This is a genomic window from Acinetobacter sp. GW821-FHT09D10 (assembly GCF_059416285.1).
This window is the reverse complement of record NZ_JBWKOW010000001.1, coordinates 865,074-922,554: the sequence shown is the minus strand read 5'-3', so window position 1 is coordinate 922,554 and position 57,481 is coordinate 865,074. Positions and strand designations below refer to the sequence as shown.

At 37.1% G+C, this 57,481-nt stretch carries 59 protein-coding genes (1 of these 59 running past the window's edge); 31 read left to right on the top strand and 28 right to left on the bottom strand.

Going from position 1 to position 57,481, the window contains the following annotated elements; genetic code table 11:
• Positions 1-3 precede the first annotated feature (3 nt).
• The gene (locus AC07M3_RS04285) at positions 4-273 is read right to left on the bottom strand and encodes a LysR substrate-binding domain-containing protein (RefSeq protein ID WP_494566632.1); all 270 of its coding nucleotides are present in this window, start codon (positions 271-273) and stop codon (positions 4-6) included.
• Between the two features lie 71 nt (positions 274-344).
• Between AC07M3_RS04285 and AC07M3_RS04280 the strand changes: the two genes are divergently transcribed.
• Positions 345-971, top strand: a complete 627-nt coding sequence (locus AC07M3_RS04280) for a hypothetical protein (RefSeq protein ID WP_494566631.1) — start codon at positions 345-347, stop codon at positions 969-971.
• A 678-nt stretch (positions 972-1,649) separates the two neighbouring features.
• The gene (locus tag AC07M3_RS04275; protein WP_494566630.1) at positions 1,650-2,210 is read left to right on the top strand and encodes a TetR/AcrR family transcriptional regulator; all 561 of its coding nucleotides are present in this window, start codon (positions 1,650-1,652) and stop codon (positions 2,208-2,210) included.
• Between the two features lie 70 nt (positions 2,211-2,280).
• Here the strand turns inward: AC07M3_RS04275 and AC07M3_RS04270 are convergent, their stop codons facing one another.
• Positions 2,281-2,964 carry a TetR/AcrR family transcriptional regulator gene (locus tag AC07M3_RS04270; RefSeq protein WP_092705352.1) on the bottom strand — a complete coding sequence of 228 codons (684 nt, stop codon included), beginning with the start codon at positions 2,962-2,964 and terminating at the stop codon, positions 2,281-2,283.
• Between the two features lie 191 nt (positions 2,965-3,155).
• Here AC07M3_RS04270 and AC07M3_RS04265 point away from each other — a divergent pair, with 191 nt between their 5' ends.
• Both AC07M3_RS04265 and AC07M3_RS04260 read left to right on the top strand, forming a co-directional pair.
• Positions 3,156-4,010 (top strand): metal-dependent hydrolase, encoded by an 855-nt coding sequence (locus AC07M3_RS04265; protein ID WP_494566629.1) that lies wholly within the window; start codon positions 3,156-3,158, stop codon positions 4,008-4,010.
• 21 nt (positions 4,011-4,031) lie between these two features.
• Positions 4,032-4,481, top strand: a complete 450-nt coding sequence (locus AC07M3_RS04260; RefSeq protein ID WP_494566628.1) for a limonene-1,2-epoxide hydrolase family protein — start codon at positions 4,032-4,034, stop codon at positions 4,479-4,481.
• 8 nt (positions 4,482-4,489) lie between these two features.
• Here AC07M3_RS04260 and AC07M3_RS04255 read toward each other — a convergent pair whose 3' ends face one another.
• From AC07M3_RS04255 to oxdA, 6 genes are all read right to left on the bottom strand, one after another.
• Positions 4,490-5,701, bottom strand: a complete 1,212-nt coding sequence (locus AC07M3_RS04255) for a GTP-binding protein (protein ID WP_494566627.1) — start codon at positions 5,699-5,701, stop codon at positions 4,490-4,492.
• Positions 5,702-5,744: 43 nt separating this feature from the next.
• Positions 5,745-6,395, bottom strand: a complete 651-nt coding sequence (nthB, locus tag AC07M3_RS04250) for a nitrile hydratase subunit beta (protein ID WP_494566626.1) — start codon at positions 6,393-6,395, stop codon at positions 5,745-5,747.
• A 42-nt stretch (positions 6,396-6,437) separates the two neighbouring features.
• The gene (gene nthA, locus AC07M3_RS04245) at positions 6,438-7,037 is read right to left on the bottom strand and encodes a nitrile hydratase subunit alpha (RefSeq protein ID WP_133746395.1); all 600 of its coding nucleotides are present in this window, start codon (positions 7,035-7,037) and stop codon (positions 6,438-6,440) included.
• Between the two features lie 84 nt (positions 7,038-7,121).
• Positions 7,122-8,636, bottom strand: coding sequence for an amidase (locus AC07M3_RS04240; RefSeq protein ID WP_494566625.1), 1,515 nt, complete (start codon positions 8,634-8,636; stop codon positions 7,122-7,124).
• Positions 8,637-8,776: 140 nt separating this feature from the next.
• Entirely contained in the window at positions 8,777-9,628 is an 852-nt protein-coding gene (locus AC07M3_RS04235; protein WP_494566624.1) for a transporter, read from the bottom strand.
• Between the two features lie 113 nt (positions 9,629-9,741).
• On the bottom strand, positions 9,742-10,791 hold the full coding sequence (oxdA, locus tag AC07M3_RS04230) for an aliphatic aldoxime dehydratase (protein WP_494566623.1): 1,050 nt from the start codon (positions 10,789-10,791) through the stop codon (positions 9,742-9,744).
• A gap of 421 nt (positions 10,792-11,212) precedes the next feature.
• Here oxdA and AC07M3_RS04225 point away from each other — a divergent pair, with 421 nt between their 5' ends.
• The gene (locus AC07M3_RS04225; RefSeq protein WP_494566622.1) at positions 11,213-12,163 is read left to right on the top strand and encodes an AraC family transcriptional regulator; all 951 of its coding nucleotides are present in this window, start codon (positions 11,213-11,215) and stop codon (positions 12,161-12,163) included.
• A 171-nt stretch (positions 12,164-12,334) separates the two neighbouring features.
• Here AC07M3_RS04225 and cuyB read toward each other — a convergent pair whose 3' ends face one another.
• The 6 genes from cuyB to AC07M3_RS04195 all read right to left on the bottom strand — a co-directional run bounded on the left by cuyB (position 12,335) and on the right by AC07M3_RS04195 (position 17,534).
• Positions 12,335-13,060 (bottom strand): cysteate racemase, encoded by a 726-nt coding sequence (cuyB, locus tag AC07M3_RS04220; protein WP_494566621.1) that lies wholly within the window; start codon positions 13,058-13,060, stop codon positions 12,335-12,337.
• A 1-nt stretch (position 13,061) separates the two neighbouring features.
• Positions 13,062-14,084, bottom strand: coding sequence for a D-cysteate sulfo-lyase (gene cuyA / locus AC07M3_RS04215; RefSeq protein WP_494566620.1), 1,023 nt, complete (start codon positions 14,082-14,084; stop codon positions 13,062-13,064).
• Positions 14,085-14,101: 17 nt separating this feature from the next.
• The gene (locus AC07M3_RS04210; RefSeq protein WP_494566619.1) at positions 14,102-14,893 is read right to left on the bottom strand and encodes an ABC transporter ATP-binding protein; all 792 of its coding nucleotides are present in this window, start codon (positions 14,891-14,893) and stop codon (positions 14,102-14,104) included.
• Complete coding sequence (locus AC07M3_RS04205) at positions 14,893-15,672, bottom strand: ABC transporter permease (protein ID WP_494566618.1); 780 nt, start codon at positions 15,670-15,672, stop codon at positions 14,893-14,895. Before AC07M3_RS04205 ends, AC07M3_RS04210 begins: the two co-directional genes overlap by 1 nt.
• Before the next feature lie 9 nt (positions 15,673-15,681).
• Positions 15,682-16,761, bottom strand: a complete 1,080-nt coding sequence (locus AC07M3_RS04200) for a taurine ABC transporter substrate-binding protein (protein WP_494566617.1) — start codon at positions 16,759-16,761, stop codon at positions 15,682-15,684.
• 335 nt (positions 16,762-17,096) lie between these two features.
• The gene (locus AC07M3_RS04195) at positions 17,097-17,534 is read right to left on the bottom strand and encodes a DUF2147 domain-containing protein (RefSeq protein ID WP_199990884.1); all 438 of its coding nucleotides are present in this window, start codon (positions 17,532-17,534) and stop codon (positions 17,097-17,099) included.
• A gap of 511 nt (positions 17,535-18,045) precedes the next feature.
• On the opposite strand from AC07M3_RS04195, the gene AC07M3_RS04190 reads away from it, so the two are divergent.
• Positions 18,046-18,516: a Csu type fimbrial protein gene (locus AC07M3_RS04190; RefSeq protein WP_494566616.1), complete on the top strand. Its 471-nt coding sequence runs from the start codon at positions 18,046-18,048 to the stop codon at positions 18,514-18,516.
• Positions 18,517-18,558: 42 nt separating this feature from the next.
• On the opposite strand, the gene AC07M3_RS04185 is transcribed toward AC07M3_RS04190, so the two are convergent.
• The 4 genes from AC07M3_RS04185 to AC07M3_RS04170 all read right to left on the bottom strand — a co-directional run bounded on the left by AC07M3_RS04185 (position 18,559) and on the right by AC07M3_RS04170 (position 23,516).
• Positions 18,559-19,257: a DUF1826 domain-containing protein gene (locus AC07M3_RS04185; RefSeq protein WP_494566615.1), complete on the bottom strand. Its 699-nt coding sequence runs from the start codon at positions 19,255-19,257 to the stop codon at positions 18,559-18,561.
• 153 nt (positions 19,258-19,410) lie between these two features.
• The gene (locus AC07M3_RS04180) at positions 19,411-21,954 is read right to left on the bottom strand and encodes a TonB-dependent siderophore receptor (protein WP_494566614.1); all 2,544 of its coding nucleotides are present in this window, start codon (positions 21,952-21,954) and stop codon (positions 19,411-19,413) included.
• Between the two features lie 68 nt (positions 21,955-22,022).
• The gene (locus AC07M3_RS04175) at positions 22,023-22,979 is read right to left on the bottom strand and encodes a FecR domain-containing protein (protein ID WP_494566613.1); all 957 of its coding nucleotides are present in this window, start codon (positions 22,977-22,979) and stop codon (positions 22,023-22,025) included.
• Positions 22,980-23,009: 30 nt separating this feature from the next.
• The gene (locus AC07M3_RS04170; RefSeq protein WP_375036816.1) at positions 23,010-23,516 is read right to left on the bottom strand and encodes a sigma-70 family RNA polymerase sigma factor; all 507 of its coding nucleotides are present in this window, start codon (positions 23,514-23,516) and stop codon (positions 23,010-23,012) included.
• Between the two features lie 369 nt (positions 23,517-23,885).
• Between AC07M3_RS04170 and AC07M3_RS04165 the strand changes: the two genes are divergently transcribed.
• The gene (locus AC07M3_RS04165; protein WP_494566612.1) at positions 23,886-25,262 is read left to right on the top strand and encodes an EAL domain-containing protein; all 1,377 of its coding nucleotides are present in this window, start codon (positions 23,886-23,888) and stop codon (positions 25,260-25,262) included.
• A 129-nt stretch (positions 25,263-25,391) separates the two neighbouring features.
• Here the strand turns inward: AC07M3_RS04165 and AC07M3_RS04160 are convergent, their stop codons facing one another.
• Entirely contained in the window at positions 25,392-25,814 is a 423-nt protein-coding gene (locus AC07M3_RS04160; protein ID WP_494566611.1) for a DoxX family protein, read from the bottom strand.
• A gap of 363 nt (positions 25,815-26,177) precedes the next feature.
• Here AC07M3_RS04160 and AC07M3_RS04155 point away from each other — a divergent pair, with 363 nt between their 5' ends.
• Complete coding sequence (locus AC07M3_RS04155) at positions 26,178-28,124, top strand: acid phosphatase (protein WP_494566610.1); 1,947 nt, start codon at positions 26,178-26,180, stop codon at positions 28,122-28,124.
• Positions 28,125-28,245: 121 nt separating this feature from the next.
• Here AC07M3_RS04155 and AC07M3_RS04150 read toward each other — a convergent pair whose 3' ends face one another.
• From AC07M3_RS04150 to AC07M3_RS04140, 3 genes are read right to left on the bottom strand one after another with little or no spacing between them, the layout of a single operon-like run.
• Positions 28,246-29,160: an alpha/beta hydrolase gene (locus AC07M3_RS04150; protein ID WP_494566609.1), complete on the bottom strand. Its 915-nt coding sequence runs from the start codon at positions 29,158-29,160 to the stop codon at positions 28,246-28,248.
• Positions 29,144-30,043, bottom strand: coding sequence for an alpha/beta fold hydrolase (locus AC07M3_RS04145; protein WP_494566608.1), 900 nt, complete (start codon positions 30,041-30,043; stop codon positions 29,144-29,146). The genes AC07M3_RS04150 and AC07M3_RS04145 overlap by 17 nt, the downstream gene beginning before the upstream one ends.
• 21 nt (positions 30,044-30,064) lie before the next feature.
• Complete coding sequence (locus AC07M3_RS04140; protein WP_494566607.1) at positions 30,065-31,117, bottom strand: sugar phosphate isomerase/epimerase family protein; 1,053 nt, start codon at positions 31,115-31,117, stop codon at positions 30,065-30,067.
• A gap of 180 nt (positions 31,118-31,297) precedes the next feature.
• Between AC07M3_RS04140 and AC07M3_RS04135 the strand changes: the two genes are divergently transcribed.
• Complete coding sequence (locus tag AC07M3_RS04135; RefSeq protein WP_494566606.1) at positions 31,298-31,897, top strand: TetR/AcrR family transcriptional regulator; 600 nt, start codon at positions 31,298-31,300, stop codon at positions 31,895-31,897.
• A gap of 110 nt (positions 31,898-32,007) precedes the next feature.
• On the opposite strand, the gene leuE is transcribed toward AC07M3_RS04135, so the two are convergent.
• Positions 32,008-32,652 carry a leucine efflux protein LeuE gene (gene leuE / locus AC07M3_RS04130; RefSeq protein ID WP_494566605.1) on the bottom strand — a complete coding sequence of 215 codons (645 nt, stop codon included), beginning with the start codon at positions 32,650-32,652 and terminating at the stop codon, positions 32,008-32,010.
• A 284-nt stretch (positions 32,653-32,936) separates the two neighbouring features.
• On the opposite strand from leuE, the gene AC07M3_RS04125 reads away from it, so the two are divergent.
• The 5 genes from AC07M3_RS04125 to AC07M3_RS04105 all read left to right on the top strand — a co-directional run bounded on the left by AC07M3_RS04125 (position 32,937) and on the right by AC07M3_RS04105 (position 37,172).
• Positions 32,937-33,536 carry a TetR/AcrR family transcriptional regulator gene (locus tag AC07M3_RS04125; protein ID WP_199990871.1) on the top strand — a complete coding sequence of 200 codons (600 nt, stop codon included), beginning with the start codon at positions 32,937-32,939 and terminating at the stop codon, positions 33,534-33,536.
• Positions 33,537-33,591: 55 nt separating this feature from the next.
• Positions 33,592-34,464: an alpha/beta fold hydrolase gene (locus AC07M3_RS04120; RefSeq protein WP_494566604.1), complete on the top strand. Its 873-nt coding sequence runs from the start codon at positions 33,592-33,594 to the stop codon at positions 34,462-34,464.
• Positions 34,465-34,581: 117 nt separating this feature from the next.
• Complete coding sequence (locus tag AC07M3_RS04115; protein ID WP_494566603.1) at positions 34,582-34,710, top strand: hypothetical protein; 129 nt, start codon at positions 34,582-34,584, stop codon at positions 34,708-34,710.
• 220 nt (positions 34,711-34,930) lie between these two features.
• Positions 34,931-35,941: a DUF6670 family protein gene (locus tag AC07M3_RS04110; RefSeq protein WP_494566602.1), complete on the top strand. Its 1,011-nt coding sequence runs from the start codon at positions 34,931-34,933 to the stop codon at positions 35,939-35,941.
• 199 nt (positions 35,942-36,140) lie between these two features.
• The gene (locus AC07M3_RS04105) at positions 36,141-37,172 is read left to right on the top strand and encodes an AraC family transcriptional regulator (RefSeq protein WP_133746377.1); all 1,032 of its coding nucleotides are present in this window, start codon (positions 36,141-36,143) and stop codon (positions 37,170-37,172) included.
• Here AC07M3_RS04105 and AC07M3_RS04100 read toward each other — a convergent pair.
• A complete protein-coding gene (locus AC07M3_RS04100; protein WP_494566601.1) occupies positions 37,162-37,920 on the bottom strand; it encodes an HD domain-containing protein in 759 nt (252 codons plus the stop codon). The two genes, AC07M3_RS04105 and AC07M3_RS04100, sit on opposite strands and share 11 nt — an antisense overlap.
• A gap of 123 nt (positions 37,921-38,043) precedes the next feature.
• Positions 38,044-38,553, bottom strand: coding sequence for a GNAT family N-acetyltransferase (locus AC07M3_RS04095; RefSeq protein ID WP_494566600.1), 510 nt, complete (start codon positions 38,551-38,553; stop codon positions 38,044-38,046).
• 218 nt (positions 38,554-38,771) lie between these two features.
• Between AC07M3_RS04095 and AC07M3_RS04090 the strand changes: the two genes are divergently transcribed.
• Positions 38,772-39,014, top strand: coding sequence for a CPCC family cysteine-rich protein (locus AC07M3_RS04090; RefSeq protein ID WP_494566599.1), 243 nt, complete (start codon positions 38,772-38,774; stop codon positions 39,012-39,014).
• Positions 39,015-39,197: 183 nt separating this feature from the next.
• On the opposite strand, the gene AC07M3_RS04085 is transcribed toward AC07M3_RS04090, so the two are convergent.
• Positions 39,198-40,085 carry a LysR family transcriptional regulator gene (locus AC07M3_RS04085; RefSeq protein WP_494566598.1) on the bottom strand — a complete coding sequence of 296 codons (888 nt, stop codon included), beginning with the start codon at positions 40,083-40,085 and terminating at the stop codon, positions 39,198-39,200.
• Between the two features lie 116 nt (positions 40,086-40,201).
• Here AC07M3_RS04085 and AC07M3_RS04080 point away from each other — a divergent pair, with 116 nt between their 5' ends.
• The 8 genes from AC07M3_RS04080 to AC07M3_RS04045 all read left to right on the top strand — a co-directional run bounded on the left by AC07M3_RS04080 (position 40,202) and on the right by AC07M3_RS04045 (position 48,439).
• Positions 40,202-41,392: a serine hydrolase domain-containing protein gene (locus tag AC07M3_RS04080; RefSeq protein WP_494566597.1), complete on the top strand. Its 1,191-nt coding sequence runs from the start codon at positions 40,202-40,204 to the stop codon at positions 41,390-41,392.
• On the top strand, positions 41,389-42,552 hold the full coding sequence (locus AC07M3_RS04075) for an MFS transporter (protein WP_494566596.1): 1,164 nt from the start codon (positions 41,389-41,391) through the stop codon (positions 42,550-42,552). Before AC07M3_RS04080 ends, AC07M3_RS04075 begins: the two co-directional genes overlap by 4 nt.
• 201 nt (positions 42,553-42,753) lie before the next feature.
• Positions 42,754-42,987 (top strand): hypothetical protein, encoded by a 234-nt coding sequence (locus AC07M3_RS04070; protein ID WP_494566595.1) that lies wholly within the window; start codon positions 42,754-42,756, stop codon positions 42,985-42,987.
• Positions 42,988-43,651: 664 nt separating this feature from the next.
• Positions 43,652-44,206 (top strand): TetR/AcrR family transcriptional regulator, encoded by a 555-nt coding sequence (locus tag AC07M3_RS04065; protein WP_494566594.1) that lies wholly within the window; start codon positions 43,652-43,654, stop codon positions 44,204-44,206.
• Between the two features lie 309 nt (positions 44,207-44,515).
• Positions 44,516-45,682 (top strand): carbohydrate porin, encoded by a 1,167-nt coding sequence (locus AC07M3_RS04060; RefSeq protein WP_494566593.1) that lies wholly within the window; start codon positions 44,516-44,518, stop codon positions 45,680-45,682.
• 12 nt (positions 45,683-45,694) lie between these two features.
• Positions 45,695-46,990: a serine hydrolase domain-containing protein gene (locus AC07M3_RS04055; RefSeq protein WP_494566592.1), complete on the top strand. Its 1,296-nt coding sequence runs from the start codon at positions 45,695-45,697 to the stop codon at positions 46,988-46,990.
• Positions 46,991-47,274: 284 nt separating this feature from the next.
• Positions 47,275-47,979: a PA4824 family protein gene (locus AC07M3_RS04050; RefSeq protein ID WP_494566591.1), complete on the top strand. Its 705-nt coding sequence runs from the start codon at positions 47,275-47,277 to the stop codon at positions 47,977-47,979.
• A 142-nt stretch (positions 47,980-48,121) separates the two neighbouring features.
• Positions 48,122-48,439 (top strand): hypothetical protein, encoded by a 318-nt coding sequence (locus AC07M3_RS04045; RefSeq protein ID WP_494566590.1) that lies wholly within the window; start codon positions 48,122-48,124, stop codon positions 48,437-48,439.
• A gap of 79 nt (positions 48,440-48,518) precedes the next feature.
• Here AC07M3_RS04045 and AC07M3_RS04040 read toward each other — a convergent pair whose 3' ends face one another.
• Both AC07M3_RS04040 and AC07M3_RS04035 read right to left on the bottom strand, forming a co-directional pair.
• Complete coding sequence (locus tag AC07M3_RS04040) at positions 48,519-49,382, bottom strand: alpha/beta hydrolase (protein WP_494566589.1); 864 nt, start codon at positions 49,380-49,382, stop codon at positions 48,519-48,521.
• Positions 49,383-49,422: 40 nt separating this feature from the next.
• Positions 49,423-50,766, bottom strand: a complete 1,344-nt coding sequence (locus AC07M3_RS04035; RefSeq protein ID WP_494566588.1) for an MFS transporter — start codon at positions 50,764-50,766, stop codon at positions 49,423-49,425.
• A gap of 509 nt (positions 50,767-51,275) precedes the next feature.
• On the opposite strand from AC07M3_RS04035, the gene AC07M3_RS04030 reads away from it, so the two are divergent.
• The 8 genes from AC07M3_RS04030 to AC07M3_RS03995 form a co-directional block, all read left to right on the top strand.
• Positions 51,276-51,470, top strand: a complete 195-nt coding sequence (locus AC07M3_RS04030; RefSeq protein WP_494566587.1) for a hypothetical protein — start codon at positions 51,276-51,278, stop codon at positions 51,468-51,470.
• A gap of 252 nt (positions 51,471-51,722) precedes the next feature.
• On the top strand, positions 51,723-52,181 hold the full coding sequence (locus AC07M3_RS04025; protein ID WP_092705393.1) for a hypothetical protein: 459 nt from the start codon (positions 51,723-51,725) through the stop codon (positions 52,179-52,181).
• A gap of 311 nt (positions 52,182-52,492) precedes the next feature.
• Complete coding sequence (locus tag AC07M3_RS04020; RefSeq protein WP_045435682.1) at positions 52,493-52,837, top strand: hypothetical protein; 345 nt, start codon at positions 52,493-52,495, stop codon at positions 52,835-52,837.
• A gap of 124 nt (positions 52,838-52,961) precedes the next feature.
• Positions 52,962-53,906: a DUF4424 family protein gene (locus AC07M3_RS04015; protein WP_494566586.1), complete on the top strand. Its 945-nt coding sequence runs from the start codon at positions 52,962-52,964 to the stop codon at positions 53,904-53,906.
• A gap of 95 nt (positions 53,907-54,001) precedes the next feature.
• Complete coding sequence (mumR, locus tag AC07M3_RS04010) at positions 54,002-54,913, top strand: LysR family transcriptional regulator MumR (protein WP_092705395.1); 912 nt, start codon at positions 54,002-54,004, stop codon at positions 54,911-54,913.
• Positions 54,914-55,251: 338 nt separating this feature from the next.
• Entirely contained in the window at positions 55,252-56,505 is a 1,254-nt protein-coding gene (locus AC07M3_RS04005) for an NRAMP family divalent metal transporter (RefSeq protein WP_003650999.1), read from the top strand.
• Between the two features lie 34 nt (positions 56,506-56,539).
• Positions 56,540-57,304, top strand: a complete 765-nt coding sequence (locus tag AC07M3_RS04000; RefSeq protein WP_000496072.1) for a LamB/YcsF family protein — start codon at positions 56,540-56,542, stop codon at positions 57,302-57,304.
• Between the two features lie 2 nt (positions 57,305-57,306).
• Positions 57,307-57,481: the 5' portion of a putative hydro-lyase gene (locus AC07M3_RS03995; protein WP_494566585.1), read on the top strand. 641 nt of this gene lie beyond the right edge of the window; the window shows 175 of its 816 coding nt (coding positions 1-175); its start codon is at positions 57,307-57,309; the stop codon falls past the right edge of the window.

Genomic DNA, 57,481 nt, shown 5'->3' with positions numbered 1-57,481 from the left:
TTTTTATATTTCACTCAAGGTATCTTTAACAATTCTAAAAGCAGGTGACATCAATCTATGGCTGGTATAAAACAAATAAAAAGGAGGCAAGGTAACCGCGTGTTGTTCCAATAAACTTACTAATTTTTTCTCTTCTAAAGTAGGTTTCACCAAAGAGTGTGGTAAATAGGCTATTGCACAACTATCGAGTACAGCATCGGAATATAAGATCAATAAGTAGTCATTAGTGAGAGTGCTTCTGTACAAAAGAATAGAAAAAACAGCAAGTATCACTTACTGAAGTGTAATTTTAATCTGGTTAATATGTATATAAGATAGCTAAAAAATCACAAGGATATCAGTTAATGAAGTTTCTAAAAATTCTAAGTTTTAGTGCTGTTTTTACGTTATCCGCACATAGTTATGCAACTGTCAGTGGGGGACAAAAGATTGAAGTATTGGGTTATCTGGAAAAAGAGAAAAAACTTTATGTATTAAGACATTATGAAGATGGTCGAGGACGTCTACCACAATTATATTATTATCTATTAAATAGTAAATCGCCTGATAAACTTATTGAAGTTAAATCTCTTTATATCAATCCAAAAACTCATAAAATTGATTATGATCAAGATAGTACAGCGTTTAATAAGGCTCTAAATAAAATTAAAAAGAATTTAACCCCTTTGCTAGTAAGTAAGAGTAAGACTGTAAAAATTCAAATATTAAAAACTCATCAGAATCAAGTATCGGCTTGGTTCGATCCTTCAGGAAAGATCACCCAATATAAAACAGAATATGTTGTAAAATCGCCGTCTTTAAAAAGTAAGACCCATGTTGCTGTTCATTACACCAAAGCAATAAAAATTTCCCAAAATTATAGCGTACCTAAACAAAATAAGAGGTTAGTTGTCGTTAAATATCTGGGGGTTCCAGAAGAAACTGGTTACGATATTGAAGACCCTGTTTTACTACTCCCTATGAAAAAATAAATTTAACTGTAAATTATTTTCTTGGTTCAAATCGGCAATATACACAGCACCTGTGTATATTCCGCTTAAAAAAATATTCTCACTAGGCTGTTTTATTTATCCCTTTATAAACCCCAATTTAACAATAACTCACTCATTATTTATTCTTACTTTTTAATGATCTAATTTAAATCAAATGTCATTTTGTGTGCTTGACTGCAAAAGGGTTGGACACTATCCTTTGCCTGCTGGCCACATTGCCAGTCGGTTTTAGCAGACCGTTCCGAAAAGCATTAAAAGAGCAATCTTTTAGTGACGAACCCTCGTGCCCCCTCTGCGGCGGAACGGGAGGGGGACACCTTCGGGTGTGCTGGGTTTTTTCGGCCAGTCTGCTAACCCCCTTTCGTTCTGCCACCATAATTTTAATGTCGGCAGAACTCCCAATAAAAAGGAGTTGGCTTTGCACATCCATTATTTCTTGGCTCTCAATGCCAAAAGCTATAACGACACAACTTAAAAATTTAAAGCAGCTTGATCGCCCTAAGGTTTTCAGGCTTTGAGTCATTACGGCTCAAAAAACTTATTTGAACAACAAAACTTGAGATGTGCCACGCACAGTCTTTACGGCTTTGCTATGCCTTTTTTTCTCCCAAAAAAGTATCTCATTTAGAAACAACAAGAATTTATAACGGTAAAACTATGCCAAATTTAGTACTTTCTACACGTGCCTTACAAGTCATAAATAAGTCGATTCATTTATTTCACGACCGTGGATTTCACACTGTTGGGGTCGATAGAATCGTGCAAGAGTCTGAAATTCCCAAAGCGACTTTTTATAACTACTTTCACTCTAAGGAACGGTTTGTTGAAATCTGTTTGATCGTACAAAAAGAACGTTTAAAAGAAAAAGTAGTTTCAATTGCTGAGTACGGTCTTGATGCGGGTGCGATGGATAAACTCAAGAAACTGTATTTTTTACATACTGATTTGGAGGGGCTGTACTATCTATTATTTAAAGCAATTTTTGAAACGAAACTGACCTATCCAAACGCCTATCAAGTTGCCATTAAATATAGAACGTGGCTCATCAATGAAATTTATAGCCAGCTTATAAAACTAAAAACCGATGTTACCTTTCAAGACGCTAAGCTATTTTTATATATGATTGAAGGGGGCATTATTCAGCTTTTAAGCTCAGATGGGGCAATTGATCGGGAAAAGGTGCTGGATTGTTTTTTGGCGGGATTGAATAAGGTGTAGGGAATATCGAAGTAATCTTCTGTGACCTTTAAGAGTAGTTATAGTAGAAATTAAATAACTGTCATGTCAGTCATTTGCTAATATCGGTTTCGACTTGTTTATATCCAATAGAAAACTGAATGAATTTAACGAGATCATCTTCGAGATCTAATAATTCAGTAAACTTGTTTTGACAAATATAGCGAAAAATAATTTCATAAGCGCCGCCAATAGCTGCATCATAAAATAAATCAGGGACACTTACCCATTGTTCGGGGTGATTCATTTTAATGACGTTATGTATAGATTTCAGTCTTTTCCCTAACTCTGCGAAAAACAAATTACGTTGTTCCAGACAGCGACTTCCTGCATTTGGGAACTCGATTGCCCAAGCCTTGGTGAAGTCTTGTTCACTATTACATAGTTGTAAATAGGCGCGGACAGAGGATCTAATCCATTGATCCGCATGAATACCTTCAAGTTTAATATCAGAGAGAACTTGCTCAAATAAAGCTTTTCTACCTAAATCATCCGCTGCTAGAAAACAATCTTCTTTATTTTCAAATATTTCATAAAAGGCCTGCTTCGATACTCGTGCTCTTTTTACGATGTCTGTAATGGTTGTGGCAGCAAACCCTTTTTCTGCAAATGCACTGATGGCTGCTTTAACCAAACGTCGGCGCTGCTTTTCACGTGTTTCTTCGGTTAACAGGCTAGTACGACCTCTGGGTAAGCCCGCTGCTTGAGTATCGTAAGCGCCAGAGAGTTTTTCCACACTAATTCTTCTAAAATTTGAAATCTTGCTAAAACTATCACTAACCGCTTTTTGGCTCAAGATTGTTTTTTTAAAACATTGAGCCCTTGAAATAAATATATGAATTTCAATTGGATGAAAAATAACTATTGACTAGAAATATAAAGCAATCTACAAAAGAACTAATTGGTACTTTTGTAATTGGAATAATTATGTCTACGCTTGAAGCCATTAAACCTAAACCATCTTCCATAGCACATCGTTTGAAAGCTTCTTTTCCAGTCAGACGATTAAGTTTTGATTTCACCAGCTCAACGCGCTATTGGTTTGATAATGACGCTTATTTCACACATTTGATGAATGCAATGTCAGCTATTTTTCCCCAAGGAGAATTGATGCTGATTGAGGCTTTGAGAAATATTCGGGACAAAATTGATGATCCTGCGCTTCAAGCGGAAATAAGTGCTTTTATTGGACAAGAAGCGATGCATGCTAAAGAGCATTTGGCATTTAACCGTTATGCAGATGAACAGCAAATCAATATCAATGAGCTACAGAATGAAGTTAAAGCCTTGTATGCCCTAATGCAAAAAATATTACCAACTATGCATATCATGTCGGTTGGTTGCGCGATTGAACATATCACGGCAACCTTAGGTGCCGAACTCTTGCGTAATGATAACTGGAATAATCGTTTAGTAGGTCCAGTTGCTGAGTTATGGCTATGGCATGCAGTTGAAGAAAACGAACATAAAGCAGTATTTTTTGATGCTTATGTCGCATCAGGCGGGGGATATTTATCACGTATTTTTTATATGACATTTGCAGGAAGCATTTTACTGTTCTTAATTGCAAATAACACACGAAGATTACTCAAAGCAGATCAAGTACTTTCTTTAAATGGCATCGCTAAATTTTTTAAAAAAGCAGTCGGTAGTCAAGGATTACTGACACTACAAACCGTTAAAGATTTTTTAGATTATTACCGACCAGATTTTCATCCTTTTGACCACGATACCAAAACGTTAGAAAACCTTTGGCAAAAGCGTTTAGACCTCAAAATTTAAATTTTTAGAACAGGACCTGAAATGAAACCAACCTTAAGTGCTGATGTAAATAATATTCAAGCGCAATCTGAAGAAATCGTTGAACGATTTCTAAACGCACTAGTGGAACAAGATCATGTCACGATCAGTGAATTGCTCCATCCCGACATCCTTTATACCAATGTTTCTTTACCGACATTTAAAGGTGGAAAAAGGGTCGCTGGTCTAATAAAGCTTGCGCTTAGCCGCACAAGAAAATTACAAGTTAAAAATCATCAAATTGTTGCTAAAGGGAACGTGGTCCTCACTGAGCGTACCGATATTGTGAATATTGGACCATTCCATGCTGGATTTTGGGTATGCGGTACATTTAAAGTTGAAAATGGAAAAATAATTTTGTGGCGTGATTACTGTGATTGGTTAAATGTGAGCAAGGGACTCATCAGAGGATTTCTCGGGATAGGAATAACCAGTTTACGTCCAACAATTTAGATTAAACATCAATAATTTGTCCAAACGTCAGGTCCGTCTTCGATTTCATCTAATGTTAATAAACATTGATCAAGTTGCTGCTGAAGTTGTTCCCAATCAATATTTTGACCGATAAAAACAATTTCCTGTCGACAGTCGCCTGTACGTTGGTCCCATTTTTCAAAAATACTATTACGACGATAGGCATCCTGAGGCCAGTCAGCCTGATCAATAAAATTCCACCATTTGCCTACATATTCCCATGCAAATTGATTGCCTGTTTGCACCAGCATGGCAATATCTTGATAACTGTTGGCAAACCAGATGTAGCCTTTACACCGTAATAAAGCACCATTACTCCACGCTTGCTGTAAAAACTTTTGAAAACGTTGAGGATGAAAGGGAAGGCGCTCACTATATACCCATGAAGAAATACCATAATTTTCAGATTCAGAATGAATATTCTCATTCGGATCCATATGTTTCATCCATCCTGGGGACTTCACCAAATCAGGCAAATTGAATTTATGAGTATTTAGAATTTTTTCGAGATCAATTTCACCAAAGGACATGGGAAAAATTTCTGCTGCTGGGTTCAGTTCAGTGAGTAGTGATTGCAATTGATCGTATTGTTCTTGTCCAATCACATCAACACGACTGACTAGAATAACATTTGCGTATTCAACTTGTTCGATCAAAAGATCCGATAGAGGGCGTGTTGTCGGTAACTGTTCATCTTGATGAGCTGTCTCTACTTTGTCATTTGATTGAATCATTTGAGCAAAGTTTTCGCCATTTACTACAGTGACCAAAGTATCTAAACGGGCCAGCTCACTTAAGCTAAAACCATTTTGATCAAGAAAAGCAAAAGTTTCGGCAACAGGCATGGGCTCTGAAATACCTGTTGATTCAATTAAAATATAGTCAAACTCTGCTTTGCGTGCGATTGTACTAATTTGTTCGAGTAAATCGGCCCTTAAGGTGCAACAGATACATCCGTTGCTCATTTCAATCAATTGATCAGTACCACGACTGAGATCTACATGACGACGCACATCTTCAACATCAATATTAATTTCACTCATATCATTGACGATTACTGCTACTTTCATATTCTGCTGATGATTCAGAATATAGTTGAGTAGGGTGGTTTTGCCTGAACCTAAAAAGCCAGATAAAACAGTCACAGGAATACGAGAGGAATTAAGTTCAAATTCTGATTTTAATGATATTGCTGTCATGTAGGATCTCATCAGTTCGTGATAATGAATATAGAAAATCAGGTTAAGAAGAGGCCTGAGCTTTGTCCAAATAGCTTTCAAATAAATCAACGACTACAGAACCTTCAAGAGTTGCATCTCCCCATAATTCCTGTGTTGTAAATTCCACATGATAAGTGGGTTGCGGTAATGCATCTGCATGACCATGACCCGCAGCATCTGGAAATGGCCATTTTTCTGTGGTGCGGTGAAGGACAACACCTGTTTTTCCTCTTACATAAGCAGGTACACGAATATGACCGGAAATAGATTCATCGCGGACAGTAACTCGGTCTCCAACTTCAAATGGTGGACGTCCTGAAATTGCTGCGCGGCCATTTGAATGATTTGGGGTAGCGAGTTGAAAATGAGAACCTAAAGCTTCATCTAGTTCTTCTTGCGTAATCACACCAGTCTCTGTAAGCAAAGTGGCTGTTGCAATCACATAACGCTCGTAGTATTCAGTCCCAACATGTTGCCGTAAACCAATACGCTCAACAGCATGACGAATCTGATCAATATTAAATTTATTGAGATGTCCTGCACCTAAAAACATTAATGTGTAGGCGAGGTGTTCCCAGTCTTTTTTAAATACAGGTTTGTAACTCTTGCTATTAATTTGGTGATCAATTGGGCCAAAACCTTGCATACCACCTAAATCATGAAAACCATCCATTATCATTACTCCACTATATAGTTGATAAAGCGTTACTAAAAACTAAGGCAATTTTGGTAAGGCAACACCAATAAGTACGTCCTTGGTGATGAGCTTTTGAAGTTCTTCTTCAGTCATATGCTCAGTTCCTTCAGGACGCATTGGTAATACCAGATAACGTGTTTCGGCAGAGGTATCCCATACTTTAATTTTGATATCTTCGGGTAATTCGGTGCCCAGTTCTTTTAGTACCGTGCGACCTTCACGCACTAATCGTGCCCGAAATTCAAAGCTTTTGTACCATTCCGGTGGTAAGCCCAACACTGGCCAGTTAGTGCAAGAACAAAGGCTGCAAACAATCACATTTTTGATTGTTGGTGTATCTTCAAGGGCAACAATATATTCTCCCTGTGGGCCGGTATAACCAAACATTTCACAGGCTGCCGTACCATTACTTAATAACAGCTCGCGATAGGCTGGGTCAGTCCACGCTTTAGCCACTACATGAGCGCCGTTAGCCGGATCAAATTTATTGGCAAGCAGATCAGTTAAACCTTCGATAAATCCTTCTGGTATTAATCCTTTATTACTCAGCACTTTGTGTAATGCCCATGCTCTCTCGCCTGGGGTGGAGTTTGATGTTTTAGAAACAGATGTACTCACGTGTAATACTCCTTGGTAGAGATGAGTGTCAACGAACCATATTCATGAAGAAATGGTTTGATTGAATGAACGTTTTGATTTTGCTTAAAAAGTTTTCCAGTCAACGGCTGCTTCAAAAGCTGCTGCTGCTTGATAAATCGTGCCTTCGTTAAAGTGACGTCCGATGAGCATCATGCCAACAGGTAGATCATCTACGAGACCGCATGGCACACTCATCGCTGGATGGCCTGTAATATCTTGTGGTGCTGTATTTCCAATCATTTCAAATGCACGGGTAATATATTCAGTTAATGAGCAATCTGAGTCGGGCAGAGGTTGGGCAACAATAGGTAGAGTTGGCATTAATAACAGATCGTATTCAGCCAATTTCCGGTCATAACCTGCACGGGCACGTCGTACAATATTTTGTGCTTTAGCATAGTAACGACCGGAATAGTTCCGAATACCGTATTCGCCCACAAACATACAGACCTTTAATGTGGGAGAAAGTTGATCGGCTTTTTGACTCCAGTCTTTATGTTTATCGAGTAGTTTGACATCGTATAAGCCTTCCCAATTGAAGCCCATGCCATTCCCATGCATCATTTGTGCAGTCAGGCCTTCACAGCCGATCGGTGTCCATAATGCACCTGCCAGTTGATGTTCAGGCAAAGAGATTTCTTCAACAATTGCACCGAGTTTTTCAAACTCCGCTGCGGCTTGGCGAACTTTTTCTGCCACTCTTTTGTCCATATTGGGTAGAGCAAAGCCTTCCTTAACAACACCGATTTTTAAACCCTTCACACCACGATCTAAATAACTTGTGTAGTTTTCAACATGAACAGCATATTGACGTGGATCCAGCCCATCGATGCCTGCGATGACTTCAAGCAGTAGCGCATTATCTTGAACCGAGCGGCTTATTGGTCCTGCATGATCAATGGTATTTTCAATAGGCATAATCCCGCTATATGGAACCAGTCCATGGGTGGGTTTCATCCCATAAACACCACAAAAAGCAGCCGGAATACGGATTGAACCGCCTTGATCACAGGCAATTGCTAAATCAACATCGCCGTTTGAAACAAGTGCAGCACTCCCAGATGATGAACCACCTGCACAATAGCCGTGACGATATGGGTTGTGTACTGGGGCAGGGTCTGAGGTATGGCTGCCACCTGATAAACAGAAATGTTCACAAGTCGCTTTACCTAAAATCGTAGCACCCTCATCAAGCATACGAGTCACGACAGTGGCATCATAATCGGGTATGAAACCTTCCAATGTGGATGAACCATTCATCATTGGAACGTGAGCAAGTGAGACATTATCTTTCAGAGCAACGGTTTTTCCTGAGAGTTTTCCAGTGGGTGCACCTTTAACTTCAGTTTTGTAATACCATGCATTGAGATGATTTTCGGTTACGTCAGGACGATAAGGTTCAGTACGTGGGTAATGAACTTCTGGAATTTCATCAGCCAGTTCATCAATCAAATCGTATGCATCAAAATTAGCCTGCATAACACTTAGATATTCCTCGGCTTCTGCGTCAGTCAACTGCATGTGCAGGTTGTTTGCAATCTGTTTTAAATCGTCGATAGTTGGTCTTTGAATTGCCATAATTTTTTACCCGTCACTTATTATTCTGACTGAAGATATGTTTTAAATTAGTCTGTTCTTTTCTTGAAAACTTGATTTAAAGCGCCAGACATTTGTTCGAAAAGGACAACATGAGCAGTTATCCTAATAGGGGCTAACTTTTAAAAAATACGTAAATAACGCAAGTTCAAACGGAAATCTTCTTTCAGACCATTTTCCACTGAAAGATCACGTCCCAGCTGCACGACGAACTGGTCTTTAGGCGTCATAAATTTGCTAATAGCAAAGCGAATGTTGGTGGTTTCGGTTGAGTCATCCTGTGAAACATTATTGATTTTGGTTTCACCACCCCAGTTATGCCCGATGCCTAATCCTAGAGAGGTTGTGGCATTTGGCATATAGCGTCCCATGATTTGTGTTTCAAACGAGATATCCTGTTTAAGGGTGTCAGAATTTGCTCCGTAATTATCGTTATTGGTGTAAAACACCACATCACCCACCAGATCTAATGCCCAGTTTGGTGTGAAATGCTTAACATATGCACCCTGTAGATCGAGTTTCCAGCGATTACTCCCCAAATTTAACGGTTTATCATTGTCGTAATCTCCGGTCGGAGCATTAATATAAAGCGTTCCTGCAAGAACATCTTTAGCATCATTTAAGCGATAGCGGACAGGAGCGGTTAAAACAAGATCTCCTATACCAGAGGTGCTCCCAAGTCCGCTGGCATTGTCTTTGCCTTCAACGCGACCAAAGGGTAATAAGAACTGTGGCTCAATTGTGACGCGATCGCTGAGTTCGAATACATGGATCATCCTTGCGATTCCTATGTTTGATTCGACTTTCATATCTTTTGCGGCAGTTGAACCATTGCTATAAAGTGCATCGGTCGTGGCATGTTGATAATATATTGCACCGAGAGTTAGGCCACCGAGAGCTTGCTCATAGTCACCTGGCATAACTTCAGCCCCATGTGTTTCAGCATATGCAGCCAGTAGGGCTATTAACATCATGTAATATTTATAATATTTTGAATTCATTTGCATTTCCTTTAGGCAATAACCAGCCATGAGCACAGTCAGACTGTGCCTGTATTTTTGTGAAATAAAATAATTTTTAGGGTTATTTAGGTGGTCTGTGCGTCCCGCATCATGCCTGTTTGGGAGTGGCAATTGATGTATTCAAATATTTGATGTTTGGCATCACTGACTGAAACTTCATGATAAAGACGCAAGTTTTGTAAGCCGGTAACAACTTTGAAAAAAGTGGTAAAAATTCTGAGATGTGTGGGATGTGATTCTGCCCAGCGTTCTAGTTTATCTAATGAGCGCCAATAACCTATATCATAAGCGATATCAAGTAAGTTACCGTCAAGATCAACATTCCGAACAAAACGGTTGCTATAGCATCCTACAGATTGACCTTCATCGCGAAGGAAATCCATGCCATCCTGCAATGAAGGAAGCATTTCATTAAAATATAATGCTCTTTCTTGTTCATCTGCATTGACCCAGTCCTGACCAGAGCGGATTAACGTAATATTGTCATGGCCCTGTACAACGACACGCCCACCTTTTTGAGGATCGCCTGAAAGTATAGTTAATTCACCATTAGCTAACATGCGATCTGTCTGTGAAACCGGAAAGCGCTCTCGTGCAGATCCCCAATATCCATGTTCTTGAATATCATCACTGATACGATCCATGACCGCGCCTACACCAGGCAAATCTTCTTTAAATGCATATAAGGTTTCAAATTGTTCAGCCAGTGGCGAAACAATTTCACGAAAATAACCGATGCCATCATTTAGACGTTCATCTGAATTCCACCAGTCATTGACCTCTGCTAAACGTGCCCATTGACAGTAGGCAGCGGGATCACGCCAGTAACCCACTACAATATAATTTTCATAGTTCTGATTATCAGTATGATGTGTTATATCGTGGTTTAATGGTCCGTTTTCTAAACCAAAACTTTTTACGATGTGCTGCATCGCTTTTACAGCCGCAGCTTTTTGGTCAGGTTTAAACTGTATACCTAAATAAGCCATCACAACCTGCTGAAGATCTGCATCAGCCCGAGCTACCCACATGGCAAATGGGGGGGCATATTCATCATGAATTCGGCGGCTCAGTGTGCGAGGACATTTTAGATGTTTGTCGATTGCTGATTCCATTTCCTTTCTCCTACATCTCTTATTGCAGTGTTTCAATCGCAAAATTCGTATTGCCTTAATCAAAAAATTAGGCGTTGCTTTAACGGTTATTTATGTTGGGGGAGCACCGTTGTTATATTGATATTACGCAAGGCATAAAACGAAACTTGGTCAGAATGGACAATCGCTTGTTTAAAAAAGACAGGTTTTAATTTGATCAAAAAAAATATATCGTTTAATTTATAGTGAGCTGTTGATATTGCAGGATTGCTCCATCAGCATGTAAAAAAGTATAAGTAGATGAATAAAACAAACGGGTCTTATGGAAAAGACTTTAACTGTGCACAGAGATAACAGAAGAGTAGTGGTATGAAAGTTGCTTGATAAAAGCAAGACCATATTTTTTGACATCTTGCGTAGTCGTATAAGGGATTAAATTGCCATGAATCATTATCAGTCATTAAATCCGATTCATTATTCAACTCAAGATATAAATGCATCTGAACGTTTCGAATATTGGAACGATGTTGTCTTACGGCACTGTATTCCAGCTCAAAGCAAACCTGAAGATGAAAAAACGTTTAATGGTGAATTGAGTGTACGTCATCTTGGTTTGATAGATATATGCACTATTTCATCAACTATGCACTTTTGGGAACGCACTGAAAAGCATCTACGGTTTGGTCCAAATGATGATTTGTGGCTTGGATTTATGGAAAATGGTTGTGGACAATTAGCCCAAGGTGGCAGAACAACACAATACCGAAATAATAGCCTCATGCTATACGATGCTGCACAAACCTTTCAGTTCAATTTAGCAGGAAACAAAAATCACTTAATCCGAATTCCTCGTTATTTATTAATCAATCGTGTGCCTAATATTGAACATTTAACTGCTCAAGTTTTGGATGAAACTCGGCCTGGAATTATTCCTTTGCGTGAGATGCTACGTCAATCAGTAGATCAAGCATTTGATTTTTCCAACATAGATTTTGCTGAACGCTTTGCTAAATCAGCTTTAGAATTATTGGTATTAAGTTTAGAAGTACAGGATATTGCTAAGGTAAATATTGAGCGGGATTTATATAGTAAAGCGATGAGTTTTATTTTAAGAAATTTACAAAATCCTGAACTTAACTTAGAAAAGATTGCACAGACACATTGTGTATCAACACGAACATTGAGTAGGGCATTTGCAAGACATCAAAAGACAGTCATGTCAGTCATTTGGTCTGAACGTTTAATAGCAAGTCGTGATGCACTAAAAAGTGGTCGGGTGGCTAGCATTTCTGAAGTAGCTTTAGATTATGGTTTTACTGATTTTTCACATTTTAGCCATGCATTCAAAAAGGCTTTTGGTGTAACACCTCGAGAATATTTTAAAAAGTGTTAAGAATATTTAGAAGATTTGGAAAAAATTGCATGGCTCTTGAGATAACAGATTAAGTCAAAAAACCATGCAATTTATAAATAAAGTTTTTTAAAGACCTCAAAGCTTATTTAATTCGATACCACGTTTGGTTCCGACCAATTATTCAGCTTTTTAGATTTGGAGAACATCATTTTAGAGTTGCGTATTTCGATAAAACCAATTTACACAAGCATCCGCCAAAATTTGTGTGGTATCAAAGCTCACATCTAAAATTGGAGATTGGATTGCATGTAACCCAATCGGAATTTCTGTACAAGCTAAAATAATCGAACCAGCACCTTTATCTATGAGTCTTTGGCTTAATTCTTGAAAAACGCTACCCGCTTTAGCCGATTCATTGCGTTTTACAGCATAAACAGCTGGCATAAATTCCTGTTCTATCTCTTCATCTGAATTAATGACAAAAGGGATGTTATGCTTGCTTAACTCAAGTTGATACAACTGAGTAGAAAGGGCACCTTTAGTTGCCAATATTCCAACCTTATCACCAGATTGATAGTTCTTTAAAATCTGTTGCACCGTAATTTCAACCATATTTAAGATTTCAATATGGGTATGTTGCTGTAAGTCAGAATGCCAGAAGTGCGCGGTATTACATGGAATTGCGATTTTAGAAACGCCACTACGCTCTAAAATTTTTAGTCCATGTATCATTGCATTTAAAGGGCTTTCACCTAAGTTTTTAAGTGCAAGTTGTCGGTCAGGAATACCACCATGATTCCAAGCGATTGTTGGAATATGTTCCTGATCTTTAGTGGCAGGGCTTGCATCGAGCAGACGCTGTTGAAAATCAACAGCAGCGCCCGGTCCCATACCACCCAAAATTCCAAGGATGGGGAGTTGTGAAAATTCAGTCATCTTACAAACGGTATGCATCTTTTTTAGAGAAGGTTTTACGATAACCGAATAAGCCTACGGCACCGCCTGTATGAAGGAAGATCACTTTGTCATCTTTAGTGAAATGACCTTGACGAATGAGGTCGACTAAGCCCGCAAAACCTTTACCCGAGTAAACAGGGTCAAGCAAAATACCTTCAGTTTGAGCCAGAAGTTCAACTGCTTCAACCATGCTATCAGTTGGAATACCATAGCCATCGCCAACATAGTCACTATTTGCAATCACTTTTTCACGGGCAATAAGATCTGCGCTTAAACCAAGATGCTCTAAAGTTGCGCGAGTAAGTTTATAAACATTTTCTTCTTGTTTAGATTTTTCAGCACGAACACTAATACCGAGTACTGGTAAGTTTGAGTGAGTTGCCGCAATACCCACTAAGAGGCCAGCTTGAGTACCCGTGCTACCTGTTGCATGTACAAGATGAGTCGGAGCGAGTTGAATCTGGTTAAGTTGGTTGATTAATTCAATTGCTGTTGATACATAACCTAAAGCACCAATAGCGTTTGAGCCACCACCCGGAATAATATACGGGCGATCACCTTGTAGTTCTAATTCTTTTGCTTTGGCTTCTAAAGCCGCAACCATGTCTGTGCCACCCGCAACAACTTCAATTGATGTTGCACCTAAAATCTCGTCCAACAATAAGTTTCCGTTATTGTAATATTCATCTGTACCATCACTAACGCGTTGTTCGAGTAAAACAGATGCTTTTAAGCCAAATTTATTTGCTGCCGCAATCGTTTGGCGAACATGGTTAGATTGAGTTGCACCTTGAGTGAGTACATGGGTTGCACCTTTTGCAAGTGCATCACCAATTAAAAATTCTAATTTGCGGGTTTTATTACCGCCTGTAGCCAGCCCTGTAGCATCGTCTCGTTTGATGTAAATCTGGGGACCATTTAACGTTTTAGTTAAATTGGGTAAAAACTCTAGAGGAGTAGGTGCATGAACAAGTTGAACACGCGGCAAATGACTTAATAACATAATAATGTCCTAAAAATTTAATGTATGTAATCAATCATGCGACTTACTTCTTTGCGCATAATTTCTAAAATATGTTTTTTGGTTTCAATAAATTCTTGCTGTGGCGCAATATTTTCAATGCTGCGCGCACGGGGTAAATTCACTTGAATATCTTCAGCAATACGCCCAGGATGGCCTGCCATTAAAATAATGCGATCTGCTAAAAGTAGAGATTCATCAATATCGTGAGTAACAAATAAAACGGTAGTTTTATTGTCTTGCCAAAGCTGAGTCAGTGTTTCCTGCATCAAAATACGTGTTTGAGCATCTAAAGCCCCAAAAGGTTCATCCATCAATAAAATCTTTGGCTTCATAACCCACGCACGGGCAAGGGCAACACGTTGCTTCATACCACCTGAGATTTGCCAAATTCGATGATTTTCGAATTTCTTCAAGCCCGTTTTTTCTAAATAGTATTCAGTTTGCTCAGCAATATATTTAGCTTCAGCTTTTGATTGCTTAAGTGGAAATTGAATATTTTCTTTTACTGTGAGCCAAGGAAATAACTGAGCCTGTTGAAATACAACAGCTCGGTCAACGCCCGGTGCTGAGATGGTTTGACCATCTACATAAATGTCACCTAAAGTTGGTTTTTCAAAACCAGCAAGTAAGTTCAAAATAGTTGATTTACCACAGCCAGAAGGCCCAAGTAAGCAAACAAACTGACCTTCAGGAATTTTCAGATTAATATCTTCTAAGACCGTATTTTCCGTTTTGTTTTGTTTAAATATTTTCTGAACATTATTTAGCTCAATAAATGGTTGAGTCATTATGCTTTTCCTGTCCAAGGGGCCCATTTTTGCTGTGCTTTCACAATGAGCCAATCTAAAATAAAGCCAATTGTTCCAAGTAAAATAATTCCGACAATCACAACATCTGTACGCAAATAAGAGCCGGCATTAATAATCATCCAGCCTAAACCAGAAGTTGCTGCAACCATTTCCGCTGCAATTAATGATGTCCAACCAATGCCAATAGATAAACGAATGGTGGTGAAAATCTCAGGAAGCGAAGAGGGTAAAATGACACGAAATAAGATTGCTGTTTTTCTTAGGCCCATCGTTTGTGCTGCTTGAATCAAACCATATGGAACGTTTTGGCTTGCAGCTGTTGCACCCACAATGACACTAAGCAAAGTCGCAATAAAAATAAGGAAAAACTTAGATTCCTCGCCAATCCCTAGCCACACAACAACTAATGGAATGAGAGCAATTTTGGGAATAGGGCGTAAGAATTGTACAAATGGATCTAAAACGGCATTAAGTACAGGGCTACGACCCATTAATAATCCCAAAGGCACACCAATAATGATTGCAACGAAGAATGCAAAGAATGCACGCGCCGTACTTACTAAAATGTGTTGGTAAAAAGGAGCATCACGGTAACCGTTTTTAAATAAATCTAAAACGGTATCTAAAATCTGTAGAGGAGAGGGCAACAAAATTGGTGAGACAAGTTTAAATGTACACACAAGCTGCCAAATAATCACAAAAGTGATTAGCGATAATGTACTAATCACTTTTATTTTAAACGGGTTCAACTGAATCATCTCATAACCTTATTTTGTCGCTTCAATAAGGTATTTACTGTCGATATTAGGCGCATAACTCTTTGGAACATCTGATTGTTTCAACTCGCCAATATTGACTAAGAATTTAGCAATATCTTGAGTTGCTTTAGCTAAGCCAGAGTTTTCATCGTTTGGTGTCGCACCTAAATATTTTTCAGTGGCTTGATCTTTCAGAGGAATATACTCAATACCAGCAAGTGTGGTTTCGACTTGATCATATGGAAGGCTTAAATATTTAGAAATTTTTTGGGAAGCAGCTTTAGGATCTTGTTTATATTCATCAACTTGTTCTTGGTAAGCTTTCAAGAATTTAATTACAAGATCAGGGTGTTTTTCTGCAAACTCTTTACGGACAGCAAAGTTGTTGTAAACCAAAATGCCTTTTTCATTTAGCGTCGTTGTACGATAAATTTCTTTACCGCCTTCTTTTTCTAGCTGCTGAGTAAATGGTCCCCAAACATAGGCTGCATCAATATCACCACGTGTCCATGCAGAAACAATTTCAGCAGGCTTAAGTGGGATTAATTTGATTTTTGATTTATCAATTTTATTTAATGCAAGGGCCTGTTCTAAAGCATATTGCGCAGTGGAGTTTGCGGGGAAGGCAACTTTTTTACCTACCAGATCTTGCAGGTTTTTAATGTCAGGACGGACGATTAAACGTTCTGCACCAGAAATTAGACCTTCCAAACCAATGATTTCAATTGGTAGTCCACGAGTGATACCAGCAACAGCTGGGCTTGAACCAAAACGAGCAATATCAATTTCGTTTGCGGCGAAGTAATTAATTACATCTGCACCCGAAGCAAATTCAACCCACTTAATTTTTGTACCTAAAGCTTTTTCAAAATCTCCATCAGCTTTACCAAGAACCCAAACTCGTGGGCCGCCGCCCCAAGCAAACCGTACTTCTTTTGGAAGTTCAGCAGCAGACGCAGTTTGAGAAGCTTCTACCTTAGTTTCATTATTTTGCTGTGAATTATTTCCACAACCCGTTAAAAGTGCAAAGCTGAGAACCCCTAATGATAAGACCGCATTTTTAAAGTGAAAATGTGTTGCAAACAACATTATATTTCCAGTAATTTTCGAAATTTACTCGATCTTAGTGAAAATTTATGATTAATAAAAATATGAAAAAGTGGAATGGATATATGCAAAGATGAGTTTATATTTATGAATAAAAAAGCATTATTTATCACTTAAACTTGATAGTTGTCCTTTTAGTTAAAATTGGTGCATGAAAAAATAAGAACTTTTTAAAACTATTTACTTATAGGTTTAGTACATGATTAAACTTATTAATTAACCTAAGAATATTCAAAAAATTGCATGGCTCTTGAGATAAAGGATTACGTCAAAAAACCATGCAATTTATAAACAAAGTCTTTTAAAGACCTCGAAGCTTATTTAATTCGATACCATGTTTGGTTCCGTCCAATTGCAGAAATACCAATGTATCCACGAGCGGTAAGTTTTTGCCCATCTGGTGATACTGTTGCATTAAATTTATAAGTCTTATCTGACTGTGGGTCGAGGATAGATCCTTTGTCATATTTATTTTGACCTACACTTTTTAAATTTTTGACAATGGTTAAACCAATTAAAGATTTATTTTTGTAGGTACCTTCACACATCGTACATTTATTGGCTTCACTCGGAACGAGTATTTTTTCGATGTTAGCAGAGAGGTTACCATTTTTATCTTCGCTAAATTTTACCAGTGCTCTGGGTTCATTGGTTGCATCATCAATTGTTTTCCAAACACTGCCATGTAGTTTGTCTGAAGCAAATGAATGAATCGAATAAAAGCTGAGTAAAAGTAATAATAAATATTTTTTCATATCAATAGTTTCTCTAATTAAAAATGGGTGGCTTTAATCGCCAGAATGATTCATTTTAAATTTAACTTCACAATCTTCTTTATATTGAATCAATAAGATAAATAATATGTAAAGTTATAATCTATTTCGCGTAATATTATTTTGATCGTTTTTTTTATGCAATTGCGATAATGGACATAATCATTAAATGTGGTCTCAAAAGCTGATGATCAGATTATTAATAATCTTTAGAATTAGGAGGGAGTAGACTGGTATACATTGTGATAAATGATGACAAAATATGTGTTTAAGGGAAATGAAAACATCAACTACTTTTTAAATTGGTTGGATTGCGTGTAATTCATCACAAATTCTGAAAAATAATATGAAAATCATTTGTTTAGTATGGATTGACAGTCCGCAATATTAAGTTTTATAACTAAACCATCCTGAAAACTGTTTCTTTAGTAAGAACAGAGAAATAACAATATAAAGATGAATAGATATTAGAACGAAAATATAAGGAGAAGAAATGAAAGTCATTAAATACGCCTTATTTTCTCTTATGGGAATGCTGATAATAAATAGTGCAGATGCTGGAAATACATCTACAGCATTAAAGGTCAGTTTAACCATTGTAGAAACATGTGAAGTTTCCACCCAAGGAAATTTAGATTTTGGTTCAGTTGTTCGCTCTCAGCCAGTTGCTGGTGCAAGAACGGATGTATCTGTCCAATGTAGTCAAAATACACCGTATCAATTGGCGGTAACTTCAGACAATAACTTTGAACTTAAATCTGCTGCAAGCACAGCATCTGTTGCATATGTACTCTATCAAGATGCTGGTCATACCCAAATTTGGGGAGGATCGGGAAGTAAAATACGTTCAGGAATTGCGACAGGAATGAAAGAAATTATTCCTATTCATGGGGCAATTACATCAAGTACCAATGTTCAGGCAACCAAGTATGAGGATTGGGTTCGTGTGAATGTCATATATTAACAATAGAAAAAATAATGATGAATATAAGAACCACTGAAACACTTAACAAATCAGTAGCAACCGATACTCGCCATCCTTTTCAATAGGTGCCCTATGAACACAAGGTAAAACCTGCTGTGTAGGATGGTCTACAGCCAAACGCCACAAATGTCCTGTGCCTAAATTTACAGGTTGGGCGTTAAGTTTAGGTTGATAATGTAAATCAAAAAAATACTCTGCCAAGAAAGCTTCAAATTCAGCATCTGGGCCATCATGTAATTCTTTGAGCTTGTTTCTAATTTCTGGGATTAAAACTTTTTGTTCAACCTGATCATTGGGCACAATATCGCTAGCAGCGCCGTGATAAGTACATAAAAAGGTGTCGGTTTCAATTGGGGAGCGATCAACATGAAATGAATATACGTCTGTTGAAATGAAATCTAGCTCTTCATCGCGCTCATAATGTTTAAGTAAGTTAAGTACTGGCGATGCACCAAATTCAGTTAACTGCTCGATATCTTCTAAAATAGTTTTCCTTGCCAAATTGCCTTGTTCTGAAAGCTGTAGCGCTAAAAGGTCTTCAACGGAAACTTCTGTAATATTTTCTTTTAAATGAAGTTTATTCACAATTTCTTTAAAGTCACCAACCAAATTTCTGTGCCAACACATCGCATTTGCCTCTCCTTGAAACTTTGTACTTATAAGTTCAGGGAAACTAGAAACTTGTCTAATTTGATTGTTGTCAGAAAATGCATTCTTCATATGAGAATTAAATAAAATAATAGAGCATGTCTAATATTATAGCCTGAGCTTAGTCGAAAATATTCTAGTCCAGCTTATTAAGCCGATTTAACCTTACTCCAGAAGAACGTTATTTGCCTCTGAAGTAAGGTTATTAGAAGTCGACTGATCTATTTACCACTCATATTTCACGCCCACTCGAAAATTGGTTGGAGCGCCGTAATAGCTATTTGTCGTCGCTAAATGGTATTTCTCATTAAATAAGTTATTAACATTAAAATTGAGCATAAGATTATTGTTCACTTTATAACGTGCCATTAAGTCGACTAAAGCGTAACTTTCTTGAGTGAATCTACCCGTTGCAGAGACTGCATTTTTTTCATAAATTTCACTTTGCCAACGAACACCGCCGCCAATGGTGAGGGCTTCATCAAGATAAGGTAGGGTATAGGTGGTAAATAGTTTAGCTGTGTTATTTGGTACACCTGTATTTAATCGGTTGTCTTGGCTATCTTTTGATAAGTTACGGCTAAAGCTTGTTGAAACTTGCCATAAATCAGTCAACTTACCTGTCGCTTCAATTTCGAAGCCGCGGCTTTCAGTGCCAGATTCTGTTCGATATGCTTGAGAACCATCTGGGGCAAATACATCGGTTAACGCGACAGCAGTATTGTCCTCTTTAGTTTGATAAATAGCAGCTCCGACATTTAACTGATTATCAAAAAATTCACCCTTAATACCCAGCTCGGTACTATTACCTATTAATGGGTCTATGTATTCGCCTGTAACGGCTTTCTTATCTTGCGGTGAAAAAATATTGGTGTAGCTTGCATACGCAGTCCAGTTGTCAGTGAAATCATAGGTAACACCGACATATGGAATGACTTTGCCGCTTTCTTCTTGTGTTGTATAGGTAGTCTTATTGTTAGCATCTGAATGGTTACCCGTTACGCGCTCCCAGTCTTCTACACGTGTGCCTAAAATGACCGCAAGATTATCGGTTGCTTTAAGACGAATGGCACCAAAAATAGATTGGCTACGATCATCTCCACTGTACCAACCATCTATTTTTGTTTCGGGGCGGTTAGGTGTACTACCATCCCAAGCAAAAATATCGTTTAGAGTTCCATCCCATGTCATTTTATCGTCAACTGTGTTATTCCAGCCCGAATAGGTAGGGCGTTTATTTTTACTTTTTGTGTAGGTTGTGCCGAGTACTACATCATGAGTTTGATTAAACAAATCAAATGAACCGTTTAAGGTTAAATTAAATAAATCTTGAGTTGGGCGATAATCCCAACGGGTTGCATACAACATCGCTCCGCTACCTGTGGCTTTATCAATCCCTTGACTTGAGTAGGTATAACCCACAATTTCGTCTGAGTCTGTAATGGTTCTAGACACCACACCTTTTAATTTCCAGCGGTCATTTAACTTGTGTTCAATATCTGCAAAGTAAGATGTAGTAGAACGGTCAGAACCCGTCCAACTTGCTGCGGCTGAATCTGAACGTGACCAGTCGATTAAACTCCCGTCGGTATAAAAGCTTGGTAAGCCACCTCTAGCAACGCCAGTCATGTCAATTTGTTGGTAACTAACACCTAAACTACCTTTGGTTTGGTCGGTTAAATCGGCTTCTACTACGGCATAAGCCACTTTACGCTCTTCGTTGTAACGGTCGATATAAGAGTCTGATTTTTGGTAGGCAAACAGGGTACGACCACGAATACTTCCTGATTCATTAAGCGGTGTAGAAACATCAATATCGGTACGGTAAGAATCCCAAGAACCAATGTCAGCACTCACCGAAGCTTTAAAGTCCTGTAATGGTTTTTTGCGGACCAGATTAATACTTGCGCTTGCACTTCCAGCACCCGTCATTAAGCCATTTGCACCTCGCACAACCTCTACACGGTCAAATAAAGCCATGTCCTGACTTTGGAAAATACTTGAATATGAACTCATGAGCTTCACGCCATCGAGTAAATAACTATCTACTTCTTTACCGCGAGCGTAAATAGGGGAATTATCACTACCAATATTTCCGCCTTGTTTAATAGAGAGTCCTGCCGCCTGACTGACAACATCGGTTAATTGTGTCAGGTTTTGATCTTTCATTTGTTGGTTGGTGATTACACTGACCAGTTGAGGTGTTTCTTTCAAACTTAAAGCTAAGCCTGTAGAAGCCGTGGTGGCTTTCGCCGTATATAAACCAGAACCTTCGGTTGTTAGGTTTTCACCATGATCTGCATTAATGTGAATTGTTGCTAAATGAGCCGTACCCGTTTCACCATTCGCCGTATCAAATTCATTATTGTTATTTGCTTTGGTTTTAATCGTTTCCAACTGAAAGACTTTGGCTTCAATCGGAGCAGGAGAAGACTTCACTCGAATGCTATAGCCGCCATTGTTGACTTTAACTGCTTCAAATGGCTGATTTTGTAATAGCAGGCTTAAAGCATCGTCAACAGCGTAATTCCCTTTAAGCGCTTTGTTTTTTGTTTTTGAAAGGCTGGCATTATCGTAGCTAATGGTCGTACCTGTTTGAATCGCAAGTTGCTTAATGGCCTGATCAAGGGTGCTTTGATTAATTGAAATACTATAAGTTTGTGCAGCGTAAGCAGAGGTTGTGGTAAGCGCCGTGACCACCAATGGCGTACTCCACAGCACTGCACGTATAGCCAAAGCCAATTTACTTTTTGCTTGATAATCCTTCATGTGGTCTTCTCGACAGAGAGTGTATTTCTCTATTAGTCGAACCAGATCAAAAAAAGGGTCATGTTTTTTTATCTTTTTTTAATATTTAACAGATAAGGACTGTAATAGGTCAGTTCAAGTTGATGGCTATACGCCAAAGTTTCTAAGCTTTGCTGAGGATTTTTTAGAGAAAACACGCCAGAAATCTTAATATTTTTCAATTCTGGGTCGAGGCTATAGGTTCCTTTTTTATAACGGAATAGTTCATCCAACACTTTTTGTAGCGGCCACTGATCTACCACTAAAAGTTGTTGTGTCCAGTAAGGCTGATCATTATCGAGCGGGAGTGATTTTGAAATATATTTTTCATCAAAAAAAGCACGCTGACCTTGTTTTAATATCTGCCGTTTAGACGAGTTCTCTGGTTCAATTGCTACCGCGTGCTTATAGACTTTAACTTTTGTTTGTTCGCTACTTTCTTGCCTAACTGTAAATTGAGTACCTAGTGCTTCTACTGAACCATTCTTAGTTTCCACAATAAACGGCCGATGCTGAGGATCTTTTGCTGTCTCAATATAGATTTCACCATCAATCAGCTTTATCTGACGTGTCTCTTGCGTGAAATTCACATCGACATAGCAATTACTTGCCATAATCAGTTGTGAACCATCTTTTAATAGCACTTTCTTAATTTCGCCCACTTGGGTGTGGTAGTCGGACTGCCATTTTTCCCAAGGTATGCAATAGGCAGACAAGCCAACGATGACTAAACCTGAAAGGCTTAACAGCATATTGCGTTTTGCGGCGAGATTAAATTTTTGATTAGACTGAACCAAAGCTTGGGAAGGGAAGTTACCTGCAAGGTTTGTTAAGCCGTGGCTAAATTTTTCCATTTGCTGGAGTGCTAGTTGATGTTCTTTTTTTTCAGCTTTCCATTGCTCAAACTGTTGCTGCTGTAACGCTGTCATTTCCCCTGAATTCAAAAGTACCAACCAATCTGCGGCTGCATCTAAAACATGATGAGGGATTTTCGTAATATCTGACATAGGGTAGCAATTTAAGCGCGTTTAACGGGTTTAATTATAGAGGTCTATACATGCTAAAAAAGCTTGTTTCATATCTCTTTTTACAGTGGCCTCAGAAATATTGATTTTTTCACTAATTTCTCGGTAAGTCATGCCATCTAGTTGAGACATCAAAAACACTTGAGCCGTTCGGGTGGGGAGCTTTTCTAATATTAAATGAACCTGATACAAGGTTTCTTGAATATAAACTTCATGTTCGGCAGAGGGGTAATATTCTTCTGGAAGATGTTGTAGGGCATCGAGATAGAGACTTTCAATATGCTGACGCCGCCAATAATCAATCATGACATGCTTGGCGATTCCCATTAGCCATGCTTGTGGCTCTTTAATTTGTTTAAAACAATATTCACTTTTTAAAGCACGATAAAACACTTCCTGACTCAGGTCTTCAGATTGATGATGATGCTGAAGTTTATGTTTAAACCATGACAAGAGCGTGGTTTGCTGAGAACGGTAAATTTGGCTAAACCATACTTGTTTATCTACATTCAGGTTCATAGCAGAGGAGCCCACAAATTGGTAATGAGTAGCACAATTAAACAAACATTTAAGATATTCTTAAATAGTAATGATAATTATTATTAATATCAATCATTGAAACGATATATTCTAAAAATGGTAATGTTCTAATTTTTCACTATTTAAAGCCTGTACCTTCGTCGCTGAGGCATGTATCGTTAGAGAATAATACTTTAAAATTATAGGGTGATTGAAAAAGCAACATCATTCAATTAAACAACTGGACTGTACCACCACAATTAAAACAACACCGATCTCAAGACGAATCATATAAAGAACAAGGGAATAAAACATGAAGTTTTATTGGTGAATATTGAAAAGGAAAATCAATGAGCAAGATGGGGGTCTATGAAGAAATATTTTACGGTTGATTTATTTATGATAGCTTCATCTTACTTTAAAAAACGTCAGAAAAATTACCGCGCCGTAAAGGATCAGCAGCTTACAATCGCAGCAAAAGCGAATATCTTTATTTGCATTATTTTTTGCTTGTTTTGGACCATATATTTCGCATTTGCACAAATGTGGCTGATTGTTGGGATGGACATCTTTTTTACACTGATCTCCATATTTAGCCTTTTTCTCATTTATATAAACCGTGTTTCAGCGGGCATTCTTTTATCTCAAGTCGTTTTGCTTGTTTTTCCAGTGATTTTTTGCTTATTTTTTGATGTAGCTACAAGTGACCGTCCGCAGGTGGCTCAATTGTTTTTACCTGCTGGGGCGATATTGGGGTATTTAAATTACCGTAGAAATCCAAGCTTTTTACAAATCGTTTTAATTCTATTATCGATCGGGTGCTTTATATTTTTTAGTGGCAGCTCTTTTAATCTTGATAGCGCTATACCTTTGCCCGAAGATATTCGTGACCATGGTGGATGGATAGCGACATGTGTTGCTACCCTCATGATTTGTATTTCAATTTACACCATGCAATTAGAGATACAAACAGAAAATACCATGGTGCAAGACCTACGTTTAGCACTGGCTAAAGAACAATTTGAGCTTTTTTATCAACCGCAAATCAATGCTTCTGAAACACTAATTGGCGCAGAAGCTTTATTACGATGGCATCATCCTGTTTTAGGTTATGTTCCCACAAAAGATTTTATTCCCGCGGCCGAAACTTTTGGGTTAATGCCAGAGATTGGGGAGTGGGTATTGGCTCAAGCCTGTAAAGTTTTAAAAGATTGGAGTAAAAAAGACGAGACCAAAAATCTTACACTTTCAATCAATATTAGTGCTGATCATTTCATGCAACCAAACTTTGAGCAGAGTGTGATCGGGCTGATTCAGCAGTATGAGATAAATCCATCTCGACTCATATTAGAAATCACTGAAAATATTGCTTTAACGAATTGTGTAAGCATGATTGAAAAAATGCATATTTTATCTAAACAAGGGATTCAGCTTTCTCTTGATGATTTTGGTACGGGGTATTCATCTTTAAGCTATTTACAGAAGATGCCCATTAGACAAATCAAGATTGATCGTAGCTTTGTACAAGCAGCTTTGGATGATAAACGTAGTAATAAATTAGTTACCGGTATTATTAAAATTGGATTAGATTTGAACCTTCGTGTTTTAGTAGAAGGAATAGAAACCGCTGAACAATTTAGCACTTTTAAAAACAATGGCTGTACGGAGTTTCAAGGCTATTTATGGGGACGTCCAATGCCTTTAAAAGATTTTCTTGAACAATTACCGCATCTGAATAATTTTTGATGTTCTTCTTATGTTGTATTAGGTCTTTAAATAAAAAGAGAGCTTGAGCTCTCTTTTTTCTTAACTTCGTTATGTTTGTTTATTGCGTTTAGCCCAATGCTTTTTAAATTAACTGGAAACTAAAGGATATTACTTTTTATCCAAAGAGATAGTTCCAGGACCAGTGAACGCTAATAAAATGAATCCACCTATAATGCTTATATTTTTGTAAAAATTAATCATATTAGGATGAACGGCATCACCTGTCATATTCCAATACGCATGGCCGATGATTGCAGTTCCTAGTGTGTATAAAGCAAAAATTAAAGCAACTGGACGGGTAAAGAAGCCAAGCACAATAAGAAGAGAACCACCTACTTCCATTGCTACAGCAATAGCGGCTGCAAGAACAGGGACAGGGGTATGTAATGATTGCATGTAACCCACAGTGCCCTCAAACCCAATCAATTTTGGTATACCTGAGATGAGAAAAAGAGCAACTAGCAGTACACGTGCAAGTAATAATAAAATTGATCTGGCACTTTTTAGCTCAAAATATTGTAAGTTATTCATGTGAAATACACCTTATATGTATATTGTTGATAGTGTGATAGAGAGCACCTTTAATCGTTTTTGATAGTTCTAATTAGAGTGGTTGTACTCTTATAATTCTATATCGATAGCCGAATCAGCCCATACCAAACATGGTGTTCCTGAGTATGAGTATAGTATCACCTAGAATGTTTCACAATTGCGTCCTCTGAACCTAGATATCCTTGTCTTTAAAGAATTTCCTCATTCATTTGCTTATGAGCAGTTACGACCTATAAAACTGCAAAGATATTATTTAGAATAAATTTAAACTAACTAGCGATATGTAATAACAGCTAAACATTAATGATGAAAGATACGAATATTTATTAAACGGGTCACATCATGTCTAGCTTTAAAATAAATACACTTTTACTTTCGCTTATCTCTTGTTCGGTCTTTTTTACGGGTTGTAATGACAGTAACTCTTCTGATGATAATTCTGCAGCAAATCAAGAAATACCAGCAGCGCCAAAGGGCGTAGGATATGAAGATACCGCTCCTGTACCATCAAATATCACCACCATTGTAGATTCATGGATGACCAATCAACGTGGTGATGCGCGGTATGCAACGGTTGAAACAAATGCAGGTGTACGTGTGCTGAGTGGCTTTTTAGATGTATGGACACCCTCAAGTTTATTTGTAGATGCAGGCCAATCTGCGGAGGCAAAAGACGGCTTTCCGGCAGTAGTCGCATCAAACTGGACAGGTTTACCGGGTGACAGTACGGACGGTACAAAAAAGAATGCAGATGTATTGAACTACAATATTAATTATTCAATTCAGACCACCCATAAACGTACAGAAGAAGAAGCTATTCGTGCCTATTTAGATGATAGACGTGGAAAAAGCTATAGTGTCACGACAGGGATGGGAGCATTGACTGATCCATGGAGAAAGCTTACTGGGCAGACCACCACAATCAATTCAGTACCAGCCGATGCCGCACAAGTAAAATATGATGACAAAGGCAATAATAGTGGACTGACGACAGTTGATGGAAATGCCAACTTTGGAAAAGTCGTTGAATTTGTTCAAGCGATGGGAAATAACTCTTCGACAGAGTCAGCAAAGCGTTTTTATAAATATGCTCGCCCGTGGCGCTGGAGTTCAGAAGTTATTGTTGTACCGAGTTTAGAACCTGCAAAAAGTAGTACGCCAACAACGGACGGTGGTTTCCCAAGTGGGCACACAGCCGAAGCTGGCCGAAATGCAATTGCAATGGCTTATTTAGTGCCTCAGCGTTATCAAGAAATTATCGCTCGTGGTTTAGATTTGGGTGATTCACGTATTATTGCGGGAATGCATTCAGCCATGGACGTGATTGGTGGACGTCTTCAGTCCATTGCAGCAGATGTTGCAAACTTAAATGCTATGACTGTAGAGCAACGAAAAGAAGCGTATCTTCAAGCGCAAACACAGCTTATGAAAGAAACCAATAGCTCAACGTTTGAATCGTTTTATAGTTTGGCTAAAACACCTTATGACACTAATGACCATTTTGCCGATCTTGAAAAATTAAAACAACAGGTGAATCACTGGATGACCTATGGTTTTAACCAAATTGGCGATAAAACAAAAATAGCCACGGTGCCTAAAGGCGCAGAGGTTTTACTGGAAACTCGACTTCCTTATTTAACGGCCAATCAGCGCCGTGTAGTACTAAAATCGACTGCGCTTGCTTCGGGGTATCCTGTCATGGATGACGTTGAGGGTTATGGTCGCTTAAATCTGTTTAGAGCGGGCGCAGGTTATGGCAGTTTTGATGGTGATGTTAATCTGACTATGAATGCCAGTTTAGGTGGCTTTAGCCAATATGACCAATGGAGTAATGATATTACGGGTGCTGGGAAACTCACCAAATTAGGCACGGGAACTTTAGCACTGACTGGTAATAACTCCTTTACTGGTGGTATTGATTTAAAGCAGGGTGGTTTAGAAATATTGTCTGAACATGGGGCAGGCCAAGGCGATATTTATATGCATGAAAATAGCACCTTAAAAACCAACTCAGCTAAAACAGTTAACATTGCGGGTCATTTAACTCAGCTTGCAGGAACGACATTCAACATCACTTTAAAATCGAATGTACTTCCAGCAGTTCAAGTGGCAAATACCCTGACTTTAAATGGAACATTGCAGCTCGTCACAAAAGACAATTTAGCGGCAGGAACGTATACGGTGTTATCAGCTAAGAAAGTCCAAGGCACCTACAAAAAAGTGACACTGAATGGCAAGGATATTACGCCAATCTATCAAAATAATAGCGTTAAGTTCACGGTGTCATAAGCGTAACTGAGATAACCGACATCCATAGTTAAAATTTAATTGGGCCACTCCAGAAGTGTAATTAAACAATTTTGAAGAGTGGCCCGACTAAGCAACATGTTTGAATAATGGAAAAATATATCTACATACGAATTTTGCTATAGATAGATTTTACTTTCTCGGGACTAATTGCCAGCATGTGAATCGCGCCATGAATCATTCCGTCTAACAAATGAAAGTTCACCTGAATACCGGCATCCCACAGTTTTTGAGCATATCTTTCACCATCATCCCGAACGGGATCATATTCACAAATAAAAATGGTCGCATCCGGTAGCCCCTCTAAAGACTGAGCAAGTAACGGGCTTACAAGTTCATTCTGTTTTTCACTTTCATGCGGCACATATTGATCCCAGCAATAAACCATTGTAGATGAGTCCAAACCATAACCTTCGGCGTATTGGCTATAAGAATTACTACTCATCGTGGCATCTAAGGCTGGGTAGAAAAGAAGTTGATGGCTCACCTTAATTTCTGGATGTTGTTTTGCCATGAGACATGAGGCGGCAGCTATATTTGCGCCTGCACTATCTCCACCTACCGCCATACGGTTTGGATCAATTCCAAACAGTGAAGCATTTTCGCTGATATAGCGAAATGCCGTAAAAAAATCATTTAAAGGTGTTGGAAACTTAAACTCTGGAGCCAATCGATAGTCCACAGAAAACACAACCAGTTGAGTGGATTCTGCTAATAACCGACACGAGCGGTCCCATGCGTCTAAACTTCCCAGACACCAGCCTCCACCATGAGCAAAAACTAAAGCAGGTCGTTGTTCAGTGTTTTCTAATGAATGGGGAACATAAACACGCACTTCAATTTCGGCACCATCTGACACAGCCACATAAAAACTTTGCTGATAGCTTGCATCATGTTGAATGCCTTGCTGATCAATAATGTCTTTATTTACTTGTTCCCTTAGCTCTTGCAACGAGTTTACGGCTTGTGCGATTGGTCTGGATTTAAGCCAGTTTTCAATTTCAGCAAGTAGAGGCATGGCTTTTTTCCTGCTGTAAAAAATCTAAAATGAGAGTACTAAATGTTTCTGACTGTTCTTCCATAATGAAATGACCGCAGTCTTTTACAATCGCACTGGTTAAATGAGGTGAAACCTTTTTCATGGTTTCATAAGGCGCATTATCTGTGGCATGTTCAGCGCCTATGGCTAAAACTGGCATTTCTAAACTTTTAGTTTCTCTAATTTTATTTTGACGTATGGTCTCTGGAATAGAGCGGTAATAATTAAAACCTGCCGTTAAACGACCCGGAATTTTATAGGCTTCAATATAAGTTTCAGTCGCAACTTTATCTTTGTGCCACGACCATTTATCAAACATATAATTTAAATAAGTATCTTCACGGCCCGCGATTAAAGCTTCAGGTAAATCTAGGGTTTGGTTAAACATGAAGTGCCAAAGAAAGATATTTTCACTCGGCTCAACAAAAATAGGAGGTGCGGGTGCTAAACCGGGAATCACAGCTTCTGTTACCGCAAGACGAGTCACTGACTTAGGAAAGTCGGATGCAAGCGCATAGGCAACCCACATCCCAATATCATGACCAACAACCGAATAAGTTGGATATGCAAGTTGAGTCATGAGCATCGATAAAATTTTAGCAATACGCCCCGTATCATAACTTCCCTCAAGTGGAGCTGAATTTCCTGTTCCGGGTAAATCAATAGCGATTGCTTGATAACCCTGTTTCGCCAATTCAACCATGACTTTGTGCCACGCGTACCATGTTTGCGGCCAGCCTGGAATAAGCAATACAGCTGGACCTTCCCCTAAGGTGACATAGTGTAATTTTTTACTTTCGATGTGAGTGTAATGATGGTGGAATTCGTTATGCGAGTTTTCATTGAATAATTGAGTTTTCATGTTGAGTTCTCTTACGATTCCTTAAATACCTAATAACTGATTAATTTGAGTCTGATTCACAGGGGCAGCAGCAAAGTCATCAAACACTTTATCGGTGACATGAATAATATTTTGCTTAATAAACTCGGCACCTTCGCGCGCACCATCATCCTTATTTTTTAGGCAGCATTCCCACTCCAACGTTGCCCAGCCTTCGTAGTCGTAATGCGCTAACTTGGAAAAAATCGCTTTAAAGTCAACTTGCCCATCACCCGTAGAACGGAATCGACCCGCTCGATTTCCCCAGCTTTGATAGCCGCTGTACATTCCTTGGCGGCCTGTTGGATTAAATTCGGCATCTTTAACATGGAACATGCGAATGAAATCTTTATAGATATCGATATATTCCACATAGTTCAGTTGCTGCAAAACAAAATGGCTTGGGTCAAAAAGAATATGGCAACGTGGGTGGTTGTGAGTTCGCTCTAAAAACATTTCAAATGTAATGCCGTCATGCAAATCTTCACCGGGGTGAATTTCATAGCAAAGGTTTACGTCTTGTTCATCACAAGCATTCAAAATAGGAAGCCAACGACGTGCTAATTCATCAAAAGCCGTTTCGATAAGCCCTGATGGTCTTTGAGGAAATGGAAATACGTAAGGCCATGCCAGCGAACCAGAAAATGTCCCCATATCTTTGAGACCTAAGCGGGCAGATGCCTGAATTGAAGCGAGCATTTGTTGTTTTGCCCACTCGGTTCTAGCTGATGAATTACCATGTAAATGAGATGGAGCAAAGTTATCGCACATTGAGTCATAAGCAGGATGCACAGCCATTAACTGCCCAAAGATGTGTGTTGTTAACTCACTAATTTTTAAGCCATGATTGTTTAAAGTACCTAATATTTCATCACAATAATCTTGGCTTTCTGCTGCCAAATTGACATCAAATAAGCGCTTATCCCAAGCAGGAAGCTGTACCGCTTCAAAGCCTTGGCTTGATACCCAAGCAGCAATATCTTCTAGACGGTTAAAAGGAAAAACATCATCGCTGAATTGAGCAAGATGAATACTAGGGCCTTTGATGGTTTTCATAATAAAACCTAATTAGTTGTCGATCGACAAACAATAGGCTTAATTTTGGATAAAAACAACTTTTTATTGGAAAATCAAAACAAAACGAAAGTATTTTGAATAAATCTCATTGATTTATTTGTGAAAATATTTTTTTCGAATAATAATAAAAAGACGTAATAAATTTGATGAAGTGTCATTATGGCTGGCAGACCAAGAGAGTTTGATCGAGAAGAAGCCCTCGTAAAGGCGAGAGATTTTTTCTGGCTTCATGGCTATGAAGGTACATCCATGTCAGATTTAGTTGAAGTTTTAGGGATTGCCTCAGCTCGAATTTATAAAGCATTTGGCTCGAAAGAGGCTTTGTTTAGAGAGGCCGTAAATCACTACGAAAAAAATGAAGGTAACTTTGCCTTAAACGCTTTAAAGCAAAAAAATATTAAAGATGCCATCAGCCAATTATTTCAAGATGCACTAGCGCTTTACACGCAAGCCAACCATTCGTATGGATGTATGGTTGTGTCCGCAGCGAGTGTGCTAGGCGAAGAAAACCAAGCTGTTTTGGATTGGATGAAAGCACAACGTATTGCACGAGGGCAGAGTCTGGTCGATCGATTTGTTCAGGCAAAATCAGACGGTCAATTAGTGGCTGAAGCAAATCCTGAAACGCTGGGGCAGTATTACGCACTTGTTCTTCATGGATTATCTGTTCAAGCAAGAGATGGATATTCACCAGAAGAGCTTTCTCAGGTGATTCATTTTGCATTAAAAAATCTAGATCAATATGTTATAAATTATTGATTAATTTGTAGTTGTTTGATTTGTGGTGCTTTGAAAGAATTCTAAATATGATGGAATTAGTTTTGCAAAGAGCTAAGAGAACTTTGCTTTAAGATGGAGTAGGAACTATATCAATAGCTTGAATATAATAATTTTGCAGCAAAACCTATGAAGAAAAAACCAATAAGCATATTTCCCAAAATAGAAAGTATTCTATTTCCTTTTAAACGGCTAACTAAATATGCACCGCAAAATACTAAAAAACTAAGATAAATCAATGTGATTGTAAGCATTACGGTAGTGAGTATTATAAAGGCTATCCATATGTGTGGAGCATGAATATTAATGAATTGGGAAAAAAAGGAAATATGAAATAGAAGTGTTTTCGGATTGAGGAGAGTTACCAGCATTCCTTGTCCTATTATCCCACTATCATCTTTTAATTCTGTTTCTTCTATTTCATTTTTTACTTTTGGTTTTATAAGAGAATAAAGTGTTTGCACACCTAAATAAAAGAGATACGCTGCTCCAGCATATTTTATTGTGTTAAATAAAAAGGGAGTAGAGCTAATTACAGCCGCAAGACCGCCCCAAGCCATGAATACTAATAATACATCACTCAGAACAATGGATAGAATTGCCGCGAACCCTTTTCTTACTCCGCTTTTAATACTTGTCTTAATGACGAACATCGTTTCAGGACCGGGAGCGAGTATTATTAACGTTACACCCAACAAATAAGTCCAAAAATTTATAATGCCAAAATTAGAAAGCATAAATCCATCTTAAATTTATGAAATTAATCATGTTTTTTAATTAATAAACTCGTAAAAGCTATGTAGATGGGAATACCATAGTTTTTAAGCTTAAATTATTTTTACAATCAATAAAATTAAGAGAGTAGTTAATATTGGAAGACACGGCAAAATACTTTGTCTTTATTACTTTAAGATACATAGATTGCCATTATTTGAAAAAATTAATTTCCAATTTTATGGTTTTTGATTTGAACTTACTCTACTATATAGGAAATGTTTGTTTCCTATGTGGTGACTAATCAGTGAATGTAGAAAATACGAGTAGAGGAAGGCCAAGAGAATTTGATCTTGATAATGCCTTAGATAAAGCAATGGATGTATTCCGTTGTCAGGGATTCCATGCAACAAGTATATCTGACCTAAGTAAAGCTATGAATTTAACAGTGGGTAGTATTTATAAGGCATTTGGTGATAAACATAATCTTTTTTATCAGGTATTTAATCGTTATCTTCTGCTACGAAAAAAAGAATTAAATGAATATTTAAGCCATGTAAATACAGGTTATGAAAAGATTCAGAACTTATTAAATTTTTATATTGATTCTGTTAAAGAGTTAGAAGGTAAAAAGGGATGTCTTGTTGTTGGTAGTGCGATTGAAATCGAAGTACTAAATCATGAATTAACTAGAGCAATAGAATTTGCTTTAAATAAAAATTTATCAAATATCAAAAAACTTATTGAAGAGGGTAAAGCTGACGGCTCTATTAATCAGGAGTTGAATGTTGATCAAGCTGCTTCACTCTTACTTTGTCTGGTGTTAGGAATTAGAGTCGCAGGAAAAACATCATCTACAAGTCCTAATGATTCTATAATTTCATTAATTATGAAGTTGTTCACTTAAAAAATTTGATAATTTGGGAAATGATTGTTTCCTAAATAAACCTTGGAGAGTAGCTATGAATATATTAAATCGTAATTTTGCTATTGCTGATGGGATACGCTATCAGTACTTAACTACTGTGAATAACGCTAGTTCAGATACAATTCTTTTGTTAGCTGGATTTCCACAAAGTAGTTATGCATGGCGTAAGGTAATCCCTCTTCTTGCTGAAGATTACTCAGTAATTGCTGTTGATCTTCCCGGACAGGGAGATACTGACTATCCTGTTGATGGTTATGATACTAATAGCATTTCCTTAAGACTCAAAAAACTCTTAGATTCATTAGAAATTAAAAGATTTCATCTTGTAGGTCATGATATTGGTGCATGGGTAGCTTTTTCTTTTGCTAATAATTTTCCAGAAACAGTCCAATCCTTATGTTTGTTAGATGCAGGTATTCCAGGAGTAACACTTCCTGAAGCATTACCTGTAACACTTGATAAGGCATGGAAAACTTGGCACTTCTCATTTCATATGGTTCCTGACCTTGCTGAAAATCTAATTCAAGGTAAAGAAGCTATATATTTAGATTGGTTTTTAAGGAAGAAAGCAGCAAATCCTTTTATTTTTGAAGAAAAAGATATGCAAGAATATCTAAGAATTTTCTCTAAGTCTGGAAGCTTTAGAGCGGCAATGCAGTTCTATCGTTCCGTAGACCAGTCGGCTCTTCAGAATAAACGGCATATGCAAAATGCCAAATTATCAATGCCTTTATTAGCAGTCAGCTCTGATCAAGGTTCCATACCTGATATGGCTACACCATTAAAAAACTTTTCTAAGAATATTGTTCAAGGGATTAAGATTGAAAATTGTGGACATTTTATTCCCGAAGAGCAACCTGAAGTTTTTGCGAATCATTTGCTCAGTTTTATTAAAGAAAATACTTAAATTTTCTCAATATAAAACTGTCTCTACAGAGGCAGTTTTATATGATAACTGAAGTTAGAACTTCCTAACTATATGTAGAGGCCCTTTTTAATAATGATTTAATGAGGAAAAGCATTTATGACTGAGTTAGGTGGAGAGTCCGCTAAATATGGTATGCAGATTTTTGGAGAACATGGTGATTACATTTCTGAAAATGGAATGGGGCAGATAGCGCGGGATATTCACAAGAAAAACTTTCTCAGGTAATTCATATTTTTCATACCAAACTTTCGTTCAAACAGTTAGGGATTTGAAGAGAGTTAGAATTTTAGTGTATTAAAAAATTGACATAGTGTGATTGTGGTTGAGTACAGCAATGTCAAAAAAAAAAGAAAAAATGAAATTACTATTCCTCTAGGAAGTGTTTTACAGGTACAGCCCTTTTGACATCAAAAATGGCTGATCATTATTGTGAGGGAAGGGACATATGCGTTTTTCATTGCCAGCTAAAATTGCAAATAATATTGATCGTTCGGGTTTAATAAATAGTATGCCTTTCAATCCAGATACGTCATTGAGTACGCCTCAAGGAAAATATACCTGTGTTCACTATGGAATTATGATTCCAAATTTACCTGAACCTTTTAATTTCCTAAATATTATTGTGGTTGTGGGTCAACCTCAAGTTAAGCTATTTCGAAATCAACATTTAATCAAGACAAGTGATGTAGATACGGCTAACGTTTTAATCGGTACAGCTACTGGAACCCCTGATCACTTTAATGGCTATAGTGTAGAAAAAGATTGCACACTAGTGACTAATGGTAGCTATTTAAAGTTTGGCAATGATGTGACGATTGAAGGAACATATCCCGAATTTCATGCTCACCGTGAAGGCCACAACTTTAATTTTGATTTAAAGCTTCGTGCAACAGATAAAATTGCACACTTCACGAATCTTGTGGGTGGTTTATATGACCATTGGGCTTTGCTGTGTGAGTACGAAGGATATGTAGAGCAAGCGGGTGTAAAAACAGAAATTAAGGGTTTATGTACTTACGAATATGCTCGTGGAATTAGTGTCAAACTTCCCATTAACTTTTTTACCTATCAAATTTTAAATATTGATGAAAAAACCCAAGTCCTATTTGTGGATTCGTTTGGTCCATTAGGTTTAACGTTGCAAAGTAGAGTCTATGTGCGCTCTCTAGATGACCATGGCGGAATTTATTCTCGTGGTTTTAAATCTATTGTTCATGAATATGAGCCTGAAAGAGTTACGACGCCAGATGGAATTAGTATGCGTTTACCACATAAATTTAGTTGGCAAGTGGATGATGAACATGGAAATCTTCTCATTAAAATCGATGGTATTACTAACCGTGACTTTAAGTATGGTATGGCAGGAGGCTATGCGGGAAGTTACCAATATACTGGGCTATTTAAAGGGAAACCAATAGAAGGTAGAGCCTATATTGAATACATAGACCCGAAATAATCTTAAAATTTAATCAAGCACTTGTCTTCAATACGCTCTGCTTTTTACATCGGGTCGGGGCGTTTTTGAAAATTACATTTACATGTATAAGAGCTGAAAACTTACGGTTCATACTGAATAAAAACTTTATTGTTAACTTACTTAGATGGTATTTTACTCAGCTATTGCTTTGTTTTCGATTGAGTTTGTAATTGTGAGCATGTCTATAAAAGAATCAAAAATTCGTAGTGATGCGGGCATCTTTCCTTGGCTAACTTATTTAACAATGAAAGACATGGGATTAGATACGGATGCTATCTTCTCAAGTGTTAATTTTTTAGAGCATGCACTGAATATCCCAGATAAAAACGTAAGATATGACAATCGTATTCAAGAGAAATTTTGGGCTGCTGCTGAAAAGGTCAGTGGTAATAAAGATATTGGGTTAGTCGTAGGCGGGCGAATGCCTGTACTACGTGGCGATTTATTTGAATATGTATTCTTAAGTAGTGCTACTTTCGGTCAAGGTTTAAATACAGCAATAAAATATTATCATCTATTTACCAGTGCATTTGATGTTTTAAAGCTTGAGGTAAAAGGAGAGGATGCTTACTTGATTGGTTTAGAGCATTCTATTCGGCACTATTTAGAATGTGCGATCTCAGTTTTATTAGCATATTTAAAACATGTTTCTAATGAAAAATTTAAGCCTTTAGAAGTGTGGCTGACTTATCGTGAAGGTGCGGATGCAAAGCGATATCAAGAGATCTGGGGATGTCCTGTATATTTCAATATGCCTGAAGGGTGTATCAAGTTTAATGCCGGTATTCTAAATGACTCTTCTGTGGCGGCTAATAAAACATTAAATAAAATCCATGAGACTATTATTGAAGAATCTTTAACTCAGATAGAAAAGCATGAACTGGTTTTTAAAATCGAAAATACTCTTCAAGATCAACTAAAATCAGGAAATTTTAAAATAGATGATATTGCTAAAACACTCAATATCACTTCAAAAGCCTTAAGAACTGACTTAAAAGAAATTGGTACGAGCTATGAAAAAGTATTAAATGAATACCGTCAAAAGCTTGCACGAGATTTGTTAGAAAACACACAGTTAAAAAGTGATGAGGTGGTTTACTTGCTAGGCTTCTCTGAGCCTTCAGCTTTTTCTAGAGCATTCAAATATTGGACTGGTGAAACTCCTTCACAATATCGGAAACGTAAAAGTAAAAAGATTATTACTCTTTAAATGTATTTGACTTAATCATGAGTGGTAAACCAAGGTCAGATAATAAACCCGTCCGTGAATTTGGAACACTTTTTCTCTCTAAATCAATAAGCTCAATAAATTTTTTATTAAATTGTTTTCTAGGGTATTTTTCTAAAATTTCATTTCTAAAAGAGACGGGGAGTCTATAGAGACCGTCACTAATCACATCACAGGATGCGCCTTGCTGTAATAGAGTAATTTCAGCTGGGTCAGAATGATCTATATAGCCATTCATATGTAAGCAGATGGCATCTCTAATAACTTCACTTTTCTTCTCATCAAAGCTATGTTCTTTAGCCTTTAGCTCAAATTGTTTAGCGCTCTCATAGGTAAAACAGTTACAACCTTTACTATGAATATGTTGCTCAGTTAATCCAATATCATGAAAAAGTGAGGCTATTAAAAGTGATTCATGGTCAAATTGCTGTTTTTGTATATTGCCTAAGGCAGCTCCCCAGAAGTAGGTCCGCCATGAATGATTGTAGATAGATATATTTGCTTTTGCTTCTAGTTCATCAAGTGCGACTTTAACCATTTGAGTATCTGGTATTACGATCTGATTCATATCAAAATCGTTGGAAGTTTTGAATCGAAAGTAATTTATTTTTATAGAGGCCATAATACTTGGCAGCATAATTTTTTGAATTAACTTAATTTTCTCTTTAAAGCTAAGCTGACCATTTGTAGCTTGCATCCAGTTATATGAACCAATTCTTATAGTTTTCATTAGTAGATCTCATTTTAGAGCAATTACTCTAAAATATTGCCGCAGGTGATTTTTTGCAAGTTGTATCTTTTAAGAAATTGATAGTTTTTTGATTAATATATGTTTATATAATTTTTTATAGCATTAAAAGCTAACAGGAATCTCATAGGTTACAAATTCGTATTTTGGACCTGTAGATTTTGAAACTACTTTACCCCCTAGAGATTCTGCAATTTTTCGACTTGGATAGTTCTCTTCAGCGACTGGATAAATAAAATAGTCAGGCTTAACAAAGTCGACTGCCCATTTAGCGACTGCTGATACAGCTTCTCTTCCATAACCATGAAAATGGTAATCTTCGCGTACCCATATGCCTAACTCTGGGTTACTAGTTTGAATACGATGTAGGCCAACCAGGCCTATAAATATTTGAGTATGGGCTTCTCTTATAACAAATATAATTTCAGATCCAGCTTTGAAGTTTTTTAACCAATCATTCCAAGTTTGATCGAACTCATGTCTTGGTTGAGGATCCCAAGCCATATAGCGTGTCAGGGTAGGCGTAATACAGTTGTAAATTTCATCTGCATCTTCTGCCGTAAATGGTTTTAGATTAAGCCTTTGAGTAGAAATGCTCACTTCAAGCAGACTCATAATGATCCTTATATAAATCAATTAAATTTAATTGTTATCAAAAATATATTATTCATATTAGAGCTAAATAATAAGTAAACTCTCACTAATAATAACTATAAAAAAGTTTTAGTCTTGAATGGTAAAAATAAAGCACTATAATTCATGAGCTATCCATAAAATATGTTTAAACCTACTGATGATATAATTTATTGGAATAGACAAGATAGGTGAAAATAGTGTCTTACGCATGTCCATGTTGTGGTTATCTTACATTTGATGATTTACTCGATAGTTCTTTTGAAATCTGTGCAGTTTGTTTTTGGGAAGATGATAATGTTCAGAATGAAGATCCTGATTATAAGGGGGGAGCAAATGGTATTAGCTTAAAGATCGCTAAGCAAAATTTTCAATTATTTGGAGCAATAAAAAAAGAATTTATACCATATGTCCGTAAACCAATTGAAGAAGAAATACCCTGATAAATGAATATACTTGTATAAATGGGATGGAATAAACTTACATATTTACACCCGCTGTAATGAGCTTTATTAATTTATTAGTTATGAAATTAATATTTATGTAGTTAATTGAATTTACGATTATTTTGTCTAATTTATGATTTCTGATGTAAATATTTTATAATCTAAATTTTAACAAGCTCTTTATTTTTCAAACATACGTTGAGACAAGAAATTAACAAATTCTCGAACTTTCGGAGACGGATGCTTACTTGCTGGCCAAAGAACATTAAATACGCCTGTTCTATCTGTAAACTCGGGTAATACTTGAACTAGTTGATTGGTACGCAATAAGTCTTTGACAGAAAAGTCTGGCAAACAAGCAATTCCTCGACCTTTCAGCGCAAAACAAACTCGTGTCTCAATATTATTACAAATCATCGATATTGGAAGTTGTAAGTCTGGTTCGTTTTCGGTTGTTTTTAAGGGCCATTTCTCAAGCTTGCCGCTATGAGAAAATCGATAATGTAAACAAGAGTGTTCTAATAAATCAGCAGGTACTATCGGAGTTCCACGTTGAGCTAAATATGCTGGAGAGGCAACCAGTAATTGTCTAAAAGTCCCTAGTTTTAAGGCTTTTAAGCGTGAATCTGTTGGAGTACCTGTACGAACAACAGCATCAAATCCTTCTTCAATTACGTCAACCAATCGGTCTGTAAAATCCAGATCTAATTCTATTTCTGGATATTCCTGCATAAAGTCACCGAGTACAGGTAATATCAGAGAACTCACTAAGGGTAAACTCACACGTAGTCGTCCTTGTGGAGACTTTATCGCTTGCGATAATTCCATCTCTGCTGCTTCAATTTCAGCCAGTATGCGTCGACTACGCTCTAAAAATAATATTCCTTCAGCCGTCAGATTAATACTACGTGTATTACGATGAAAAAGTCGCACACCAATCTTTTCTTCAAGGCGAATCAAGCTCTTACCAACGGCAGAAGCTGAAATTCCTAATGAACGCCCCGCTGCAACAATACTTCCAGTCTCAGCGATTTTAACGAATACGGTAAACCCATTCAGGCTATCCATTCTTTTCTCCTTATTGCGGAACAAAACTTCCGTATAACAAGGAACTATACCCGACTTTTTCTTTAATAGGAGTCTTCCTAATATATAAATCTCGAATATGAAAAGAAGTTTTTAATATGATTTCCAAAGCGTCTGAATCAAGTGCTACCGCACCATCGACCTCTTTAAGCCTAGTTCAAAATATTGTTCAAAAAGCTATAGATAATAACCAGTTAGTAGGGGCTGTGGTTATTGTGGCTCAACATGGGAAAGTTATACACCGTGAAGCATTAGGACTATCTGATCGAGAGCGATCAATATCCATGACTATGGACACTGTCTTTCGCTTAGCGTCAGTGAGTAAGGTCATTGTTTCAACAGCTGCTTTAGTTTTAGTTGCTCAAAATAAACTGAATTTAGATGAGTCGATTCACCACCAATTGCCATATTTTCAGCCTAAATTAGAAAATGGAAAGTTTGTTCCAATTACTTTACGTCAAATTCTTAGTCATACGGCAGGCTTGGGCTATCGATTTCTTGAACCAGATGATAATGGTGCATATTCACAGGCAGATGTATCTGATGGCATGGATTCATCTACTATTAGTTTAGAAGAGAACGTAGGTCGAATCGCTACAGTACCTTTACTCTATGAACCAGGGAAAGAGTGGGGATATTCTTTGGCAACCGATGTATTAGGTGCATTAATTGAAAAAGTATATGGCAAGCCTTTAGATCAAGCAGTTAAAGAATTAGTCACTGATCGATTGAAAATGAACAAGACTGGTTTCGCTGTATCAGATAACCAACATGTAGCAACTGCTTATGTGAGTGATAGTCCTGAACCTCATGTTTTATTAGAAGAAGAGGTTGTTTCACCATTTGAAGAATGTGTCGGAATTAATTTTAGTCCTCGCCGTATTTTTAATTCGCAAGCATTTTTCTCTGGTGGCGCTGGAATGGCTGGAACCGTTGAGGATTTTTTTAGCTTATTAGAAGCTCTTCGTCAGGAAGACTCATTATTTTTACCCCATGAATTAATTGATGAAATGACAAGAGATCAAACGGGTGGTTATGAGTTACCAAATGCACCGGGCTTTGGTTTTGGTCTCGGATTTTCAGTACTCAGAAACGCTCAGCAAGCACTATCACCAGAGTCAGAAGGAACATGGCGTTGGGGAGGAGCCTACGGTCATTCATGGTTTGTCGATAAAAAACATAATCTGAGCGTGATCGCATTTACAAACACGCTTTATGAAGGCATGTCTGGAAAGTTTGTTACAGACCTACGTGATGCAGTTTATAAAGCGATAGGAGTAGTCGAATGAGCAGCTCAATTTCAAATGATCGGTTGCCAATCGTTCCCTTACTCATTCTCGCTATGGGAGCGTTTGTTACGATCTTGACAGAAGCTTTACCTGCGGGGTTATTACCTCAATTAGCTTTGGGATTAAATATATCTGAATCCTTAACGGGACAAACAATCACCATGTATGCGATTGGGTCTTTATTAACAGCCATTCCATTAACGAATGCTACCCAAAGTATTCGACGTAAACCCTTGTTATTAATTGCTCTAGCAGGTTTTGCTTTGACGAATTTAATTACAACGTTATCTACCAGTTATCTTTTAACAATGGTTGCTCGATTTTTGGCAGGTGTTTCAGCAGGCTTGCTTTGGGCCTTGCTCGCTGGATATGCAACGCGAATGGCGCCAGAACACTTAAAAGGACGTGCGATAGCAATAGCAATGTTAGGAACACCATTGGCTTTGTCACTAGGTGTGCCAGCAGGTACCTATCTTGGTCAATTGTTCGGTTGGCGAATGGCTTTTGGTGTTATGAGTATTTTTGCGATACTTTTAGTGGTATGGGGAAGCTTCACATTACCTGACTTTGAGGGGCAGACTACAGATAAACGCATATCCTTAAAACGGGTGTTCATTTTACCCGGTGTCAGACCCATATTATTTACTGTTTTAAGCTTTGTGCTTGCTCATAATATTTTATATACCTACATAGCTCCGTTTTTAACAATTGCTAATTTAGCTAAAAATACGGACATTATTTTACTGATATTCGGCTGTTTATCATTATTCAGTATCTTTATTACAGGACTGCTGATTGACCAATACTCACGCCTATTAACGCTCAGTAGCATAATATTATTTGGCTTTTCCGCTCTTTTACTGGCAGTCATGGGTAATCACACGGTTCCCGTTTATGTGGCAATCGGGATTTGGGGGGGGGCGTTTGGTGGTGCTGCGACATTGTTTCAAACGGCTTTGGCGGAAACGACAAATGATATGGCTGATATTGCTCAATCCATGTTAGTTACGGTTTGGAATATCGCGATTGCTGGCGGGGGAATTATCGGTGGCTTTTTACTGAGTAATTTTGGAGTGAGCACTTTTCCTCTAGTCCTCTTAATATTGTTATTTATTACATTCATTGTAGTTTGGCGAGCTAAAGAATATGGGTTTAGCTAAAACTTACATATTCCTTTCTCTTAGATAGCGTTAAGTTTACGGTGTCATAAGATAAATTTTCGCGCGCGTTGAGCAAATACACAATAAAAACTAAATCCAATTTATTTAATTGTTTTTGTTCTATAACTCTAAAGATAAAAATTTGCTTTATTAGATAGATCATTATTAATATTTGGGCTTGTTAATAAAGATTTATGAATTATGGAATACTCTACACAAGATGCTTTAGATTGGTTAAATCAAGGTATTGAAAGTCTTAGAAATTCATCTAAAGAAGATAAAGTTAGCGATTATGCTTTGGGTTATGATATTGGTTTTCTTTATGGCACATTACGCACGTTATTAGTGACAGGCCATATCACACGTGAAGAATATAATAAACTCCATGCAGAATTAACGGAAACTCGTCAGGCTAGACTAGATGGATCTGAATGATAACTAAAAATATTCGCGATCTGCTTGAGCCTATCAAACAGAATTGATTATAGGAAATCTCTCATGTGAGGGATTTTTTAATTTGCACGACTATACAATCAATAATTATATGAAAGCGTAAGTGAAACTCAATTATTTATCCTTACTTTTTAATGATCTATTTTAATACGATTGTCATTTCGTGTGCTTGACTGAAAGAGGGTTGAATACTATTCTTTGCCTGCTGGCCTACATTGCCAGTCGGTTGTCGCAGACCGAATCAAACGAGCATTAAAAGTTTCATACTTTTAGTGTTGAGCCCTCGTGCCCCCTCTATGGTGGAACGGAGGGGGACACCTTCGGGTGTGCTGGCCTCGTTTGACCAGTCTGCGAACCCCTTTCGTTCTGCCACCATAATTTTAATGTCTGGCAGAACTCCAAATAAAAAGGAGTTGGCTTTGCACATTCATCATTTCTTGGCAGCCTTTGTCAAAAGCTATAACGACACAACTTAAAATTTTTAAAGCATTTTGATCGCCGTTAGGCTTATCAGACTTTAAATCATTACGTCTAAAACTTAGCAACAATAAAACTTGAGATGTGCCAAGCACAGTCTTTATGGCTTTGCTATGCCTTTTTTATCTCATTTATATACAACAAGAATTTATTTTAAAACGGTAAAACTATGCCACATTCAGATCTTCCATTTCGTGCATTAAGCGTGCTTCACACTTCAAGATTTCTCTTTAATAAATATGGCTTTCATAACGTCGGGGTTGACCGAATTATCGAGTCGGCAAAAATTCCCAAAGCGACTTTTTATAATTACTTTCACTCAAAAGAAAGGCTGATTGAAATGAGCCTAACATTTCAAAAAGATGGACTTAAACAAGAAGTAATTTCAATCATCTATGTTCAGAAAGACTTAACGTTACTTGAAAAACTGCGCAAGATTTACTTTTTACATGCTGACCTAGACGGGCTTTATCATTTGCCGTTTAAAGCTATTTTTGAAATTTCGAAAACACATCCAAAGGCATATCAGGTCGTCATTGACTATCGAAACTGGTTCATCAATGAAATCTATAATTTGCTTTTAACCACCAATCCAAATGCTTCAAAATCCGATGCCCACATGTTTTTGTTTGTGATTGATGGAGCAATGGTTCAACTTTTAGACCCTAACAAACCAGATGAAAGAGAGCGGTTACTTGAGTACTTCTTGGTGGGGGTTGGGTAATTTTTTAATAGCGTCAGCATTTAAAGATGATATGTCATTTTTAGACAAGGTTGATGTCATTAGTGCACAAGTCAGGTCAATATAAATATGTTGAAATCAGATTTATCAAATGGGGCTGTAATAAATAATTAAGCTCCAAATTATCTAAATTTATTAAATATAATTTATTGATTTGTAGTGAAGGAGATTTAAAAGCTATCAGGATTAATAAATATTAAATTGAGCTAAAAATAATCATTATGCCAAGTTTTTAATTATAAAAATATAAAACTAGGAAACTGATTAATTATATTTAAAGGAAAGGATTCTATGTATATATCTAAACAAGGATGTATAGGTACACTCGTGCTTTTATATAGTATGAGTGCAAATGCAGAAGTTAGTCTAAAAGATAATTTTAAGTTCACAGCTAATTTTATTGATTTAGCGATGTATAGCCAAGAAAGTGCTGTAGATGACAATTTTACTAATTCAGCAGGTTTGTTTTTAAATACTGAAATTAAATTGGCGAATGAAAGTCAGGATTTTGGGGTTTTAAAAGCACAATATGTATTTAATGGTTTAAATGATGATGCACAGCTAAATACCTCAAATAATTGGTTTGGAGGCGTAGGAAGTTATATTGGTGGAGCAATTGCTGCCAATGATTTGGCTTCATCCCAACTCAGTTTGCTGACTTGGGATAAGTATTGGAGTGATAAGAAATTATACACTTCCGTTGGGCGTACCAACCTAAGACGGTATTTCCTCTATAACAATTGTCAAAATATCCTGTTGTGTACTGACCCGATTAAAGGGGCAATGGGTTCATTACCGACTAACTATGCGTATTGGGGCGGCTATGCCAAATATAATTTATCAGACCATATCTATATGCATGCTGGCGTTTTTGAAGTCAACACAGATGATTATGTCTATAAGAAAAAAGGATTAGATTTCTCATTTCATCACCAACTAGGTTACAGCCAAGTGTATGGTATGGGATATAAAGATAAAAATAGTAAAGCAGAGTTGTTATATTTTTATAATAATTCTGAATATCGTAATGCATATACTCAAGAAAAATATAATGGTACAGATGGTTTAAATTTTAGATTTAATCATGATTTTAATAATCAGAATATTCCAACTGTATTTGGTGCTTACTCATATATTGATGAGAAAAACCAACCTTATAAAAATTATTGGGAACTCGGGTTAAGCTACAAAATAAATCAAGGAAAAAATCATTTAGGCGTGAAGTTTGGTCAGTCTCAACTCAATGATGACTATGTTTTAATAACAGAAAAAATTAATGGTAATAATAATAAAACAACCTCTTTTCTTTCTTTAGATACCGATATTAATTACAAACGTCTGACTCTAAGCCCATTCGTACAATACATCTGGAATCCAGATAACTACTACCGTTCTACAGGAAAAACCTTCAACAGCAATATGATTGTCGGTTTAGTTACTCAAATTAAGCTCTACTAAGGGAAAAAAGAGATGAAGATTACAAAAATTAGCTTACTGTTCACGAGTCTTTTAGTCAGTAGTGTGGCCTGTGCTGAATATAGCTGTCAGCAGTTGGAACTAAAGGACTGCCCAACGACCGTAGATAAAAAATTACCTGATCCACATGATATGTTGGCATGGACACAACAACAAAGGGTGGTGGGCTTTCGAAATACATTCCGTAGTTATGATGGCAGTGTTTTTCACCCTGATAAGAAAAACATACTTGCGCTACCAAAGCTAAAGAGCAGTATTAAAAATAAGGATATCCATTACTCGGTAGATGGGAAAAACTATAATTTAAATGATTATTTAAAAAGTCAAAGTGTTGCAGGTCTGATTGTATTAAAAGATGGCAAAATTGCTTATGAATATTATGGACAAGGCAATAATGAGACGACTCTATGGACTTCTCGTTCAGTGGCAAAGTCTATTGTGGCAACGCTCATAGGTGTTGCTATTCAACAAGGTAAAATCAAATCGATAGATGATCCAATCATTCAATATTTACCTGATTTGAAAGGAACGGCTTGGGAGAAAGTATCCTTAAAACAGCTTTTACAACACACATCAGGCGTTGAATGGAATGAAAACTATAAAGATCCAAATTCAGATTTTGCAAAAATGACCTATTGTGAGGCAGCTAACGATCCAGATGCTTGTGTCTATAAAAATGTAAAAAAACTGAAAGCGAAATATGAACCAGGAACGGTATGGTCATATAGCACAGGTGGGGCATATCTGGTGGGTAAAGTCTTAGAAGCTGCAACACATGAGAATATTGCTAAATACCTAGAAGATAACGTCTGGAAACGGGTAGGCATGGAGCGAGAAGGTGTTTGGCAGTCTTATACCCGCAATCAAGTTGATATGGGTGGCCATGGGTTTAATGCAACTTTACGTGATTATGCGCGTTTCGGACAATTTATATTGAATGACGGACGTGTTTCTAATGGAGACAAGATGTTACCCGATGGTTGGACAGCCCAAGCGACTAAATGGAATCAAGCGAAAGGCTCTGCCTCAGAAAACTACCCAAAAGGCATATATGGTTTTCAATGGTGGAACTCACATGCTAAAAAAGGTTCGCCATTAACGACTCAAAATTCTGATGAAACTTTCTGGGGACTGGGTATTTTTGGGCAGATGTTAGCCATTAACCCTAAAGACAAGATTGTTATGATGCAGTGGAGTACATGGGAAACTGCAATGCCATCCGCTGAGCTTGATAATGAAAAAAGTTTATTTTTTAATGCGGTAACTCAGTATCTTACTGAGCAAAAATAAGCAGGTTTTATAGCTTAGCATGTCACGAAATTTTAACTTGATATTTAACAAAGGTAATTTTAGAATCCGCCCAACTAATTTTTAGGAGCTTCAATGTGAGTACTTGCTCGAGTGACAGTAGTCGATCGGTAATAGTCTAAGTATCCACTGAAGTCCTTACAGACCTCTTTTTGTGGATGCAAGAAGAGGTTTTTTTATTTTCATCTTTTCATTTCTACTATTAACCTATGATTTATTCATGACAGGTTGCAGTACTTGCATATGCTCCATAACTTATGGGAGTAATGCCAATGGTATTTATTTTAAAGAAACGCTCACTTATTTTTGGTTTCTGCTTATTGGCTTTATCTAACGCTAGCCATAGTGGAAGACCTATGGTTGTTGACGATGCAGCTCTTGTTTCTCCAAAAACATGCCAATTAGAAACATGGATGCAGCATAATCCTGACAACAAAGAATATTGGGCAATGCCTGCCTGTAATTTTGGTGGTAATTTTGAATTTGCTGTAGGGCTGGGAAGAGTAAGCGATGATACTGAGCACGTCAGCTATGCAACCTTACAAGGTAAAACCTTATTAAAGCCTTTAGAAACCAATGATTGGGGAGTTGGTTTTTCTTTTGGAACTCAAATAAATACCAAAGATTCTTCAAAAAAAGATTGGACTGTTAACCTTCCATTAAGTATTTCTACTTTCGATGATAAATTTTTAATCCATGCCAATATGGGTTGGTTACGCGAAAATACCACGCATAAAAACCAGACCACGTGGGGAATTGGAACCGAAACACAACTTACTCATCCTTTAACGCTCACTGCCGAAGTATATGGTAATGACCGAAACGACTCCTTTTACCAGACAGGTTTTCGATACATGGTCTATAATGACTTTGCTCAATTCAATGCAAGTTATGGCAATCAAATCTCTCATCACGATAATGCATTTTTCTCTGTCGGATTTGTATTTCTAACAAAATCATTTTTACCTTGATGATTTAGAAATATCTGAATCTATCAATAAATCTGACAGATTCTAACTTTTGATATCAGATAAATACATTTATCTTAATTGGGCTTGAGCACAACCTTTTGAAGTGTTCCTCTTTATGGTTAGATTTTTAGGTATTTAAAAAATGAATAAAATGCACGTAACTTTAGCGGTAATTATTGGCTTAATTGTTGGTGGAGTAATCGGCACTCTAGGCTACTCTAAAACTGCTGCTCGTTATGGCGCCATGACCACAGCCTGTGTCATGGTAAACCAAGCGGTTGAACATGGGATCTTGAAACCTGAACAAGTGAAAGAGTTAGGTGAGTTAACAGGTCAAAGCCTTAAAAAAGATTATGAATCTGTTGCATCCAAATTCAAATTCTCTGAAAAGCAATTAGGTAACGCATCAGAAGGCTCTAATTGTAGTCAGTTTATTGTTGGTGTGAATGCCGCAAAATAATGAGTAGGAAGCCCACAGTGTGTGGGCTTTTTTAATACTGTATAACTCTATATCAATTGACTATGTAATGACTCAGACATTATTTATGAATAAGTTCTAATATATTTTTAAATAACATACTATCTTTGTCGGCAAGGGTATTCACAATGTCAAAATGATTATGTCCTTCATCTTTTAGTAATGAAACGTTTAATCCTTTTTCTTTGCATATAGAGTAGAAAAAATTGGTTTGATTATGGAAACCTTGTGTCTCTAGCTCTCCTACACTGAGTAGAAGTGGTGCGGCATTTTCTGGTAATGGTAAATTTTTATAAGGACTGAGTTCAGTTGCTTGTTCTGGACTAAGTTTAAGCCATTCATTAATGTTGGTATCACATAAAGGTAATAAATTATAAAGCCCACTTAAGCCAAGGACCCCCTTAATCACATTTTTAGGCAAGTTAAATTCTTCTTGCCAACGATCACTCCAAAGCATAGCAACTAAATGCCCCCCAGCAGAACTACCCCCTATATATATTTGTTCAGGGTCTATGCCATAAGTTTTAGCATTCTGGTAAATCCACGCAATCGCTGTTCTTACTTCTCGCACAATTTCAAAAAGCGATGCGTGAGGGCAAAGGCTATATTCAATTGTGGATACGGCTATTCCATGTGCGACAAAATTTTCAGCCATAGAGCAAGCATCATCTTTACTTTGTGCACGCCAATAACCACCATGAATATAGATGAAAATCGGAGAAGGTTGTTTCTTTGCGGGGAAAATATCTAAGGTTTCTCTTCTAGCTAAGCCGTACTCTAGATTATATAAGCCTGTAATAGCATCTTTGGATTTCTGAGCAAGTCGTGCATATTCCTTCATACAAGAATCAAAATCATCCACTGAATTTCTGGCGTTATATTGAATTTCTCTTTCTTGAAGATTTGAAAAGAATAGATCTGTCATTTAAACCTCGATAACAATTTATTTAATTAAAGGATAATAATTAATCAGTACTGATGACCTTAAATTTTTGCTTAGAGATATTTATTTCCCGATACCATTTAAGTGCTAAACAAATAAAAGCAATAAAAGTAGGTATGGCTAAACTTAAGAAAATTGAACTCAAATCTAGATTCAAAGTAAAAATTAAAGAACCTAATAATGATCCTAAAATTGCTCCAATACGGCTTATTCCATGCATCCAAGAAACGCCAGAGCCTCTACAGTTCGCAGGATAAAAGAGAGTAGCTAATGGAAATAATGCTGTTTGGGCACCTGCTAATAGACCTCCAATCATAAAGATCAGAATTGAAAATAGGACAATGTTTGTATGCGTAAAGCTAAGAAGAATGAATAATAAGAATGCCGAGAAATATGAAGAAGTAATCACTTTGGTTGGATTTAATCTATCCATAAATCTACACATGATTATGGCTCCAATCACGCCCCCAAATGGGAATAAAGTAGACATAAGACTTAATTGTTGTAGATCAAAACCAACAGTTTTTAAAATTGTAGGCATCCAGCTTGTAAAAAGATAAAACACTAATAAACTCATAAAAGAGCAAAGCCATAACATTAATGAACCAAATAAGTATTTGCTAAAAATATCTTTAAGTGGATTATTCTGTTCAACAACTTCCTTTTCAGCTATAGATAAGACAAGCTCTTTATCAATTTTTTTACCATGTATTTTTTCTAAAATTAAAAGTGCTTTATTCTTTTGGTTATTAATAATAAGGAATTGTGTGGATTCAGGGAGGGTAAAAATGAGTACAAAGGTAAGTAATGCAGGTATCAAACCAATAATAATTAATAATTCAGACCAACTAAAAATTTTTAATAGATAAGCCGAAAGGAATCCTCCAGAAGATACTCCCATTAGAAATCCACAACCAGCTAAACCTGTGAGAAAAGCTCGATGCTTTTTAGGCATATATTCTGAAACGATTGTACTTACATTAGGCATCGTCGCACCTAACCCAAGTCCAGTGATAAATCTATAGATAATGAGTTCTGCTGTATCGGTCGAGTAAGCAGAGATTATTGTAAATATAGATAAGATTAGCATGCTGATAATCATAATTTTCTTTCGGCCGAACTTATCTGCAAAAATACCTGATATTAAGGCGCCAATACTCATACCGATTAAAGCCGCACCAAATACAGGAGCTAATTCGGCCTTTGAAATTTGCCACTCATCTAACAAAGGTGGTGCTATAAAACCTATGATTCCAGTATCAAGTCCATCACAGTAAAATACTAAGAAACCTAAAACAAAGACTACCCATTGGAGGGGAGCTAATTTTTCTCTATCTACGATAGTGTTCACATCTATTTTATTCATATATATCCTTGAAATTGATTTTAAAATTATTGTGAAACAAAGAAGTTTTGGCATGCTCCATAAGTTTTGGATATTCGTATGTGTTCAAGATTTATTGTTATTTTTATCAATGATGAAAAATATCCATTTCATCCGTATCTATATCCAGTAATTCCGAATATTCATTAGATCTCACCATTGAAGTTAGACGGAAGTTCGTCTAAATGTGGTTTTTTTGATTTCATTATTTATAATTTTCACAATACTTTTATTAGAATTTAATTATGCTCATTGTTTGTATTATTTTAGCGGTCTTCTTGGTTCTTGCACTTTTAACTAAATTTACTAAATGAAATTCTATGCACTTAAAATATCAAAAAAACTATTTGGTAGAGACAATGAAGATAAGCGACAAGATCAACTGAACATCTAATCTACAGACTGTTATAATCACATCACCACAAAATCTAAGGTGCAAGCTTGCTCTATAGACAGGCTTATTGTGATTGCAAACAAATCTGTTAGGAAATATGAAGCGATATCTAAAACAAACTAAATCAACCATTTCTAATTGGACAACAGAACAAGACTGTTTCTTGATAGAAAATAATTCTCTCCCAATTCACGAACTCATAGAACATTTGCCTTTTTCTGAAGAAGAAATAAGAGTACGTAGAGCTGTTTTGGGTTTAGTGCGTAGAGATAAACAGATGAAGACATATTAATTTTACCATTTGGTAAAAAATAATATGAAAGTAAATGTTTCTAATTATCTCTATTCAACCATTCATTTTGTGGATGAGTTATCAAAACCATAATTTTTTTATGTGTTTTTTTGGTGCGATTTACATAAGGCACCAATTACTTACAAACTACACCAATAAGATTACCTTTACTTACACTTCTTTGAGCATAATCAAAGTCATAAAAGATTCTTAGATCAGCACTTTATAACAATAGTACGGAGAGAGAGGTTAATGCCAAAGTATCTAGCTGTAGCCGAAAAGGTTTATAAAAATATTAAAAAAGATAGCTTATTCACTGATGACATTACTCAGAATCTTAACTGTTTAATTAGTCAGATTCGAAAAGCAATCAAGGGAACTGAGTTTAAGCTCAAGTTCAACTATATAGATTTTGAAGAGAACTTAACCAAACCTTTAAGTGAGTGCAAAGTTCAAATTGACTTGAGTGTCATGCCAAAATTTGCAAATGAAGGAGAGTATCTTCTTTGGTTAGCTGGTTTTATTGAGCGAATTACGGAAGGTGGAAAACCTAAATTGCCGCCAATTTCACAATTTCTTCCGCCAGGTTTTAAGATGTCGAAAGATGCATTTCCTGTATCTGTAGCTCCTCAAAAAGAAGAGCATGCTGACATGATTATCAATTATTTTAAATCTGAGGATTTTAGTAAAAACAATAAAACTCCTTCATAAAAGAATATAGAAGTGACGTCCACCATACTTCTATATACTGCTGGTTTAACTTCAGCGACCGCCTTCTGGGGCGGTTTTTTTTGTCTTGAATCTGCTCATAACTAACTTTTAAACTTGTCTAAACTCAGATTTTAAAAAACATTAAATGTATGTAAATGTTCAGCTATGCAGTGTTTTTATATAAATAACAGAAACTTAGTCGTATTTCGTGGTAAATAGAAATATACATTTTTCACATAAGCAACGTGTCAAGTAACGCAATTAAACATTTAGCTGTTCATAATCTTTAAAAAAAGGGGAATATAAATAATATGAATGAAAATGCCGAGTTAATTAAATACATAGACGTTGCTGAAAATGTATATGAACGTATTTATGAAAATAATCAAGTTTCAAATAACTTGATTGTTAACCTCAATCGAATTATGGCGGAAATCAAAAAGCAGGCCGAAGAAAAAGATCTCAAATTAAAGTACAACTCTATCGACTTTGAATATTGCTTGAGTTTGCCTTTGGCAGATAGAGATATAAAAATTGATTTAAGTTTGATTCCTCATTTTGAACATCGGGATGAATGCATTTTATGGCTAACCAATTTTATTGGAAAAATTAGTGTGCAAAAAAGGATGATAAGGCAGAAACTAAATTATCATTAAAAGGAATTAGATTTTAAATGTATGAACGAACCGTCTTTAGACGGTTTTTTGTGGGTGAAATATATAATATGATTTATCTTAGATTGATATTCCATAATTAGAAAATGACATAGAGCGCTTTAAAATGAAAAAGCTTGTAATGACTTTTACTGTATTGATTCAACTATCGACCTATAGCGTAGCCAATGATTCTACGGGCTATGTCGGTACGGGGGGAATTCAATATCTAAAAAATTCGCAGATTGCCATGCAAAGCGAAGATCTATTTATTAGTAAAAAACTAATTAAAGTTGATTACCTCTATAAAAACCTAAGCAATAAAGAGGTCACTGAAACCATTTTATTTCCGCTACCGCGTATTGATAATTTCTTTGAGTCTGATTTTGCCCATACAGAAGAACTTCTAAAAAGTTTTAAGATTGTGGTTGATGGCAAAAATATAAAACCGGAAATGCATGTCAGAACGTTTATTCAAAAAGATGAAAAATCGCCTCTGATTGATGCCACGGATGGGTTTAAGCAATGCGGTTTTAGTGAAAAAGACATGCTCAACCCATGGGTTCGAGACAACTATGATTATGAATATTATGTAGATAAGCTAAAACAATGTAAGAAGCCGAACATACAAAAAATCTTAGCCAATTTTAAAAAAGATGATGTCATCCCATGGTCATCTCAAGTGATCTATAGTTGGAAGCAAACTTTTAAAGCCAATAGTTTGACTAAAATTCACCATGAATATAAACCCTTGGTAGGAGGTTCAGTTGCTTTATACCCAGATGAATATAACCAGCAATTTTGTATGGATAAACAATTTAAGCAGGGCTTAAAAAAAGCCAGCGCCCAAAATTCCCCGTTTAGTGCCTTGGGTTATATTTTGACAACTGGTGCAAATTGGGCAAAGCCAATTGAAAACTTTAAGTTAACCATTGAGCGTGATAAAGATGAGCTGGTTTCATTTTGCTGGGATGGTCAAGTTAAAAAGATTAGTCCAACTCAATTTCAGATGACTAAAACCAAGTTTGTTCCTAAAAAGGATCTAGATATTATTTTTGTGAGAGTGAAATAAGCCGAACTCAAATAAAAATACATAAATGGCTAGCCTAATCATGCTAAGAAATTCCATACTATAAAAGTAGAGGGATTTCTAATGTGGGATATAACGTGAATTTAAAGAATCTGGAAGCTTTTTATTGGGTTGTGACTTTAAATAGCTTCAATAAGGCTGCAACTAAATTGCAAACAACCCAACCTGCGATATCTCAAAAAATCACATCTCTTGAAAATGAATTAGGTTTTAAAGTTTTAGACCGAAGCTTGCGAAAATTTAAACTGACTCACAAAGGCATCACGTTATTTAAATATGCTGAAAAGTTTATGCGGTTGGAAACAGACCTTGTCGCAGAGCTTACCGAAAACCAGCACCTGACGGGAACAATTCGTTTAGGTGTTTCCGAAACAATCGTTTATACGTGGTTGGTCGAATACATCGAAAAAGTTCAACAAGAATTCCCAAAAGTTTCAGTCGAAATTGTGGTCGATCTAACACCTAATTTACAAGAAGGCGTTCGGACAGGGGACTTGGACATGGCCTTTTTGCTTGGGCCAACGTTAGCTTTTGAATGTATTGAACAGGCATTGTGTGACTTTGAGCTGAGTTTCTTGGCTTCACCTTCATTTAAAGGCTGTGTAGCTCAAATGTCTTTTAAAGCTCTTATGTCTCATACCATTTTAACTTACCCCAAAATTACCTATCCCTATAAAGAATTAAAAGCCAGAATGAAAGAGCAAGGCATTGATGAACCACTTTCAATTACCAGTTATTCATTAGCAACTTTATTGCGTTTAGCCGAACAGGGCCTAGGTATTGCTGTTGTGCCGACCTTAACGGCGTTAAAAGAAATTACTGATGGTCGACTAGAAATATTAAATACCCCCATTCAGTTAAAGACATTTCATTTTACCTCTATCTATATTCATGGGAATGACGTTGCCTTGAAAGAGAAATTGACAGAGGTCGCTGTTAAAGTATCGACGAGCGCCATGAAAAGTCTCAATGAAAGAATCCAAAAATAAAAAGTTCTCGTTATTTTTCTAGATAAATTTTTTGTTCCAGAATAGCTGTTTGACTGTGAAAGCCATAAAAGCAGCTTATGCAGTTCGATAAGTAAAGCTTATCCTGATTTTTTAATAAACATTAAATCTTTTAAAATCATGTATTTGTGTTTTTAATTTTATGTAAAAAGTCTTATTGTCCGTAGGGATGAGCTATGTTTTTATTTTAGATACAAGATTTGATCACCGATTGTGTTGATTGGGGAACAGGGAATCTTTGTCATTTAAAAGGATTAAAGAATATTGTTTGGGAAAATGATGTTCTTGGTTCAACTTGAAAATAGCGTTGTTAAGCTCAAATGGATGAGGAACGCATTAATATGTCTTTACTGAAATCTTCTTTTTTATCAGATCGCCAATGGGCCATAGTTGCCTCGATCTTTATGATGGCGACCTCTGCAATGGGGCCCGGCTTTTTAACCCAAACTGCTGTATTTACAGTGAAGTTAGGTGCGGCATTTGGCTTTGCCATTTTAGTTTCCATTCTGATTGATTATGTTGTTCAACAAAATATTTGGCGAGTGGTAACCCTCACTCAAATGCGTGCATCGGATATTGCCAATAAAGCAATTCCCGGCAGTGGTTATTTACTGGCTTTTCTGGTCATCCTAGGTGGTTTTTTCTTTAGTATTGGTAACATTGCAGGTGCTGCATTAGGTCTAAATGCGCTTTTTGGTCTAGACACAAAATGGGGCGGTATTTTAAGTGGTGCTTTAGCTATTTTGATTTTTGCATCAAGAAAAGCAACGCTTGCCATGGATAAAAGCATGATCGTATTGGGATTGCTTAAAATTCTCCTGATTATTATTGTTGCCGTGATTGTGATGCCACCAGTTGGACAAGCAGTACATCAAACTTTTGCTCCAGATCAGATCGACTTCGCCATTATTACGACCATTGTTGGCGGTACAGTTGGTGGTTATATCTGCTATGCGGGTGCCCATCGTTTACTCGATAAAGGCGCGGTTGGCCCTGAAAATATTGATGAAGTTGCTAAAGCTGCAACCAAGGGCATTATTGTTGTCGGTATCATGCGCTATGTGCTGTTTTTAGCATTTTTAGGTGTGGTGGTGAGCGGGGCAAATATTGATTTAGCCAGCCATGATGCCAATCCGGCAGCTCAAGCATTCCAATATGCAGCGGGTACATTTGGTTTTAAATTGTTTGGTTTAATTTTCTGGGCAGCCGGCATTAGTAGCACCATTGGCGCAGCATATACCTCAGTGTCATTCTTTAACGTGTTTAAAAAGAACTTAACACCAAAACAAAACAACTATACGACCATTACTTTTATCGCATTGGCTTTATTGCTCTATGTGTTATTAGGCGCAACTCCAGCAGGTCTACTCATTTTTGTGGGTGGTTTTAACGGTTTGGTGTTGCCAATTGGTCTTACAATTTTTGTGTATGTTGCTGCGTGCCGTAAAGATTTAATGGGTAATTATAACTATCCAAAATGGTTACTTATTTTGGGTGGATTAACATGTCTGTTGACGTGGTGGATGGGCTATATGTCGTTTACGACAGTGTTCAACTATTTGACTAAGCTTTAAGCCAGACTTTGTTAAGTAATAAAGGAATGATGCCATGTTTGTAGATTTAAATAGTGATTTAGGTGAAAGTTTTGGCTCATGGAAAATGGGCAATGATGACCAGATTTTACCTGTCGTGACCAGTGCCAACATTGCATGTGGCTTTCATGCAGGTGATCCGCTCGGCATTTTAAAAACAGTTCGTAAAGCCGTTGAACTTGGCGTGACCATTGGCGCTCATGTTTCTTATCCAGACTTAGTTGGTTTTGGCCGCCGTAATATGGATTTGTCGCGTGATGAACTAATTGCCGATGTGCTTTACCAAATTTCCGCACTCGATGGTTTGGCTAAAGTAGCAGGCTCAAAAGTGCAATACGTTAAACCGCATGGCGCGCTCTACAACACCATTGCCCATGACCAAGCTCAGGCGGCAGCAGTGATTGATGCGATTAAAATGTATAACCCTGAACTGGTTTTAGTCGCTTTGGCAGGGTCAAACTTGGTAGAGCAGGCGCGTGCGGCTGGTTTAAAAGTCGTGTCTGAGGCATTTGCAGACCGCGCATATAACAGCGATGGTTCACTGGTGTCTCGCCGTCTAGAAGGAGCGGTTTTACATGACTCGGCATTTGTTGCCAGCCGAGTGGTTTCAATGCTTAAAAATGGTGGAGTTGAGTCAATTGACGGTGTATTTACCCCAATTCAAGCCGACACCATTTGCCTACATGGCGACACCGATGGTGCTTTAGAAATGTCGGCAGCCATTAAAGCCGAGCTTGTAAAAAACAATATTGAAATCCGCCCGTTTGTAAACAAAGCATAAGGATGAGCACAATGTATAAGGATATTAAAGTCGACCCAGCTCAACTTGAAGCCGCTTTAGATGCGCGTTTAAAAATCCGTGCTGGTTTTGATAAACCGACGGCAGGCATGGCTGCGGGCATGACACAGGTCAACATGATTTCGGTGCCAAAAGAATGGGCTTATGATTTCCTTCTTT

Excerpts from the sequence above, each read along its gene's own strand:
- AC07M3_RS04210 (WP_494566619.1), bottom strand. The coding sequence starts at position 14,893 with ATGACTCAACCATTTATTGAGCTAAATAATGTTCAGAAAATATTTAAA.
- AC07M3_RS04045 (WP_494566590.1), top strand. The coding sequence starts at position 48,122 with ATGAATAAAATGCACGTAACTTTAGCGGTAATTATTGGCTTAATTGTT.
- AC07M3_RS04200 (WP_494566617.1), bottom strand. The coding sequence starts at position 16,761 with ATGTTGTTTGCAACACATTTTCACTTTAAAAATGCGGTCTTATCATTA.
- AC07M3_RS04035 (WP_494566588.1), bottom strand. The coding sequence starts at position 50,766 with ATGAATAAAATAGATGTGAACACTATCGTAGATAGAGAAAAATTAGCT.
- leuE (WP_494566605.1), bottom strand. The coding sequence starts at position 32,652 with ATGCTTTCTAATTTTGGCATTATAAATTTTTGGACTTATTTGTTGGGT.
- AC07M3_RS04070 (WP_494566595.1), top strand. The coding sequence starts at position 42,754 with ATGGAATACTCTACACAAGATGCTTTAGATTGGTTAAATCAAGGTATT.
- AC07M3_RS04025 (WP_092705393.1), top strand. The coding sequence starts at position 51,723 with ATGCCAAAGTATCTAGCTGTAGCCGAAAAGGTTTATAAAAATATTAAA.
- AC07M3_RS04120 (WP_494566604.1), top strand. The coding sequence starts at position 33,592 with ATGAATATATTAAATCGTAATTTTGCTATTGCTGATGGGATACGCTAT.
- cuyA (WP_494566620.1), bottom strand. The coding sequence starts at position 14,084 with ATGTTATTAAGTCATTTGCCGCGTGTTCAACTTGTTCATGCACCTACT.
- AC07M3_RS04145 (WP_494566608.1), bottom strand. The coding sequence starts at position 30,043 with ATGAAAACTCAATTATTCAATGAAAACTCGCATAACGAATTCCACCAT.
- AC07M3_RS04015 (WP_494566586.1), top strand. The coding sequence starts at position 52,962 with ATGAAAAAGCTTGTAATGACTTTTACTGTATTGATTCAACTATCGACC.
- AC07M3_RS04060 (WP_494566593.1), top strand. The coding sequence starts at position 44,516 with ATGTATATATCTAAACAAGGATGTATAGGTACACTCGTGCTTTTATAT.
- AC07M3_RS04170 (WP_375036816.1), bottom strand. The coding sequence starts at position 23,516 with ATGAACCTGAATGTAGATAAACAAGTATGGTTTAGCCAAATTTACCGT.
- AC07M3_RS04115 (WP_494566603.1), top strand. The coding sequence starts at position 34,582 with ATGACTGAGTTAGGTGGAGAGTCCGCTAAATATGGTATGCAGATTTTT.
- AC07M3_RS04055 (WP_494566592.1), top strand. The coding sequence starts at position 45,695 with ATGAAGATTACAAAAATTAGCTTACTGTTCACGAGTCTTTTAGTCAGT.
- AC07M3_RS04095 (WP_494566600.1), bottom strand. The coding sequence starts at position 38,553 with ATGAGTCTGCTTGAAGTGAGCATTTCTACTCAAAGGCTTAATCTAAAA.
- AC07M3_RS04140 (WP_494566607.1), bottom strand. The coding sequence starts at position 31,117 with ATGAAAACCATCAAAGGCCCTAGTATTCATCTTGCTCAATTCAGCGAT.
- AC07M3_RS04155 (WP_494566610.1), top strand. The coding sequence starts at position 26,178 with ATGTCTAGCTTTAAAATAAATACACTTTTACTTTCGCTTATCTCTTGT.
- cuyB (WP_494566621.1), bottom strand. The coding sequence starts at position 13,060 with ATGACTGAATTTTCACAACTCCCCATCCTTGGAATTTTGGGTGGTATG.
- AC07M3_RS04260 (WP_494566628.1), top strand. The coding sequence starts at position 4,032 with ATGAAACCAACCTTAAGTGCTGATGTAAATAATATTCAAGCGCAATCT.
- AC07M3_RS04280 (WP_494566631.1), top strand. The coding sequence starts at position 345 with ATGAAGTTTCTAAAAATTCTAAGTTTTAGTGCTGTTTTTACGTTATCC.
- AC07M3_RS04235 (WP_494566624.1), bottom strand. The coding sequence starts at position 9,628 with ATGATGTTAATAGCCCTACTGGCTGCATATGCTGAAACACATGGGGCT.
- AC07M3_RS04020 (WP_045435682.1), top strand. The coding sequence starts at position 52,493 with ATGAATGAAAATGCCGAGTTAATTAAATACATAGACGTTGCTGAAAAT.
- AC07M3_RS04065 (WP_494566594.1), top strand. The coding sequence starts at position 43,652 with ATGCCACATTCAGATCTTCCATTTCGTGCATTAAGCGTGCTTCACACT.
- AC07M3_RS04080 (WP_494566597.1), top strand. The coding sequence starts at position 40,202 with ATGATTTCCAAAGCGTCTGAATCAAGTGCTACCGCACCATCGACCTCT.
- AC07M3_RS04175 (WP_494566613.1), bottom strand. The coding sequence starts at position 22,979 with ATGTCAGATATTACGAAAATCCCTCATCATGTTTTAGATGCAGCCGCA.
- AC07M3_RS04265 (WP_494566629.1), top strand. The coding sequence starts at position 3,156 with ATGTCTACGCTTGAAGCCATTAAACCTAAACCATCTTCCATAGCACAT.
- AC07M3_RS04030 (WP_494566587.1), top strand. The coding sequence starts at position 51,276 with ATGAAGCGATATCTAAAACAAACTAAATCAACCATTTCTAATTGGACA.
- AC07M3_RS04255 (WP_494566627.1), bottom strand. The coding sequence starts at position 5,701 with ATGACAGCAATATCATTAAAATCAGAATTTGAACTTAATTCCTCTCGT.
- AC07M3_RS04205 (WP_494566618.1), bottom strand. The coding sequence starts at position 15,672 with ATGATTCAGTTGAACCCGTTTAAAATAAAAGTGATTAGTACATTATCG.
- oxdA (WP_494566623.1), bottom strand. The coding sequence starts at position 10,791 with ATGGAATCAGCAATCGACAAACATCTAAAATGTCCTCGCACACTGAGC.
- AC07M3_RS04240 (WP_494566625.1), bottom strand. The coding sequence starts at position 8,636 with ATGGCAATTCAAAGACCAACTATCGACGATTTAAAACAGATTGCAAAC.
- AC07M3_RS04000 (WP_000496072.1), top strand. The coding sequence starts at position 56,540 with ATGTTTGTAGATTTAAATAGTGATTTAGGTGAAAGTTTTGGCTCATGG.
- AC07M3_RS04180 (WP_494566614.1), bottom strand. The coding sequence starts at position 21,954 with ATGAAGGATTATCAAGCAAAAAGTAAATTGGCTTTGGCTATACGTGCA.
- AC07M3_RS04165 (WP_494566612.1), top strand. The coding sequence starts at position 23,886 with ATGAAGAAATATTTTACGGTTGATTTATTTATGATAGCTTCATCTTAC.
- AC07M3_RS04195 (WP_199990884.1), bottom strand. The coding sequence starts at position 17,534 with ATGAAAAAATATTTATTATTACTTTTACTCAGCTTTTATTCGATTCAT.
- AC07M3_RS04085 (WP_494566598.1), bottom strand. The coding sequence starts at position 40,085 with ATGGATAGCCTGAATGGGTTTACCGTATTCGTTAAAATCGCTGAGACT.
- AC07M3_RS04135 (WP_494566606.1), top strand. The coding sequence starts at position 31,298 with ATGGCTGGCAGACCAAGAGAGTTTGATCGAGAAGAAGCCCTCGTAAAG.
- AC07M3_RS04190 (WP_494566616.1), top strand. The coding sequence starts at position 18,046 with ATGAAAGTCATTAAATACGCCTTATTTTCTCTTATGGGAATGCTGATA.
- AC07M3_RS04275 (WP_494566630.1), top strand. The coding sequence starts at position 1,650 with ATGCCAAATTTAGTACTTTCTACACGTGCCTTACAAGTCATAAATAAG.
- nthB (WP_494566626.1), bottom strand. The coding sequence starts at position 6,395 with ATGGATGGTTTTCATGATTTAGGTGGTATGCAAGGTTTTGGCCCAATT.
- AC07M3_RS04105 (WP_133746377.1), top strand. The coding sequence starts at position 36,141 with ATGTCTATAAAAGAATCAAAAATTCGTAGTGATGCGGGCATCTTTCCT.
- AC07M3_RS04110 (WP_494566602.1), top strand. The coding sequence starts at position 34,931 with ATGCGTTTTTCATTGCCAGCTAAAATTGCAAATAATATTGATCGTTCG.
- AC07M3_RS04100 (WP_494566601.1), bottom strand. The coding sequence starts at position 37,920 with ATGAAAACTATAAGAATTGGTTCATATAACTGGATGCAAGCTACAAAT.
- AC07M3_RS04040 (WP_494566589.1), bottom strand. The coding sequence starts at position 49,382 with ATGACAGATCTATTCTTTTCAAATCTTCAAGAAAGAGAAATTCAATAT.
- AC07M3_RS04005 (WP_003650999.1), top strand. The coding sequence starts at position 55,252 with ATGGATGAGGAACGCATTAATATGTCTTTACTGAAATCTTCTTTTTTA.
- AC07M3_RS04185 (WP_494566615.1), bottom strand. The coding sequence starts at position 19,257 with ATGAAGAATGCATTTTCTGACAACAATCAAATTAGACAAGTTTCTAGT.
- AC07M3_RS04050 (WP_494566591.1), top strand. The coding sequence starts at position 47,275 with ATGCCAATGGTATTTATTTTAAAGAAACGCTCACTTATTTTTGGTTTC.
- AC07M3_RS04225 (WP_494566622.1), top strand. The coding sequence starts at position 11,213 with ATGAATCATTATCAGTCATTAAATCCGATTCATTATTCAACTCAAGAT.
- AC07M3_RS04150 (WP_494566609.1), bottom strand. The coding sequence starts at position 29,160 with ATGCCTCTACTTGCTGAAATTGAAAACTGGCTTAAATCCAGACCAATC.
- AC07M3_RS04075 (WP_494566596.1), top strand. The coding sequence starts at position 41,389 with ATGAGCAGCTCAATTTCAAATGATCGGTTGCCAATCGTTCCCTTACTC.
- AC07M3_RS04160 (WP_494566611.1), bottom strand. The coding sequence starts at position 25,814 with ATGAATAACTTACAATATTTTGAGCTAAAAAGTGCCAGATCAATTTTA.